This is a genomic window from Phormidium sp. CCY1219, from assembly GCF_055795085.1.
The window spans coordinates 1-57,671 of the sequence record NZ_JAYFEQ010000418.1 but is presented as its reverse complement, the minus strand read 5'-3'; the positions used below and the strand labels follow the sequence as shown (position 1 = coordinate 57,671).

General features: G+C 51.3%; 43 protein-coding genes (1 of these 43 running past the window's edge). 24 read left to right on the top strand and 19 right to left on the bottom strand.

The features are described 5' to 3' along the window. The 5 genes from AC0QH1_RS09525 to AC0QH1_RS09505 all read right to left on the bottom strand — a co-directional run. A protein-coding gene (locus tag AC0QH1_RS09525; RefSeq protein WP_324630849.1) for an AAA family ATPase crosses the window boundary here: on the bottom strand, window positions 1–1,129 show its 5' portion. It extends 398 nt beyond the left edge of the window; only the first 1,129 of its 1,527 coding nucleotides appear in the window; it begins with the start codon at window positions 1,127–1,129; its stop codon lies beyond the left edge, outside the window. Between the two features lie 181 nt (window positions 1,130–1,310). Beyond that, entirely contained in the window at window positions 1,311–3,047 is a 1,737-nt protein-coding gene (locus tag AC0QH1_RS09520; protein WP_324630838.1) for a hybrid sensor histidine kinase/response regulator, read from the bottom strand. Between the two features lie 191 nt (window positions 3,048–3,238). Beyond that, entirely contained in the window at window positions 3,239–4,420 is a 1,182-nt protein-coding gene (locus tag AC0QH1_RS09515) for a hybrid sensor histidine kinase/response regulator (protein ID WP_324630837.1), read from the bottom strand. A 678-nt stretch (window positions 4,421–5,098) separates the two neighbouring features. Next, complete coding sequence (locus tag AC0QH1_RS09510; RefSeq protein ID WP_324630836.1) at window positions 5,099–10,375, bottom strand: PAS domain S-box protein; 5,277 nt, start codon at window positions 10,373–10,375, stop codon at window positions 5,099–5,101. Window positions 10,376–10,547: 172 nt separating this feature from the next. Then, on the bottom strand, window positions 10,548–10,793 hold the full coding sequence (locus tag AC0QH1_RS09505) for a hypothetical protein (protein ID WP_324630835.1): 246 nt from the start codon (window positions 10,791–10,793) through the stop codon (window positions 10,548–10,550). Window positions 10,794–10,852: 59 nt separating this feature from the next. Here AC0QH1_RS09505 and AC0QH1_RS09500 point away from each other — a divergent pair, with 59 nt between their 5' ends. Both AC0QH1_RS09500 and AC0QH1_RS09495 read left to right on the top strand, forming a co-directional pair. Then, a complete protein-coding gene (locus AC0QH1_RS09500; protein ID WP_324630834.1) occupies window positions 10,853–11,851 on the top strand; it encodes an ABC transporter ATP-binding protein in 999 nt (332 codons plus the stop codon). 68 nt (window positions 11,852–11,919) lie between these two features. Then, a complete protein-coding gene (locus AC0QH1_RS09495; protein ID WP_324630833.1) occupies window positions 11,920–12,708 on the top strand; it encodes an ABC transporter permease in 789 nt (262 codons plus the stop codon). Between the two features lie 104 nt (window positions 12,709–12,812). Here the strand turns inward: AC0QH1_RS09495 and AC0QH1_RS09490 are convergent, their stop codons facing one another. Then, entirely contained in the window at window positions 12,813–12,932 is a 120-nt protein-coding gene (locus AC0QH1_RS09490; RefSeq protein WP_324630832.1) for an ATP-binding protein, read from the bottom strand. A 260-nt stretch (window positions 12,933–13,192) separates the two neighbouring features. On the opposite strand from AC0QH1_RS09490, the gene AC0QH1_RS09485 reads away from it, so the two are divergent. Both AC0QH1_RS09485 and AC0QH1_RS09480 read left to right on the top strand, forming a co-directional pair. Continuing rightward, on the top strand, window positions 13,193–13,975 hold the full coding sequence (locus tag AC0QH1_RS09485; protein WP_324630831.1) for an ABC transporter permease: 783 nt from the start codon (window positions 13,193–13,195) through the stop codon (window positions 13,973–13,975). Between the two features lie 244 nt (window positions 13,976–14,219). Continuing rightward, window positions 14,220–15,086 (top strand): aldo/keto reductase, encoded by an 867-nt coding sequence (locus AC0QH1_RS09480; RefSeq protein WP_324630830.1) that lies wholly within the window; start codon window positions 14,220–14,222, stop codon window positions 15,084–15,086. Between the two features lie 130 nt (window positions 15,087–15,216). On the opposite strand, the gene AC0QH1_RS09475 is transcribed toward AC0QH1_RS09480, so the two are convergent. Together AC0QH1_RS09475 and AC0QH1_RS09470 are read right to left on the bottom strand one after the other, a co-directional pair. Continuing rightward, window positions 15,217–15,960 (bottom strand): LmeA family phospholipid-binding protein, encoded by a 744-nt coding sequence (locus AC0QH1_RS09475; protein WP_324630829.1) that lies wholly within the window; start codon window positions 15,958–15,960, stop codon window positions 15,217–15,219. A 141-nt stretch (window positions 15,961–16,101) separates the two neighbouring features. Then, window positions 16,102–16,932, bottom strand: a complete 831-nt coding sequence (locus AC0QH1_RS09470; protein ID WP_324630828.1) for a hypothetical protein — start codon at window positions 16,930–16,932, stop codon at window positions 16,102–16,104. 173 nt (window positions 16,933–17,105) lie between these two features. On the opposite strand from AC0QH1_RS09470, the gene AC0QH1_RS09465 reads away from it, so the two are divergent. After that, entirely contained in the window at window positions 17,106–17,270 is a 165-nt protein-coding gene (locus AC0QH1_RS09465; RefSeq protein ID WP_324630826.1) for a hypothetical protein, read from the top strand. A 17-nt stretch (window positions 17,271–17,287) separates the two neighbouring features. Here AC0QH1_RS09465 and AC0QH1_RS09460 read toward each other — a convergent pair whose 3' ends face one another. Together AC0QH1_RS09460 and AC0QH1_RS09455 are read right to left on the bottom strand one after the other, a co-directional pair. Continuing rightward, complete coding sequence (locus AC0QH1_RS09460) at window positions 17,288–18,103, bottom strand: hypothetical protein (protein ID WP_324630825.1); 816 nt, start codon at window positions 18,101–18,103, stop codon at window positions 17,288–17,290. A gap of 444 nt (window positions 18,104–18,547) precedes the next feature. Then, window positions 18,548–19,351 (bottom strand): hypothetical protein, encoded by an 804-nt coding sequence (locus tag AC0QH1_RS09455; protein WP_324630824.1) that lies wholly within the window; start codon window positions 19,349–19,351, stop codon window positions 18,548–18,550. Between the two features lie 374 nt (window positions 19,352–19,725). On the opposite strand from AC0QH1_RS09455, the gene AC0QH1_RS09450 reads away from it, so the two are divergent. The 9 genes from AC0QH1_RS09450 (at window position 19,726) to AC0QH1_RS09410 (ending at window position 29,452) form a co-directional block, all read left to right on the top strand. Continuing rightward, window positions 19,726–22,086: a glycoside hydrolase family 31 protein gene (locus AC0QH1_RS09450; RefSeq protein WP_324630823.1), complete on the top strand. Its 2,361-nt coding sequence runs from the start codon at window positions 19,726–19,728 to the stop codon at window positions 22,084–22,086. Window positions 22,087–22,221: 135 nt separating this feature from the next. Then, complete coding sequence (locus AC0QH1_RS09445; protein WP_324630822.1) at window positions 22,222–22,983, top strand: hypothetical protein; 762 nt, start codon at window positions 22,222–22,224, stop codon at window positions 22,981–22,983. A gap of 672 nt (window positions 22,984–23,655) precedes the next feature. Beyond that, complete coding sequence (locus tag AC0QH1_RS09440) at window positions 23,656–23,823, top strand: hypothetical protein (RefSeq protein WP_324630821.1); 168 nt, start codon at window positions 23,656–23,658, stop codon at window positions 23,821–23,823. A 129-nt stretch (window positions 23,824–23,952) separates the two neighbouring features. After that, the gene (locus tag AC0QH1_RS09435) at window positions 23,953–24,120 is read left to right on the top strand and encodes a hypothetical protein (protein WP_324630820.1); all 168 of its coding nucleotides are present in this window, start codon (window positions 23,953–23,955) and stop codon (window positions 24,118–24,120) included. A gap of 105 nt (window positions 24,121–24,225) precedes the next feature. Then, complete coding sequence (locus tag AC0QH1_RS09430; RefSeq protein WP_324630819.1) at window positions 24,226–25,077, top strand: Npun_R2479 family HD domain-containing metalloprotein; 852 nt, start codon at window positions 24,226–24,228, stop codon at window positions 25,075–25,077. A gap of 91 nt (window positions 25,078–25,168) precedes the next feature. Next, window positions 25,169–25,699 (top strand): gluconokinase, encoded by a 531-nt coding sequence (locus tag AC0QH1_RS09425; RefSeq protein WP_324630818.1) that lies wholly within the window; start codon window positions 25,169–25,171, stop codon window positions 25,697–25,699. A 185-nt stretch (window positions 25,700–25,884) separates the two neighbouring features. After that, on the top strand, window positions 25,885–26,022 hold the full coding sequence (locus AC0QH1_RS09420) for a hypothetical protein (protein WP_324630817.1): 138 nt from the start codon (window positions 25,885–25,887) through the stop codon (window positions 26,020–26,022). Between the two features lie 134 nt (window positions 26,023–26,156). Then, window positions 26,157–27,344 carry a baeRF7 domain-containing protein gene (locus AC0QH1_RS09415; RefSeq protein ID WP_324630816.1) on the top strand — a complete coding sequence of 396 codons (1,188 nt, stop codon included), beginning with the start codon at window positions 26,157–26,159 and terminating at the stop codon, window positions 27,342–27,344. 413 nt (window positions 27,345–27,757) lie between these two features. Next, the gene (locus tag AC0QH1_RS09410) at window positions 27,758–29,452 is read left to right on the top strand and encodes an alkaline phosphatase D family protein (protein ID WP_324630815.1); all 1,695 of its coding nucleotides are present in this window, start codon (window positions 27,758–27,760) and stop codon (window positions 29,450–29,452) included. A gap of 100 nt (window positions 29,453–29,552) precedes the next feature. Here the strand turns inward: AC0QH1_RS09410 and AC0QH1_RS09405 are convergent, their stop codons facing one another. Both AC0QH1_RS09405 and AC0QH1_RS09400 read right to left on the bottom strand, forming a co-directional pair. After that, window positions 29,553–30,365, bottom strand: coding sequence for a PHP domain-containing protein (locus tag AC0QH1_RS09405; RefSeq protein ID WP_324630814.1), 813 nt, complete (start codon window positions 30,363–30,365; stop codon window positions 29,553–29,555). A 547-nt stretch (window positions 30,366–30,912) separates the two neighbouring features. Further along, window positions 30,913–31,164 (bottom strand): hypothetical protein, encoded by a 252-nt coding sequence (locus tag AC0QH1_RS09400; protein ID WP_324630813.1) that lies wholly within the window; start codon window positions 31,162–31,164, stop codon window positions 30,913–30,915. 616 nt (window positions 31,165–31,780) lie between these two features. Here AC0QH1_RS09400 and AC0QH1_RS09395 point away from each other — a divergent pair. Continuing rightward, window positions 31,781–32,083, top strand: a complete 303-nt coding sequence (locus AC0QH1_RS09395) for a hypothetical protein (RefSeq protein WP_324630812.1) — start codon at window positions 31,781–31,783, stop codon at window positions 32,081–32,083. A gap of 63 nt (window positions 32,084–32,146) precedes the next feature. Here AC0QH1_RS09395 and AC0QH1_RS09390 read toward each other — a convergent pair whose 3' ends face one another. Then, window positions 32,147–36,112, bottom strand: coding sequence for a PAS domain S-box protein (locus AC0QH1_RS09390; protein ID WP_324630810.1), 3,966 nt, complete (start codon window positions 36,110–36,112; stop codon window positions 32,147–32,149). A gap of 1,095 nt (window positions 36,113–37,207) precedes the next feature. Beyond that, window positions 37,208–39,763 carry a penicillin acylase family protein gene (locus tag AC0QH1_RS09385; protein WP_324630809.1) on the bottom strand — a complete coding sequence of 852 codons (2,556 nt, stop codon included), beginning with the start codon at window positions 39,761–39,763 and terminating at the stop codon, window positions 37,208–37,210. Window positions 39,764–40,083: 320 nt separating this feature from the next. Here AC0QH1_RS09385 and AC0QH1_RS09380 point away from each other — a divergent pair, with 320 nt between their 5' ends. After that, window positions 40,084–41,547, top strand: a complete 1,464-nt coding sequence (locus AC0QH1_RS09380; RefSeq protein WP_324630808.1) for a carotenoid oxygenase family protein — start codon at window positions 40,084–40,086, stop codon at window positions 41,545–41,547. A 118-nt stretch (window positions 41,548–41,665) separates the two neighbouring features. Here the strand turns inward: AC0QH1_RS09380 and AC0QH1_RS09375 are convergent, their stop codons facing one another. Together AC0QH1_RS09375 and AC0QH1_RS09370 are read right to left on the bottom strand one after the other, a co-directional pair. Then, entirely contained in the window at window positions 41,666–42,958 is a 1,293-nt protein-coding gene (locus AC0QH1_RS09375) for a DUF8173 domain-containing protein (RefSeq protein ID WP_324630807.1), read from the bottom strand. A gap of 104 nt (window positions 42,959–43,062) precedes the next feature. Then, the gene (locus tag AC0QH1_RS09370; RefSeq protein ID WP_324630806.1) at window positions 43,063–43,782 is read right to left on the bottom strand and encodes a zinc metalloprotease; all 720 of its coding nucleotides are present in this window, start codon (window positions 43,780–43,782) and stop codon (window positions 43,063–43,065) included. Window positions 43,783–44,264: 482 nt separating this feature from the next. Between AC0QH1_RS09370 and AC0QH1_RS09365 the strand changes: the two genes are divergently transcribed. Further along, window positions 44,265–46,241: an AMP-dependent synthetase/ligase gene (locus AC0QH1_RS09365; RefSeq protein WP_324630805.1), complete on the top strand. Its 1,977-nt coding sequence runs from the start codon at window positions 44,265–44,267 to the stop codon at window positions 46,239–46,241. Window positions 46,242–46,486: 245 nt separating this feature from the next. Further along, window positions 46,487–46,771 carry a glycosyltransferase family protein gene (locus AC0QH1_RS09360; protein ID WP_324630804.1) on the top strand — a complete coding sequence of 95 codons (285 nt, stop codon included), beginning with the start codon at window positions 46,487–46,489 and terminating at the stop codon, window positions 46,769–46,771. Here the strand turns inward: AC0QH1_RS09360 and AC0QH1_RS09355 are convergent. Both AC0QH1_RS09355 and AC0QH1_RS09350 read right to left on the bottom strand, forming a co-directional pair. Beyond that, a complete protein-coding gene (locus AC0QH1_RS09355; RefSeq protein WP_324630803.1) occupies window positions 46,709–47,608 on the bottom strand; it encodes a DsbA family protein in 900 nt (299 codons plus the stop codon). The two genes, AC0QH1_RS09360 and AC0QH1_RS09355, sit on opposite strands and share 63 nt — an antisense overlap. 156 nt (window positions 47,609–47,764) lie before the next feature. Beyond that, entirely contained in the window at window positions 47,765–48,760 is a 996-nt protein-coding gene (locus AC0QH1_RS09350; protein ID WP_324630802.1) for a manganese catalase family protein, read from the bottom strand. A gap of 466 nt (window positions 48,761–49,226) precedes the next feature. Here AC0QH1_RS09350 and AC0QH1_RS09345 point away from each other — a divergent pair, with 466 nt between their 5' ends. Beyond that, entirely contained in the window at window positions 49,227–50,036 is an 810-nt protein-coding gene (locus AC0QH1_RS09345) for an endonuclease/exonuclease/phosphatase family protein (protein WP_324630801.1), read from the top strand. Window positions 50,037–50,117: 81 nt separating this feature from the next. Next, window positions 50,118–51,539 carry a cardiolipin synthase gene (gene cls / locus AC0QH1_RS09340; protein ID WP_324630800.1) on the top strand — a complete coding sequence of 474 codons (1,422 nt, stop codon included), beginning with the start codon at window positions 50,118–50,120 and terminating at the stop codon, window positions 51,537–51,539. A gap of 124 nt (window positions 51,540–51,663) precedes the next feature. Here cls and AC0QH1_RS09335 read toward each other — a convergent pair whose 3' ends face one another. Then, the gene (locus tag AC0QH1_RS09335) at window positions 51,664–53,328 is read right to left on the bottom strand and encodes an alpha-amylase family glycosyl hydrolase (protein ID WP_324630799.1); all 1,665 of its coding nucleotides are present in this window, start codon (window positions 53,326–53,328) and stop codon (window positions 51,664–51,666) included. A gap of 850 nt (window positions 53,329–54,178) precedes the next feature. Between AC0QH1_RS09335 and AC0QH1_RS09330 the strand changes: the two genes are divergently transcribed. The 4 genes from AC0QH1_RS09330 (at window position 54,179) to AC0QH1_RS09315 (ending at window position 57,365) form a co-directional block, all read left to right on the top strand. Next, a complete protein-coding gene (locus AC0QH1_RS09330; RefSeq protein WP_324630798.1) occupies window positions 54,179–54,754 on the top strand; it encodes a type 1 glutamine amidotransferase domain-containing protein in 576 nt (191 codons plus the stop codon). 111 nt (window positions 54,755–54,865) lie between these two features. After that, window positions 54,866–55,777 carry a hypothetical protein gene (locus AC0QH1_RS09325; RefSeq protein WP_324630797.1) on the top strand — a complete coding sequence of 304 codons (912 nt, stop codon included), beginning with the start codon at window positions 54,866–54,868 and terminating at the stop codon, window positions 55,775–55,777. Window positions 55,778–55,952: 175 nt separating this feature from the next. After that, entirely contained in the window at window positions 55,953–56,414 is a 462-nt protein-coding gene (locus AC0QH1_RS09320) for a YbhB/YbcL family Raf kinase inhibitor-like protein (protein ID WP_324630796.1), read from the top strand. Window positions 56,415–56,753: 339 nt separating this feature from the next. After that, window positions 56,754–57,365 (top strand): hypothetical protein, encoded by a 612-nt coding sequence (locus tag AC0QH1_RS09315; RefSeq protein WP_324630795.1) that lies wholly within the window; start codon window positions 56,754–56,756, stop codon window positions 57,363–57,365. Window positions 57,366–57,671: the final 306 nt, after the last annotated feature.

Below are 57,671 nucleotides of genomic sequence, written 5' to 3'. Positions count from 1 at the left end.
CTTTTCGCAACAATTCCGCTGGCAGAATTTTCACGTTATTAGCAGTAGCAACAATAAACACGGGAGCGGTTTTTTCCTGCATCCAAGTAATCAAACTGCCAAACACGCGGCGAGAGGTACCAGAATCCCCATCGGAACCGCCACTAATATTCCCGAAAGCTTTATCGATTTCGTCAATCCACAACACGCAAGGAGCCAAAGCTTGCGCCAGTTGAATCATCTGACGTACTCGACTTTCGCTTTCGCCGACGATGCCGCCAAATAAGCGCCCGGTATCTAAGCGCAATAAAGGCAAGCGCCATTCGTGGGCAATGGTTTTGGCGCATAGGGATTTTCCGGTGCCTTGAATGCCGACGAGCAAGATACCTTTCGGGTTGGGAATGCCGTAGCGTCGCGCTTCTTCGGTAAAGGCATCTTTTCGCATCTGCACCCACTGTTTGAGATTGTCCAAACCGCCGACATTTTTCAGGGATTCTCGGGTGGGCAAAAAGTCTAAAATCCCGGTTTGACGAATGGCTTGTTTTTTCTCTTCGAGTACGCTATCGATATCGGTTTCGTTGACTTGTTGTTTGGCGGCGAGGGCTTTGGCTAAGACGCGCTGAATTCGGGTGCGGCTCAATCCCTGACAAGCTTTGACTAATTGTTCTCGGGCTAATCCATTGATGTTGAGTTTTTCGGGTTTGACGAATTGAGAAATTAAGTAGTTGATTTCGTTAATGTCGGGTAAGGGAAAGTCGATGATGGTGATTTCTTCGCGCAATTCTGGGGGAATTTCGAGGGTATGAGCGGTGAGGATTAAGGTTTTGCGAGAGCGTTTTAATTCCCGGGTGAGATTCCGCAATTCTCGGATGATGGGCATGTTTTTTTCCGAGGCGGAATGTTTGAGGATGGGGTGCAAGTCGCGCAGTACGAAAATGGCATATTCTTGGGGGGGTGCTTTGGCGATCCGATCGAGGGCTGCCATGACGGATCCTTTGGCGGCGTTGTTGTCTTGCCATCCGCGCACGATATCCCAGAAAAATACTTTTCGTTGGGGGGTTGACAAATGAGCGACATTGTGCAGTACGACTTCCACCGGTTCTTCTTCCACGGCGACGAGGTAAAGCAGGGGGTAGCGGGCGCGAATCATCAAGTCTAGTTGGGCGATCGCGGCGGCGTGGGGTTGATGGGGGTGGGAGGGGGCGGGGCGATTGGGTTTGGCAGGGTGAGGGTGATTGAGCATTGCAAATCAAGGGCAGTTTTCCGGTGCGATCGAGGGGGCGCGAGTCCCACAATCTAGCATAGCAAGGGGGCGGTACCCGCGATCGCGATTATTCTGGGTTGAAGAGGGGGGAATTGGCGGTATCGGTGGCGGACCTCCAGGGCAATTCGACGATAAAGGAGGTTTTGCTGTCGCCGCTAGTGGCTTGGATGGTGCCGCCGAGGTGTTCGGTGAGTTTGCGAACGAGAGCCAATCCCAATCCGGTTCCGCCATGTTTCCAGGGGTCGGTGCTGGGGACGCGATAGAATTTATCGAAAATATGGGGGAGTTCTTCTGGGGGAATTTCCACGCCGGTGTTGCTGACTTGAAAGCGCAAGTGCTGCCGATCGCGCTGTACGGCGATCGCAATTTCTTCTCCGGGGGGCGTATATTTACAGGCATTCTCGATGGATTCTGACAGGATGCGCCCTAACATGCCGCTATCGCACAGCACTGGGGGTAGGGTGGATGGGATATCCAGGCGCAAGCGTTGTTGCTGTTTTTGTACCAAAGGTTCAAAAGGGGCAATTAAGGAGGGAATCCACTGTTGTAAGTTAATGGCGCTCAGTTCGATGGATTCTACGCCGGCATCGAGTCGCTGTAGGTTTAAGATGGTTTCGATTAATTTCATTTCCCGATCGCACTCGGTTTGTAAAATTTTGATGTAGCGATCGCCCCGTTGGAGCAGGGAGGCTGGGGCCTTTGCGGTTTCTGAGGCGGATTTATGCTGGGTATGAATAATTTCTAACATTTGCGCCGCCATTTTAATATTCGCCACTGGGGTTCGCAGTTCGTGGCTGACGGTACTGAGGAAATCATCTTTCAGACGGTTGAGCCGTTCGAGTTCCCTCACTTGCGCTTGGGCGGCTTGATAGAGGCGCGCCTGACGCACGGCGATCGCGCATTGATTCGCCACTTGCTGCACCAGTCGGCTTTCTGGTTCGCTGAAGGTGTCCCCGGCGGGTTTAAACAAGCACAAATCCCCGATCGCCCCGGATTCGTCAAAAATCGGCGTGGCTAAAATTGCGGCGCGATCGGGTGCACTACCAATTACCAGGGGACAAAACTGTACCGTCTGTGCCCTGAGCAATTGGGAATAAATCTCTGGCGTGTCGGCAATCTGCACCACGCGCCCCAAAAATGAGGGATAATTTTTACTATACTCGTAACATACCCGGGCGAGGCGCAAAGCACTGTCATAGAGTGCTGCATCGCAATAGTCCACATTTAGCCCGATCGCCAATTCTTCCACCGCTGTTTGTAAAATCTGGCTTTCGTCGAGGCTGTCGCGGACTTTTTCCATAATCCGTTTCAGGGTGGCTTCAAACTCTAGGGCTTGTTGCAATTGCCGGGTGCGCTCTTGCACTTGGGCGTCGCGATCGGCGGCGAGGGCTTGAAACCGTTCTTCGCTTTGTCGCAGTTGTTCTAAGGTTTGCTTGCGCTCGATCGCGTAGTAAATCGCCCGGGAGATGCCCGCACCATCTAACTGACCTTTGACCAGATAATCTTGCGCGCCGTTGCGAACTGCGGCGATCGCCAGTTGTTGGTCATTCGAACCCGTTAGCACCACGATCGGTACGGTGGGGGCGGCGGCTTGCACCCGCATCAGGGTCTCTAACCCTTGGGAGTCGGGTAGGGATAAATCTAACAATACCACATCAAATCCCACCTCACCCAAGCATTCTAAGGCTTGGCTGACTCGTTGCACCCAATCGATGTGAAAGCGATCGGCACTGACGAGGGATAAAATTTCTTGCAGCAATTCAGCATCCCCGAGATGGTCTTCCACCAGTAAAATGTGAGTCAATATCTCCCCCATGCCTCGTTCTAAAGAATCTGCGCGGTTTCTAGTTCTTTGACTTGATATCATACATTTTTTGATGCTGAGTTGCCATTTCGTGGGGTTGACAGCCCGGAAACCGGGCGATCGTCGGATCGAACTGGACAACCCACCTATTGCGATTTTAAAACAAGTTTTCCCGAGGGGCGATCGCCCGCTCACGATTTTTCCTCCACGGTGCGCGAGGCGTTCCCGAGGAAGGTGGGAGATAAGGGAAGGGTGACGGTAAAGGTGGAACCCACGCCGATTTCGCTGCTCACGGCGATCGCACCCCCATGCAATTCTACCGCTTTTTTCACAATCGCTAATCCCAATCCGGTGCCGTAGATCCCCCCGGCATTACTGGCGCGATAGAAGGTGGAAAATAACTTGTCTAGATCCGACTCGGGAATGCCGATGCCTTCGTCTTTTATCCGGAAAATGGCATTGCTCCCATCACAGTTTAGCTCGAGGCGCACCGTTCCGCCTTGGGGGGAATATTTGATGGCATTGGAGAGCAAGTTACTCAATATTTGTCGCAATAAATTGCGATCGACGCAGGCGGGACAACTGGAACAATCGCTGACAAATACAATGGTGCGATCGCTTTCCCCCCTGTGCGACGATTGCAAATCTTCCAGTTGAATGTGACATTCCTCGACTAAATCCCGGCAAAATTGCTTTAAATCCATCAAAACCGGAATCAATGGCTGTTCGGCAGATTCGGCTTTCCATATGGTTAACACATCATCGAGTAGCTGATTCATCCGCTGCGCCGCTGCTTTGATTTGCTGGTGCATTTCCCCTTTTTTGCACTCGTTCAGTCGCGAGCTAAATTTGTGTAGCAAGTCCGCTGAGGCGAAAATCGTGGTCAGGGGCGATCGCAATTCGTGGGAAATGGTGGAGACAAACCGCGATTTTAATTCCCGCATTTCTCGTTCTTGGTCTAATGCATAACGCATGGCCATTTCGACTCGTTTGCGCTCGATGGCATAGCGAATCGCTCGCCCGAGCAATACGCCATTGAGTTGTCCCTTGATTAAATAATCCTGCGCCCCCTGTCGCACCGTCCGCACGGCTATTTCTTCGTCATTGAGTCCGGTTAATACAATAATCGGCTGGCGATCGGCAACTTCTTGTACCCGCACCAGGGTATCGAGTCCTTGACTATCGGGAAGGGATAAATCTAACAAAATCGCTTCATAGTTATTTTCGCTCAAGTGAGTCAAGGCATCTGACAAGCGGATCGCGGCTTTCACCTCAAATTCACTGCCGGTTGCTTCTTCTAATAGCTCTTGCAGCAGTTCGGCGTCACCCAGGTTATCTTCTACTAACAGAACTTGAAGCACTTCAGGTTTCATAAAACACCTCTAATAAATTTGGTCGCCTTTCAGCCTCTTTTTTTCTCTGGCAAGTTGCCAGCTCTAAATTGCGGTATTCAATCCAAATCTGCCCTAGGCAATCAGTGGTGCATTCGGGAGGCCATACGGTGGAACGCCGATGGCAACCTCTCGGATACAGAATTGCCCATCCGTTTCATATCGTACTCTAAATTATCCCTTTTTCAACTGCTCCTTAAAATATTCTGACATCCCTGGGCGATCGCCCGCCGTTGCAGGTTTTTTTTAGAACTTTTCTTTTTCCTTGGTTCCCCAGAACTCCCCAAGCTTATCCAGCGGGATGTTCCAGGGTTTCTCTCATCCGGATATCCATCGTCGGCATCCTTAAAAACTGGGCGGAAGTTTACGGAAAAATTCAACTCCTAGCTCACCGAATAGCCTGTATCCCGAGATCCAGCAAAATGGTTGTAAATTCGGCGCTAACGGAAGGGTCGGCACCCAGGCAAGGAGAGTAAACATTTGGGAATTAATTCTGGTAATTTGTCAAGCCATTTTGCCAGTTTTAATGGAAGCATGGAAATTATAAAAGTTGGGTTTATCCGGACTTGATATAGCATCAGTTACTCGATGACAGAACATACCAGGATTTGGCGCTGGGAACCCGGTTAAAATCGCGTTAAAGAAGCAATAATTGTCGGTTCAAGCGCCGGAATTGCCGGTGAGAGAATCGGGCAGGGTAAAATAAAAGGTAGAACCAATTTCGGGTTGGGATTCTACCCAAATGCGACCGCCGTGGCGTTCCACAATTCGCTTGCAAATCGCCAATCCGATGCCGGTGCCGGAATATTCTTCCCGGGTATGGAGGCGCTGGAAAATCAAAAAAATGCGATCGGAAAATTTGGGGTCGAGACCAATGCCATTATCCCGCACGGAAAAGAGCCATTCGTTGTCGCCATAGGTGACATCCAGATGAACCCGAGGCGATCGCGCTTCACAGTATTTGATCCCATTCCCAATTAAATTTTGCAACAACTGTAGCAATTGAGTGTTGTCTCCATTCACCACCGGCAGATCGGCGCAAGTCACCACCGCCGCGCGCTCCTCAATCGCCATTTGCAAATTCCGGGTCACTGTGGTAAAAATCTCTTGCATATCTACTGGTACAAAAGGCTTGCCTCGAGTGCCCACCCGGGAATACTGCAACAGGTCATCGATAAGCTGCTGCATTCGGTTTGCCCCATCGATGGCATAGGCAATAAATTTGTCAGCTTTTTCATCCAGTTGACCGCGATAGCGTCGGGACAAAAGCTCGGTGTAACTGGCAACCATCCGCAAGGGTTCTTGCAAGTCGTGAGAGGCGATATAGGCAAATTGTTCTAGTTCGCGATTGGATCGCGCCAACTCCGCTGCATGGTGGGCGAGTTCTTGTTCCATGCGCTTGCGATCGCTGATATCGGTATGAATCCCCACTAATCCAATGCACTCTCCGCGATCGTTGCTAATTGCATAAGCGCGCAGTAAAATATCCAGGGTTTCTCCCTCACGAGTGAGCATCTGCACTTCCCCGGTCCAGGCGTCTCCCCGGGAAATGGCCTCGAAAACTTCCGTCCCTAGGGTCGGATCGGCATAGAGGGCACAAGGGCCGCCCAGGGCGATGCAGTCGGCGACGGTATAGCCAAACAGCTTGACAAATGCCGGATTGTGATATAATGGGGTTTGGTGCGGGTCGGCAATTGCGATCGCGTCCCGGGCGGCTTCCACGGTTTGGCTGAGGCGCAGCAGTTGTTCCTCGGCGGCTTTGCGATCGCTGATATCGATCCAAGAGCCGACCAATTCCAAAGGATCTCCCGCCTCATCGCACACCAGTTGCACTGCATCGTAAATCCAGCGATAGTCACCATTTCCAGTGCGGAAGCGGTATTCGCACACCAGAGACTTGGCGTGGGATAGCTGCGCCCCGCGCGCCAACACCTGGGGCAGGTCTTCCGGATGAACGCGATCGCTCCAAAAGTGAGGAGCATCGAGAAACTCCTGCGGGTCGTAGCCCACCATTGCGCTCACATTATGGCTGATAAAGGTAATGGCGCGGTAAGCGAAGCTCTGGCGAAGGAAATCGCCATAGGGCTTGCAACTGTAAATCGCCGCCGGACTGACCGCAATCAAATGTTGCAGCCGTGCCCGCGCCATTTTCAAGGAGTCTTCCATCTGCTTGCGAACCGTAATGTCCCGGCTGATACAAAGAATCGACTCCACCGATAGGCGGCGCGAGTGTGCCTCACTATTGTCGCCAAATTCCGGAACCAGGTAAACGTGATAGTACCGGATGCCCTTGGCGGTGGGAAATGCCAAGTCCATCGCCGCGTCGCGACCGGTTTCAAATACGGTTTGCATCATGGTATTCCACGCCGATGCCACTTCTGCCGAGATTCCTAACTCTTGATGGGTTTTGCCGATACAATCGGCGATGCTCGAGTTCGTTACGGTTGCGATCGCCGGATTGACGTAAAGATAGCGCAGGTTTCGGTCAAAGCGAGCCACAATATCGGGAATATTTTCCGCCAGGGTTCTAAATTTGCGTTCGCTGCGGCGCAGTTCTTCCATCGTCTGAGTGAGTTCGGTGATATCCATATAGGCGATCGCCACCCCATAGCCGTCCAGGGGAATGGGCGCTGCAGTGACGCGAATCCAGGTGATGTCCCCATTGGGTTTCACCACCCCGGCTTCTTGATTTTCCACCAGTCGTCCTTCCCTGAGCGCTCTGACCCCGGCAAATTCAGCCGTCGGCATCGGCGACCCATCCCGACGCAAAATTTGCCAGTCTCGGCTATCCTGTTGTCGCCCATTATGCTGGCGTTTGGAAATCCCGAGAATCCGCTCGGAAGCCTTATTAACTTCAATTAAATTGCCCCGGTTATCGCTGACGGAAATGCCCACGGGCAACACTTGAAATAATACCCGATATTTTTCCCGACTTTCGCGAATTGCGGCTTCGGCTAAGACGCGATCGGTAATATCGATCGCCGCCCCGAGAATTTGTTGCGGTTGTCCTTGTGCGGTGCGGGCGAAGACGGTTTCCTGACATTGCAAATAGCGCCATTCTCCCCTGGCATCTCTGATGCGGATCTCGCACTGAAACATTTCGCCGTTGCTGGCGCGCTCGAATTGTTCCAAGTGCTGCGATCGCCTCTCTAAATCCTCCGGATGCAGCAGCATAGGCATCGCGTCACCTCCCATTGCCTGGATTTGCTCCGGGGTGTACCCGAGAACCTCGGCAATCTCGCGGTTGGCATACAGGTTGCGCTGTTGGAGAATATCGTACAAATAAATAATCACCGGGGCGGTGTCGGCAACTTTTTGAATAAAGTGCTGACTGTCTTGCAAAGAGGCGATCAGTTGGATTTTTTCCGCTTGTGCTTGTTTCAGTTCCGTGATATCCTGGGAAATGCCGGCAATCCGATAAATGACCCCGGAAGCATCGCGCACCGGAAATGCCCGGGAGCGAATCCAGCGGATTTCACCGTCCGGTCGTTGGATGCGATATTCTTCATCGTAGTTTCCCCCGGGCAAATCGGCGAAGCTGACAATCGCTCGGTGGCGATCGGGGGGATAAATCCACTGGAGAAAGGATTCTGGGCGTTCGTACAAACTGGCACAAGCACGACCGCAGATCCTCTCTAGGGCGGGACTGACGTACAGGAGTTCGCGGCGATCGGCACTTATCATCCAAAACACATCGGTGAGATTTTCGGCAAGCTGGCGAAACCGTTCTTCGCTGTCTTGCAATGCCTGTTGCGATCGCACGCGATCGCCAATTTCGCGCGAAGCACATTGAATCTCGATAAATTCTCCGGTCTGGCTATCCCACACGCCGCGCATCGTGCTTTCCAACCACGCATAATGCCCGTCCCGGTGCCGGAATCGGTAGATCGCGGAGTCGGTCACCGCCCGTTCTAAAATCCGGGCGTGGCATTGTTGGATGGTGTCGATATCCTCTGGATGGAGAAACTCGTAAGTGTTATGACCCAGTAATTCCTCGGCATCGTACCCCAGCAGGGTGGTACAGGCAGGGGAAACGTAGCGATAAATTCCCTCCCGATTGTGGGTGGAAATCAGATCGGTGGAATTTTCCGCCAGCAGGCGATAGCGTTTTTCGCTCTCGCGCAGTTGTTCTTCGGTCCTGATGCGTTCCGCGATTTCTGCCTGTAACTTTTGATTGGTTTCGATCAGTTTGCTGGTCCGGATGCGAACTAAGTGCTGCAAGTGCAGCCGATATCGTTCTAATTCCGCCTCGACTTCTTTGCGATCGCTAATATCCGTTGCAGTGCCGAGAATTTGTTGCGGCACCCCTTCGGCGGTGCGGGTAAACACAATATCTCGACCCACAAACCAGCGCCATCGATCGCTCGCATCGCGCAGTCGGTATTCGGTTTCTACGATGTCTCCCTCCGGTGCGGCAATTAATCGCTCGATATTATGCCTCAAGCTGTCGCGATCGTGGGGATGAATCAACCCGAAGGGAAACATCGACTCAATTTGTTGCACCGCTTTAGGCGAGTATCCTAACAGCTCGCTCACTTGTTGGTTGCAGTAAATCGTTTGTTTGGCTCTACAATCATAAAGATACAAAATCGTCGGCGTGGCATCGGCAATTTTTTGGATGGAACGCTGGTTTTCCCACAGGGCATTTTCTACCAATCGTTGCTCGGTGATATCCTGGGCCACCACCACCGCCCCGACGATTTCCGAGGCGCGATCGCGCAGGGGGACGGCGGTGGTTAAAATGGTTTTGCGCTTGCCATCAAAGCTTTGGATATTCATAATATCGTTGCGGCAAGTTTTTCCGGTGGTTAATACGCGCTTTACCGGCCATTCGTCCGGTTCGATTCGCTTGCCACTGTCGGGCCACCAGGCGCAATATTGGTCATAGCGATCGCTGGTGACATATTTCACGCCCCCCCAAATTTTTTCTCCCGCCAAATTTCCGCGCAAGATGCGAGCGCTTTTGTCCAGAATCCACACCCCCACCGGCAGGGTTTGCAACACATTTTGCAGCAGTTGTTCGCTGTCTTGCAAGGCGGATTGGCTGGCGATGCGATCGCTGATATCCTGAATCGTTCCCAACCGATAAATCGGTTTGCCCTCGGCGTCTCCCATCACCGTAGCGTTCAGATTGGCCCAGATTATCTCGCCATTTTTTTTAATATACCGTTTGTCCAGTCCCTTCCTGGCATTTTCGCCCCTGATGACTTGTTTTACCCAGCGCATATTTTCCTCGATATCTTCTTCCGGGGTAATGTCCATCCAAGTGCGTTGGGTTAATTCCCTCTGGGAATATCCCAGCATGTTGCACAAGGTAGGGTTGACTTCGATGAATTGATGGGTTTCTAAATGGATCAGCGCCATGCCCATCGGTGCGGTTTCAAAAATGCGGCAGTATCTCGGGTCGCGATCCCAGGGTGGGGCGGTTGCCACGGGGCGATCGCCATTTTCTCGGGCGATCAATATCACCCTTCGCCCCGCCGACTCCGTGGGCGGCGGCGTCTGCGCCACAGAAATCGCCGTGGCGCAGACGCGCACCTCGGCCCGACCGGGAAATTCTAACCGACCTTCCCAAGTCATCATTGTGGCTCCTTCCTGGGTCGCGCCCTGCAAGGTTTCCTGCAAAGAAGGGCGATCGTCCGGCCACACCCACTGCAACATAGAGCTGCCCGTCAACCCTGGCGGGGGGTCTCCCAGACGCTGTGCCTCCCAGCGATCGACCTGCAACACCACCCCGTCACTATCCAGGATTACGTAAAAACACGGGTTTCCGTCGTATAAAGTGCGGTATCGGTTTAATTCGCTTTCTTTTTGCCGTAATGTAGCCTCAAGAGCGCGACATCGTTCCTCTAATAATGCAAGGCGCTGCTGTGATGGAAATGTATCTGCAATCTCCCCACAATTGGCACCCCTTGATTCGGAATTCGGATTTATCATCAGATTTTCTCGTCCTTGGGATAACTGTGAATAAAGAAAGGTTAAGGGTAAAGGGTGAATGAATTACGAGTTTGTCGTTTTTTCTTATTGTACACCTGGATCGAGCTTATTTTAGCGTTAGTTATTTCTCTCTATTTACCGGGGAAGAGATTTGGTAAAATAATTCCGGCTTTCATTGCAGTTTGTGAATTAAATCCCACAACCCATGACACATAATGACTTGAAACTCATCAACCCGCAAGTTAGAAAACATGCAGTAAAATTGTAAAGACAAGCTGGTGTGACGGTCGCGATCGCGCACCAATGAACCGGAGGAGGGGCGGGGGGTCTCTGGGGGGATGGATCCGCGACGCCCGTGGCCCCCACCGCCCCAGATGCATCGGTTTGCGGAAAAGGTGGGTGCCCTCCCGCCCTCCATCCCTGTAGATGGAACATGCAGTGCTTCAGAAGGGTAAATTGTTGTGTAAACTAAACAATATGTCGATTATCTTTACGGATCAACTCAGCAAAATCTATCCAGTCCCGATCAAAGAACCGGGACTCACCGGCACCCTGCGCCATTTTTTTCGCCGGAACTATCGCCAAGTGGAAGCGGTTAAATCTGTCAGCTTTGCGATCGAATCCGGGGAAGTGGTGGGTTTTTTAGGCCCGAATGGGGCGGGGAAAACCACCACCTTAAAAATGCTCACCGGCTTGATTCACCCCTCGCGCGGCGTAGTGGAAGTGGCGGGTCACGTCCCCTATCGCCGACAAGAACCATTCTTGCAAAAAATCACTTTAGTGATGGGACAAAAGCAACAGCTCATCTGGGATTTACCGGCGATTGATTCGTTAAGAATTAATGGGGCGGTTTATGGAATTCCAGATAAAGAATGTCGCCGCCGCATCGGCGAATTGAGCGAAATGCTTTCCCTGCAACCCCAACTCAAACAACCGGTGCGAAAACTGTCTTTGGGACAGCGAATGAAAGCAGAATTAATGGCAGCATTGTTGCACAATCCGCAGGTTTTGTTTCTCGACGAACCCACTTTGGGTTTGGATGTCAACGCCCAGGCGGGAGTACGAGAATTTTTGCGGGAGTACAATCAGCACACTGGGGCGACGATTTTGCTCACCAGTCATTACATGGCGGATATTACCGCCCTGTGCGATCGCGTGATTTTGATTTATGCCGGCGAGTTGATTTATGATGGTCGTTTAGCCGGCTTGCTCGATCGCTTTGCCCCCTATCGCGAGGTGCAACTGGAACTGACTCACCCAGTCGCCGATGAAGCCAAACTACGCCAGCAGGTTTCTACCTATGGTGAAGTAGAATCCATCGAGGGTCAGTCCCTGCGCTTGCTGGTACGGCGCGACTCCCTCACCGCCACGGTCAGTCAGATTTTAGCACAGTTAGATATTCTAGATTTGACCGTCACCGATCCGCCCATCGAAGAAGTCATCGGTCGCGTATTTCAAGCCGGTGCGATCGGGTAATGTCCTCGTCGTCGGGTGGGCATTGCCCATCGAATACAAACGATTCGCACATCAATTAAAATCCTATCATGCCTCGATTTTTGAAAATTGCCAAAACCCTGCTTTCGGTTTATTACGCCTACCTGGTGGAATATCGTGCCGAACTTTTATTTTGGTTGCTCTCTGGTTCATTGCCATTTATTCTCATGGGCATCTGGATCGAAGCCTCCCAGGCGGGTCAGTTTGCCTTAGAACCGGTGCAATTTGCGCGCTATTTTTTTGCCGCATTTCTGGTGCGACAATTTACGGTGGTATGGGTGATTTGGGAGTTTGAAAAAGAAGTGGTGCAAGGAAAGCTTTCTCCTAAATTACTGCAACCCATCGATCCGGTATGGCATCATTTTGCTACCCATGTCGCCGAACGATTTGCCCGGTTGCCCTTTGTTATCGGGCTGATTTTATTGTTTTTTGCCCTGTACCCCGAGGCATTTTGGGTGCCGAGTCTGGGGCAAGTTTTACTGTGTTGTGTGGTGGTGGCGATCGCGTTTGTGTTGCGGTTTGTGATTCAATACACCTTTGCCTTGTTTTCGTTTTGGATAGAACGCGCTGTGGCGATCGAACAGTTTTGGATGTTATTTTACTTGTTTCTTTCCGGAATGGTTGCTCCCCTGGAAGTCTTCCCCGAACCGGTGCGCCAAGTGGTGCAATGGACCCCCTTTCCCTATCTGATTCATTTTCCAGCGGCGTTGTTAGTTGGATTGCCCGTTGATGCGGTCCGCAGTGTGGCAGTGATGCTGGGTTGGACGGGAATATTTTTAGTCATTAATCGTTGGTTGTGGCGTCGCGGTTTGCGACAGTATTCCGGGATGGGCGCGTAGGAAAATCCGGGGGATATTCCTTCTCGCCCGGTGCTTTCAGGGTTCTTTCCACCGGATTTACTTCCCCCCGGCAAAACCAATTCCACGAACATCGAAATCGGGGATTAAACTTGCAATTTCATCGGCAAAATTACGGTAAAAGTAGACCCCACATTGACTTCCGATTCTACCTGAATTCTGCCTTGCAAAAGTTTGACTAATCGCGAGACAATGGCAAGTCCCAATCCGGTTGTGTTCCGATTGAACCAGCATCGAGGCGATCGCATCGAGATTGTCCCGAATTTTTTTGGGTTTCAGCCAAATGATAGATTTTAATGATTTGATTTTGGCGATTGATTTTGATAAAATTTGGGAAATTTTGATAAAGTTGGGGAGCGTGAGGCGGCTGCAGTGTCGGGGCGGATTTCCTGTAGGAAAACCCCGGGTGGTCTTCGTTGTCCCTTTCCCTAAGAAACGCTCAATTGGAGGCGAACCGATTCTGGAAATGAAACGATACCTACAGACCTTAATCTTGTTTTGGAGTGCGGCGATCGCGGCGGAACTGGAATACCGCGTCAACTTCTTGTTAGCGGCACTTAGCAGTTTGGGCAATCTAGCCGGCAGTTGGTTTGCCTTGTTTTTATTCTACCGCCAAAATTATAACTTTGCCGGCTGGCAATGGGAAGAAGCCTTAATCGTTCTCGGCATTTTTACCCTGCTGCAAGGTATTTCCGCCACCTTCCTGGTTCCCAACCTCAACCGCATCGTGCGTCACGTGGAAGAAGGCACCCTAGACTTCGTACTCTTGAAACCGATTAGTTCGCAATTTTGGCTCTCGGCGCGCACCGTTTCCCCTTGGGGATTGCCAGATTTTCTGTTGGGTTTGGCGGTAATTGGTTATGCCGGCACCCGACTGAACTTGCATGCACGGGATTATCTGGTGAGTGCGATTCCCCTGCTGTGCGGCATCATCAGCCTCTACAGTCTGTGGTTTATCCTGGGGGCAACCAGTATTTGGTTTGTCAAGATATATAACGTAACCGAAGTGCTGCGCGGCTTGCTCGAAGCCGGTCGATTTCCGATGGTGGCTTATCCAGCGGCTTATCGCTTCTTCTTCACCTTTATCGTTCCCGTGGCATTTTTGACCACCATCCCCGCCCAGGCGATGTTGGGGCGCATCGAATGGGTGTGGATGCTGGCGGCGTTTTTGCTGGCGATCGCCTTGCTTTGCGCTTCGATGGCATTCTGGCGCTTCGCCCTGCGCTTCTACACCAGCGCTTCGAGCTAGCATTGTGCCGCGCCTCACCCGCGCCTAACTCGGCGGCGATCGGGGAAAAACTGGAGCGCCGCCGCGAATCTCTATCTAAAGACTGACGCGATCGGGGCACTCTTGCGATATACACTAAGATAACAACCGGACTTTCGCACCTAAATTACGGGTAGGGTGGCAAACTCGAACGCTACCCTACAGGTCACTTTCAATGGGACGATTTGCGGAAGTCCCAACCAAATCAAACCAACTGGGGTAGAGTATGGAAACGAAAAAACTGGGAAATACCGATGTCACTTTGAGTGCGATTGGATTGGGCGGGATGCCGATGTCATTGAGCAGCCGCCCCCCGGAGTCGCAAGCGATCGCGGTGATTCATCGCGCACTCGACCTCGGCGTGAGACACATCGATACCGCAGATTCCTACTGCAAAGATGAATCGGACAAGCACCATAACGAACGCTTAATCGCCAAAGCACTGCAGCAGTATTCCGGCGATACCAGCCAGGTCATTGTTGCCACAAAAGGCGGTCTGATGCGACCGAATGGCAACTGGGTTCGCAACGGCAACCCAGACCATTTGCGCCAAACCATTCAAGAGAGTTTCCAGGCCCTCGGCGGCGAAAAATCCATCGACCTGTGGCAATACCACGCAGCAGATCCGAATTACGCGATCGAAGACTCCCTCGCCCCGGCAAAAGAAGCCCTAGAAGCGGGCAAAATTCGCTACATTGGTCTGTCTAATTTTTCCGTCGAACAAATTCAAACCGCCCGCAAATTTGTCGAAATCGTCTCGGTGCAAAATCAGTACAATCCCTGGCATCGACTACCCGAATCTAACGGCGTTCTCGAATACTGCGAAAAAGAAGGACTCACCTTTTTTCCCTGGAGTCCCCTCGGCGGTTCCAGTCGCGTCAGCAAACTGTCCGATATTCGCATCCTCCAACAACTTTCCCAGGAAAAAGGTTTCTCCGTTTATTGTATCGTCTTGGCTTGGTTGCGCGCCAAATCTCCCTGTATCCTTCCCATCCCCGGCGCAAGCAAAATTTCCAGCATCGAAGACTCGGTGCGGGCCGTAGAATTGCAACTTTCCCCGGACGATGTGCGACGCATTGAAGAGGGTATTTAATCCGCAATACCGGGCAAAAGATAACCCAAGGGGGAATCACCCTAGGGGAAATTAATCTCATGTCCGATCGCTGGTTAATTAAAGCGGGCGATTTCAATCGCCCATTTGCGATCGGCTTTTTCTCACCGCTTTAAGCTGTGGGAATTTCTTCGATATAGGCTTGCGCTTGTAGCTTGATTTGCCCTTTTTTAACCTCCAGGTTTTCCAGTTGCAGGGAAATGCCAGATAACTCGAAGGTGCGGAGGTTGAGAATGTCATCGGATTTCTCCACCAATGCGGCGGTGAGTTCTGGGGAAAGTTCCCGTTTGTCCCCATAAGAAATATCCGTCAGGGTTGCGCCGTGATTATTCGATCGCACCTGGGGCACTGCGGTAAAGGCGACGGGCTTGCTTTCTCCGGTTTCGCGCACCCAGACATTACAACTCAGGTGTATTTTACCCTTTCCCGGTAACGTAAAATCTACCTTTTGAATGTCCAGGGTTTTCGGTTCTCCATCAATTGTTACCCGCAACTTTTGCAGTTTTTGGTGGATGTAATCCGAGGCAAAAGCACGGGTGATATCCCGTTCGGTGAGGATAACGCGAAGCTGTGCCGCTGTGGGTTCTTCCAGTTCGATGTTCCCGATCGCAGCGCGCATGGCGTTAATGGAAATCGCCTCGGTTTCTACTTCCATTTTCTCCATCCGCAGGTCTTGTTTCATCACCAAGCCTTCACCTAATATTTCTACTGTTTCCACTTGACCGGAAACAATCTTGCCCGGATCGCACTGCACTTCTACGTTCAAGTCTTCTACTTCAGTCAAACTGCTGGCCAGTCCCATTTCTGCCGCTTTGCTGACTGCTTTTTCGTGCATTTTGTTGTTCGTATTTTTCATGGTTTAAATTTGAGGATTGTTTACCGCTGAGTGTGGTAGGTTTACCCACCCTCTATTCCTGAAAAAACCCCCCGTTTCGAGTGGAAACCGAGGGGATGGAGTTGCCTAACTCAGCAGAATGAATTGCTGTATTTGATTTCCTTAGTCGGTTACGGAATAAACTTCGCGCGCGTACATCATCGGTCGGCGATCGAATTCTGCTTCTAGCTCTCTTCGCAGCTCAAAATCCCACAGGTCAACATCGAATTCTCGTTCGATATCTGCCATCACGAAGGGACGAAGCACGCCGGTCACTACCACATCATCGCCGGCATTAATCATCTTTCCGGTGTCAGAATTGAGGACGAGCAGTTCGTCGCCTTGAAAGAATTCTTCATCCTCGAGTCGAAAGGCATTAATGCTAAAATATTCGTCGATTTCCCCGCGCACTGCAATCGTTTTGCCGTAGAATAATTGCGGATTCTCTCGGATGTCGTCCGGTTCCGGCGCTAACGCAACGGATTGGGCAATCACTACCGGTTTGTTCTCGAATTCTACATACAAGTCGGGATCCCAAAAGTCCCAGCCAAATTCTCTCTCGAGTTCGGCGGCGCGAAACAAGCGCACTTGACCGGTGACTTGAATGGGTATTTCTTCATCGTCGGCAAAGTTCATCGGTTCTCCCGCTGCATTCAGCACCAGCACTTTGTCACCGCCGATCAACTCATCGGTTTCTTGGATAACGAACGAATTGCGATCGATAATGTCTTCTACATTTCCCCGCAGGGTGACGCTTTCACCGACGTATTGTGTCGGGGAGTCGGATACTTCTTCGATTTCGGCGTTTTGCTTCAGCATCGGATTGGCTTGGGCTACATTGGTTTTCCCATAACCGGGCACAAATAAAGCAGATGCTACGGCTAAGGCGATCGCACCGGTACCGAAACCAACGCCACGGTTTACCAATTTTTTCTCTGTGAATACGTTTAGCATTAGAGATTTTCCTCCTAACTCATATCATTTTCCGGACTGCTGCACTAGCAGTCGCTCTATATTTAAGCGTGTTTCTTGCTTTTTTATTTTGTTTAAATCATCGAGCTTGCGTTATATTTCTAGGATAACCCCACCGGAGAATATTCGCCTCTATCTAGGGAGTAGTTCTCGGGGTGAGGACGGGAAATCAGTTGCACCGGATTCATTCCCCAAAGCGCGATCGGCTCGAGCAAATCGGCTTCAGCAATGAGTGCAATCCCTTACCGGGCAACTGGAAACCCGGGATTTTATCCGCCATCCCCCAGTTTCGATTGGCTCTCAAAGTTGCCCTAGGATAACTGGCAAGGGGATTTAATTATTCCGCAGCCGGATAGATGCCTTCTGCCACTAATACGGGTTGATTCTCGTATTCCGCTTCTAGCTGCCGCTGCATGTCTAAATCCCAATCTAAACTGTATTCTCGCTCCAGATCGGCGATAATGAATGGACGCACTTCTCCGGTGACTACTACTTTGTCCCCATCTTGGACGATTTCTCCGGTTTTTGCATTTAAAACTAGCAAGTCTTCGCCGCCAAATTCGTCATTTTCCAGGGTAAAGGTATTCACGCCCATCTCTTCCGAAACTTCCCCTTCGATGGAGAGGTCTTCACCGTAGTAAACGCGGGGATTTTCGGTGATTTCCTCTGGTTTTGGGGATAAGACAATGGAAGTGGCCACAATCGCGGGTTGCCCTTCATATTCCACGTAATAATCCGCATCTAAATCCCAATCAAATTCTCGCTCGATCTCCGCGACTTGAAATTCTCTAACTTCACCCGTAACTTGCACGTCGATATCTTCCTGGGGAAGTGAAATCACATCTCCGGTGGCATTCAACACCAGAATATTTTCGCCGCCGAAAAAGCGTTCGTCATCGATTAAAAACGAGTTTGGATATTCGTTGGTTTCTTCGATTTCGCCGCGCATGGTGATAGTTTCCCCGAGATATTCGCTCGTGGATTCGGAAACTTCTTCTGCTGGGATGGTTTGTTTCATCCGAGGCGTGGCGGCTTCCACTTCGCTTTTGCTGTAACCGGGCATCAGTGACGCGGCGCAAAGCGCTAAGGCGATCGCCCCAGTGCGGATGCCGAAGTCGGTTAAATGGGTGTTGCTTTTAAATTGGTTATTCATGTTAAATTTTCTTCCTTACTCTACATTCCGATCGCTTTTTTATTCTTCTCTACAACAGAATAGCGAGCGATAACTGTTCATCTCCCTTTATCTTAGCCCAAATGAAAGGGCGATCGCCTCTGCCTTTAGATGAGCGATCGCCTCTTACTGGAGTAATATTTAACTGCATCTCTTCAAAGGGGCACTTGCCAAGGGAAAAAATCCTAGGCCGAATATTCGTGGAGAAGTAACCCCCATTGAAGAGAGATTGTGCCAATTTTTCCCAAATTTAACGCTTAATCTGGTGGGTCAGCCGTTTTTTGTCGCTTCCGCCTCCAAATTGCCTTTCCAGGTCATCGGTAAGGGTGCAAATGAGTTTGCTCCCCCACTGACCCTTTCAATTAATGACCGAGGACTAATGACAAATGACCAAGGACTAATGACCAACGACCAATGACCAATCAATTATTTAGCGCTGGGATAGACTCCTTCGGCAACAAAGACCGGGCGATCGCTAAATTCAGCTTCTAGCTGTTCTTGCACGTCTAAATCCCAAGTTAATTCGTATTCTCGTTCCAAGTCAGCCAACACGAATGTACGCAATTCACCGGTGAGGACAACCTCTTCGCCTGCTTGCAGGGGTTGTCCCGCACCCACATTGACGATCGCCAGATTTTCTTCCTCGAGGGTAAATACATTCGGACCGACAATTTCTGCGATTTCACCCTCCACCGCCAGGGGTTGGTCGTAAAACTGGGCGGGATTTTCGACTATCTCTTCCGGTTCTGGGGCTAATACGATAGACTGGGCGATAATGGTGGGTTTGCCTTCCCAGTCGGAGTACATCCCTGCATCCCAATCAATGCCCAATTCATTTTCCATATCACCGCGTGCTAAGTTGCGAACCTCGCCGGTAACTTGCACTTCAATCTCGTCATCTTCGGGAAGCACAAAGGGGTATTCCGTGGCATTGATGACGAGAATTTCTTCACCGCCAAACAAGGTGTCGTCGTCCATTAAAAAGGAAGTGGGATAATCTCCCGTGTCTTCCACATCTCCTCGGATGCTCACGGTTTGACCGATGAGTTGCTCAGCAGATTGGGCGACTTCTTCTTGCGTCACGTTGGATTCTTCGGCATTTTCGTAAGTTTCTGGCTCTTGCTGGTTACAAGCGGGCAACAGCATTGCCATCAATGCTAGGGCGATCGCGCTGGTGCGAAACCCTCCGATGCGAGGCAGACCGTTTTTTCGAGAGAATCGGTTTAACATATTTTAAGTTCCTCCGTATTAAAATTCAGTCTGGCAAACGATCGCGCTTTTTTGGAGCGCCCATCGCCAGTGCCACTGATGTCTGATGTCGAATAAGTTGCCTCGTGCCATCAATCAGCACAAGGTTTAACTGCTATTCTATATTCTCATTGTAGACACAGGGATGCCGCGATCGCCTCTGTCGATGGAGTAGCCTCTCCTCTACCTAAAGAGGTATTTTTGCAGGGGCAGACAGGGGAACCCGGGCGGAAAGAGGCTCTCCCTCGGGGTTCCTCGCCTGATGGGCGTTTTGTATAGAGAGCAACCAATTGCATGGCTGGGTGATATCCTACGAAGGAAAGATGATGAAAAACAATCACCCATCGAACCATTCTATGCCACAATATTTCGGAAAACTTCCAAGCAGCCCACAGCCCTGGAACGGTCTGGATGCAGTACAATCGGTACAGCCGTCTGGTCGCCAGATTTATTTTGACTGTGGCGGCCCGCAAGTGGCGATCGCAGTGCTGGCACCGAATTTAGTGCGCGTGCGAATGTCCCCCACCGGGGAATTCATGCCCCGTCGGTCTTGGGCCGTCACCTTACCAGACGAAGCATGGCCCGAAACCGACTTTACCCTGGAGCAAACCGCCGATGTCGCCACTCTCCAAACCGCCCGAATGGAGGTTGGCATCAATCTGAACCCGCCTCGGATTACCTGTCGCAACCCTCAAGGTCAACCGTTCGCCGCCGATACGGAGGCGGGGATGCGCTGGCGCATGGGAGCGATCGCCTGCGCGAAGCACATCGAAGCGGAAGAACACTTCTATGGGTTCGGGGAACGCACGGGACTGCTGGACAAACGCTCGAAAGTGGCCACAAACTGGACTACCGATGCCCTGGATTATGGCGTCCTCACCGATGAAATGTACCAAGCCATTCCGTTCTTTATGGCCTTGCGTCCGAATGTGGGATATGGTATATTTCTCAATTCCCCCTTTTGGAGTCAATTCGATATCGGTGCGGCACAAGCAGGGGTCTCGAGTATGGAAACCCGCGCCGATGAACTGGATTACTATATTATCTACGGCCCGGAACCGGAACGGATTCTCGCTACTTATACCGAGCTGACGGGACGAATGCCGATGCCGCCGAAATGGGCGCTGGGCTATCATCAGTGTCGCTGGAGTTATGACTCCCAAGCGGAAGTGCTGCAGTTGGCGCGGGAGTTTCGCGATCGCCGCATTCCCTGTGATGTCATTCATCTGGATATCGACTACATGCGCGGCTATCGCGTCTTTACCTGGAGTCCGTTTCGCTTTCCAGATCCGGCGGAAACCCTCGCGCAACTGCAACGCAATGGCTTCCATACGGTGGCGATCGTGGACCCGGGGGTGAAGTACGAACCGGAAGCGGATTATCCCGCGTTCGACGCGGGATGTGCGGGGGATTATTTCGTCCGCAAAGCCGATGGGCAACTGTTTCACGGCTATGTCTGGCCGGATAAAGCCCTGTTTCCCGATTTTCTCCGCCGGGATGTGAGACACTGGTGGGGGGAGTGCCACAAATCTCTCACCGATGTGGGCGTGGCGGGGATTTGGAATGATATGAACGAACCGGCAATCGCCGATCGCCCGTTTGGCGATAATGGCGAGAAAATTTCTTTCCCCCTGGATGCCCCCCAAGGCCCGCCGGAGGAACGTACCACTCACGCGGAAGTCCATAACCTCTACGGTCACATGATGGCAAAATCCTGTTATGAAGGGTTGCGGCGACACCGCCCGGAAAAACGCTCGTTTGTGCTGACGCGATCGGGCTTTGCCGGCATTCAGCGCTGGTCTTCGGTATGGATGGGGGACAATCAATCCTTGTGGGAACATCTGGAAATGTCGCTGCCGATGTTATGCAATATGGGCCTTTCTGGCGTGCCGTTTGTGGGCTGCGATATCGGCGGGTTTGCGGGCAATGCAACGGCGGAATTGTTCGCGCGCTGGATGCAGGTGGGTATGCTTTATCCCCTGATGCGCGCCCATTCGGCTTTGGGTACGGAACGTCACGAACCTTGGTGCTTCGGCGAGGCGCAAGAACGTATCTGTCGCGAGTATATCGAATTGCGCTATCGCCTGCTACCCTATATTTACAGCTTGTTCTGGGAATCGGCTACCTCTGGGGCACCGATTTTGCGCCCCCTGCTTTATCATTTTCCCCGCGATCGCCAAACTTACACCCTCCACGACCAAGTGATGCTCGGTCCGTTTTTGATGGCGGCTCCCGTTTACCGTCCCGGGGTCACCTGTCGGGCGGTGTATTTGCCCGCCGGGGTGTGGTACGATTGGTGGACGGGGGAGCTTCACAAAGGCCCGGGCTATATCTTGGCCGCTGCTCCCCTGAACCGTATGCCGCTTTACGTGAGTGCTGGGGCGATAATTCCAATGGCTCCGGTGATGCAGTATGCAAACGAACGCCCCCTGGATGCTCTTCGGATCCGCATTTGGCCGATAACTGGCCCGGAAACTCTGCACAAAACCTTTGTCCTTTACGAGGATGACGGTGACAGTTTTGCCTACGAACAAGGCGATCGCTCTACCATCACCTATTCAGTCACCCAAGACGAACGACAACTGGTGGTGGAGATTTCTGCCCGGGATGGCAACTGGATACCGCCAAAGCGTGAGATAATCATCGAAGCGATCGGCATCGGCGAACAACGGTTTGCAGACGATGGCTCCCCCCGTCAGCTTCGGTTTATCCCCTGACGGTTTCCCTGACGGTTTCCCCCAAGGCGGGGACAAGGGCAAGGGTTCTCCTTCACCCTTTCCCCCCTCTTGCCGCATTCCTCGCCACAGTGCGATCGCTTTTCCCCTATCGTCGATCCCCTGAATTCCAATCCCATGTCTCAATTGATTGCCACTATCCCGGTGTCTTCCCAACTCGAGGCGATCGCGCGTCTCGTGCAAGCTCTGCCCATTAAAAAGTTTAAGCTCGACCCCAGCAAAAAGTTGGGGACTTATGTGGAGGGGTTCGTGGATATGGTCAATGCCTCAGAAACCCGCAAATTGTTGCACACTGCAATTGTCGATCGCGAGGCGATCGGAGTGAGTCAATTGTTAACCCTCCTTTGGCAACAAGTAGAAGCGGATTTCGATCGGTTGCCGACCAAAACCTTTCGAATCGATCCCCTACATCCATTTCATCAATCGGCTACCTTATTTATCGAAGAAGTTTATGTGGAATTAAACGATGTAATTTCTCTGATTCATCGCTTAGAACCGCAACTGCAGGTGATTGAAACTCTGATTTTACAGGCTCTATCTCAGTGCATCGCTCTCAAACAACAGCAGATTTCTACCCCGGAAAACGCACTTGCTTCCCCGAGGGAAACTCTGCCGGAATTATTGGGCAAAAAAGCTGAGGTGGCTCGCGCTACCCCTATCCGGGAACGGGCGATCGCTGCATTGCTCGACTCCGAGGCTCTGGCAGAATTTTCCCCGCTTTTAACCCCGCAGGTTCGCGCTGTGGTGGATTGCAAAACCGCTGCCTCTTGGTGGATCGCGAACGAACCCCGCATTTTTAGAGCCATTTTACTGCAGATTAATCACGCCTTGGATGAGGTTGTGTTTTCCCAATCTGCTATCTCCCATTCTGCGGATTAATGGGCGATAATTCTCAAAAAAAATACCCACCAATGTAGGGGCGGGTTGACAGCAAGTTTCTAGATTGGGGATGAACTTTCCTGAACCTGCCCCTCTATTCCCCCCCCCACGGAAAACTCCCTATTTTGACTCTACCGGGTTGGCAACCGCTCTAGGGCGATCGCTCCCACCACTGCTTTAGCTATTACCCCGCTAACGCCGGTTGCCAGCGATCGCAGTATCCGCGATTGGCTAACTGTTCGATTTCAGTCACGATAAACACTTTTTTCTGCATGGGGCAGGTTTTCGTTCCTCTGTGTTTACAAGTTTGACAATTTTGCATTCCTCAAAGCGTGCCGTTTGGCACTCGACTACAATTCTCACACTTTCTAGATTAACAAAGATTCCTACCTTTTTCTGTGTTACCTACGCTACGGTAAGGTAAATTGAAATATTTTTTTACACTTTTCTCAGTCTTCTTTCACCGCTGTTGCCTCCCTTGCATGGGTTTACCGCTTTGAGGCGGTGGAGTCTTCCACTCCCTTGCCGGAAAGCGAGCTACAATTAACAATTAACAATTAACAATTAATAATTAACAATTAAATCTCGAAAGTCTCCCCCCGGGGCGGATTGCAAGTTAAATACTGACAACCGTTAATGTTTAACTTTTCGATTCTCAATTCTCAATTCTCAATGCTCAATTTTCCCCGCAAAGCGGGTGGGCAATGTCCCGCCGAAGCGGATAGAATAAAAATAAATACAATTTTCTCTTGCATTGGCGATCGCGAGACATCCCTCAATCGAATCGGTGGTGGCGAACCTGCATTCCTCGACCCTCGCACTGGGGGGCGATCGCGGTAGTCACCATAATTTACACAATAATTGCAGGGATTTATCGCAAAAAAGCTCCGATTGACAAGGGGTGTAGAATTCTACAAGATTGCAAACCTTTGCAATTTTCTGTGGTTGGCTTGCAGAGTTTTCGGGAAGGTGGCACCTGCTGTGGTGCCAGGGATGGCGGGGGTGCTGCGTTCGCGCCAAGCCAGCGTGCCAGGGAAAAACGGCTGTGAGTGCGATCGCGATCGCACCGGATGCCCCGGATCCGTCACCTCAACTTTCCGATTTCGATCGCCAGATTGTCTGGTAGCGATCGCCTAGCCGTATTAACACTTATCACCCGCTACTACCGATCGCGATCGCTTCAATTTTCAGCCAAATCGGAGAAAGTAGAATTAGCAATTTCAATCGCACAGATGAACTCAAATGTTTAATGCAACCGCACTGTTAATGAATTCATTCGTTCCCCGACTGCAGTCAGGATATCGGCGAACCTATGGGGGTTACAAGTCGCACTATTCAGAGATTATCGCCTGGGCAGGAGGCATGGCTCTAGAAAACATTGCCAACAGCGATGCCCTTTATCATAATGTGGAACATACCATTTTCGTCACCTTAGTCGGACAAGAAATCTTGCGCGGAAAGCATATCCGCGAAGGGGGCGTTTCCTGCGAAGATTGGCTGCACTTTATTATTTCCCTATTGTGCCACGATATTGGGTATGTCAAAGGCGTTTGTCAGCAAGACATACCGACGGAAGGATTGTATGCCACGGGACGCGAAGGCATGAGGGTGTCCCTGCCTCGCGGGGCTACGGATGCCAGTTTGACGCCTTATCACGTCGATCGCGGAAAACAGTTTATCCAAGAACGCTTTGGCGGTCACGGACTGATCGATGCGGAACAAATCAAGCGCAATATCGAACTCACTCGGTTTCCCGTCCCCAATGATAAAGACCATCAAGACACGATAAACTACCCCGGGTTAGTTCGCGCTGCAGATTTAATCGGTCAGTTGAGCGATCCGCGCTACTTGCAAAAAATCGCCGCCTTATTTTATGAATTTGAAGAAACGGGTCAAAATCAAGCCTTAAACTACCGCACTCCCGCAGATTTGCGTCACAATTATCCCAAATTTTTCTGGGGCGTGGTTTATCCTTACATCGAAGATGCCATCAAATATTTAGAGCTGACCCAACAAGGAAAGCAAGTTATCGCCAACTTAACGGCAAATGTATTCCGGGTAGAACACGAACATAGTTACAGCGCGATCGCCTAGGGCGTCGGGGTCGTAGCGGTTTCCCGCGTTGCTACCCGGGGGGTGGCTAACGCGGGTTTTTATTGCAGTTACAGGAACGCAGAGGAAATCGATGGTAAACCAGGAGAGATTCGCAGAAAACACCACCATCGCGATCGTTATGGGGGTATCCGGTTCCGGGAAAACCACAGTGGGCCAGACTTTGGCAGCGCAATTGAATTGGCAATTTAAGGATGCGGATGATTTTCATCCCCCCGAGAACCGAGAGAAAATGAGTCGGGGAATCCCGTTAAATGATGCCGATCGCCAACCCTGGTTGCGGGCAATGCGTCAGGCGATCGCCACCGCCATCGCACAAGGGCAAAACCTGGTGCTGAGTTGTTCCGCCCTCAAAGCTGCCCATCGCCAAACCCTAGCCGATGATTGGGATGCGCTCAAGTGGATTTACTTGCAAGGGTCGTTTGAACTCATCCAGGCCAGAATGAATCAGCGCCAGAATCATTTTATGCCCGCCGAATTGCTCCAAAGTCAATTCGACACCCTAGAACCCCCCGATCCGCAAGCGGCGCTTTATGTGGATGCTGCCTTACCCGTGACGGCGATCGTGCAAGAAATTATCGCCAATGCGATCGACATTCCCTAGACTGGGCAATGCCCACCATTTCCCTACCCCGGGGTATGCGATGCGATCGCCAGGGGTGATATAATCATCGGTGAAACACAATGCGATCGCGCGGGCAGCCTCGTTAAGCAATATGCGCATTGCACATAAGCCCTGCCTGACGCCACGGCTTCATTGTACCCGATGCCCATTTTTTTGTCAACCCCTTGCCACAATTTAACCGCGAGGGCGGGGGAGGAGTGGGGGGAGTGGGAAAGACGCGCCGGGAGAAAAGGGGCGATCGCGGCGATCGGCTCAGAGCAGGTTTCTATCAAAAGAAAGATGACATGCAAGCCGGGTTTTGATGAAATATTAACAGGCACTTGTTGAGCGTTTAATGGCTCACCTTAATAGAAAAGTCCATTTTCATCGGCTTTATCGTTCCGGTGGCGATGGATTTTTCGCATATTTTGTTTTGCAAACATAGGAGACCGAATTTATGGATTTTTTCTCTAAAGATGAACTTAAAAACTTGATAGAAAACACTCAAACCCCTTGCGTGTCGATTTACATGCCCACTCCCAAGCGCGGGTCAGAAACGCAGCAAAGTCCGATTCGCTTCAAAAACTTGATGACAGAGGTAGAGCAGAAATTAGACGCGATCGGGATTCGGGTTTCCGATGCGATGGAATGGCTACAGCCCGTCAAGGATCTGGATACCCCCGACTTTTGGGAGCACCAAGAGCATGGGTTGGCAATTTTTGCATCTCCCGATCGCTTTGTTTACTATCGGGTGCCATTGGAGGTGGAAGAACTAGCGGTGGTGGGCGATCGCTTCCATCTCAAGCCCCTGATGCCCCTGCTGACCAAAAACGGACGCTTCTTTATCTTGGCACTGAGCCAACATAACGTGCGACTGCTAGAAGCAACCCAGTATAACGTCCGGGAAATGCATGTGGAAGATGTGCCGGAGAGTCTGGAAGAAGCGCTGCTGTATGACGAAACAGCTAAATCCGGTCAGTTCCGATTTTTCACCTCCCGAGGCGGAACCCGCAATCCCGCGCAGGAAAGGGTGTCCCACGGACAAGGAAGCCCCGATCGCGATAAATTCCAACGGGATATCGCGCAATATTTCCACCAAGTCAATGAGGCGATCGCGCAAAAGCTGCACGATGAAGACGCGCCCTTGGTATTAGCCGGCGACGAGTCGATCTTGCCGATTTACCACGAAGCGAACAGCTATTCCCACTTGCTGGAAAAAGGCATTGCAGGCAATCCGAAATTGCTCAAACCGGAAGAACTGCAAAAATGGGCCTGGCAGGTGGTACAGCCGGAATTCGAGCAGGCTTATCACGAGGCGGTGAGCAAGTATGAAGAATTAGTCGGTTCCCCCGAGAACCACGAAGCGTTTAGCCAACTGCAAGACATCGTGCCGGCGGCATATTACAAACGGCTGGATTCCTTGTTTGTGGCGGTGGACCGACATCAATGGGGACAGTTCGACCCGAATACCAATACCGTGGACATCCACGAGTCACCCCAACCCAATGACGAAGACCTGTTAGATTTCGCGGCAGTTTATACCTTCTTGAATGGGGGAACGGTTTATGCCGAACCGCGCGATCGGGTTCCCGGGAATGCACCGGTAGCGGCGATCGCCCGCTATAGTGTGGCGGCTGCCCAGTAGCAGAATCGGGCGATCGCGATCGCAATAACCAGAGATAGGGGGACGGCAATGCCGTGCCCCTAAAACATTTGGGGGATGTGCAATTGAAGAACTGACGAGGTTTTTTTGTCCGGCAGTGGCTTGTAGGGACGGGAACGGGGATATTACGTGCGCCACAAGGATGCGATCGGGAAGGGGGAGGAAATATGGGCATTGCGCGAGGCACGCAGGGTGAGGATGGGGTCGGGCGAACTCCGTAGATTCGATTCGGGTTGATTTTCCCACCCCGGGATTAAATTCTCAATTTTCAATTTTCAATTTTGCCGCAGGTGAAAGAATGGGTCGGGGGTGGGGGTCGTGGATGAAACGAGATCGCATAATTTCCTCCATAATAAAGGCATTTGCATTTCTAAATTTTCACCCGGAGGTTAGCCGTGACGCAGAACAATCTTAAATTCTACGATCCGCAAAAGCGACCTTGGCCCAATCCGCGCTTAGATCGCGGGAGCATCATCGGACATACCACCGCGTCTAGCGTGCGCCTGTGGTTCCGGGTTTCCGAGGCGGGGAGGTACTGGTTGGTGGTGTCTCGGGATCCGATTCCCACCCAGGGGATGCCGGATGTGGTGCGGGAGAACAACCGCGAGGAGTGCCGAGTCACGTCATCCAGGGGTCAGGTGCCCGGGACGCAACCTTCGGAAACTGGGGACGGAAGGGCGATCGCCACAGCCACAGAAAGTCCGATTCCCCTACAGATCGACCGCGATCGCGACCTAACGGTGGTGGTGGATATCGAGGATTTGCAATCCGATACCCGGTACTACTACGCTTTGTTTCAGCCCAACCGCGAGATGCCCTGGGAATTGGGCCATGAAGAGCCACTGTCATTTAGAACCTTTCCAGAGCAAGCCACAGCCGTCAACTTTGGCATTTACAGTTGCCACATGCCCTATGAAGGACACAAAATCGCGCAGATGGAGATGTGGGATGCCTTTTACCGAGAACTGTGCGCCGCCGATGCGCGATTCATCCTCGCCACGGGAGATCAGGTGTATGTAGATGGGGAAAAAGAGCTGAGTATTTGGGAATGGCTGCGACAGAACCGACATCGCAATCCCGATCGCGCGCAGATGGTGGATTGGTATCGAGATATATACCGGGGATACTGGGGGTTTTCTGCCCTCCAGAAAGTGTATCGCCGCTTTCCCACCTATATGATTTGGGACGACCACGATATCGTGGATGGGTGGGGGTCTTATACGCCGAAAGAACTGGCCGGCTTGCTCGATCGCTCTTGGGAACTGCGGAATTTAAACGAACAGTTGCGTTTGGCGGGAGAAATGTTCGAGGCGGCCAAACAGGTGTATGAAGAATATCAACATTCCCACAATCCGCCTACAGACTCCGAGGCCAACCAGTTTGACTATTCCCTTAATTACGGCAGGTATGCCTTTTACATTTTGGACATGCGCGGGCATCATAACTATAACCGAGCCGAACTCCGCAGCCTGGGTGTGGAGCAATGGATGCGGTTTGAAGCGTGGTTGAACCAACAATATAACGATCCGCCTCGGATATTGTTTATCATCTCCCCAGTGCCAGTGGTTCATTTCAACAGCTTTGCGATTAACGAAATCGACTTGTCTTTTATGGGATATCAAGACGATCAGCGCGATCACTGGGAACATCGAAGCAACTGGGACGAACGCAATAAACTGCTGAGTTTGGTGTTTCGGTGGTCGCAACAGACCCAGGGGAAGGTGATTTTTATCAGCGGTGACGTTCACGTTGGGGCAGCGTTTAAAATCTCTCATCCCGATTCTCCCGGGGCGAGAGTTTTCCAGCTTACCTCCAGTGGGATTACTTATGCGGATCTCAGTCCCTTCGCTCGCCGGGTGTTGGAATTCGGGGTGCAAAAAGACGGGGTACTCGGCGATCGCAAAGGCAATGTTCCCTATCGCGTCCGCAATTTAGCCCTCTGCCGGCATTATAATTTCGGCATCGTCCGCCTCGCGGACAAAGACAATGGCGATGTGGGGGTGATTTACGATTTGTTTGGGGGCAAACACGATCGCCACGGTACTTTTGAGGTGTACAAAACTCGTCTGGATTTGGATGCCATTTCCTAGGGTGGGGGAGTCCTATAGATGAGAAACCGGGTTGGTTCAGAAAAACTGTCCGAATGAGCCACTTCTGAGCGCGAGAAACCCGGTTTCTGGTCTTCTCTGTCTAAGACGCCGCTGTTTTCAGCGCCTCGAGCAGTTGTAAGGGCAAATTGAGTTGATTGAGAGTTGTGCGTTCCTCCCCTTTTGAACTCGGCCCGTGATAGTCGCTCCCGCCGGTTATCAATAAATTATATTCAGCGCATAAGCGTTTTAAATGTGCCACTTGGAAGGGGGTATGAGTGGGATGATACACTTCCACCCCCATTAACCCCGCCTCTACCATTTCTGCCAAAACGGTTTCGATGTCGCCGCCTCGGAAGAGATAGGGATGCGCCCAGACGGGAATTGCGCCGCAATTGCGTAACAAGGCAATGCCTTCCTGGATGGAGAATTTCTCGTAATGCACGTAGGCGCTTTTCCCCTCGCCGATCCAGCGATCGAAGGCTTCTTGGGGGGTTTGCACGTAGCCGGCTTTCACCATTGCGGCGGCAATATGGGGGCGTCCGGGGGCCATCCCGCCTTGCATTTCCGGCAATTCGATGGGATATCCCAACTCGGCGAGCTTTTCGACCATTTGGGTAGCGCGGCGAAACCGTCCCGCTCGGGCGTCGCGCAAGGGGGAGTCGAGGCGCTGGCGATCGGGATAGAATCCCAGGATATGCAGGGAACAGCCATTGTGGACGGTACTGAGTTCCAGTCCCGGGACGATTTCTAGGGGATAGGGGGCGGCGGCGGCGATCGCTTCGTCCCACCCCGACACCGTGTCGTGGTCCGTGATGGCTAAGGCGCGCACGCCGGCACCCACGGCTCGTTCCACGAGTTGCGTCGGCGTGAGGGTTCCGTCGGAATAGGTGGTGTGGCAGTGTAGTTCTAGCATAATTGTTTTGACCTGTATTTGCGAATCGGATGAGCGAGTTGTTTATAGATCATTGTAATCTGCTGCGAATCCACCCACATTCTGCCGGTTTATTTCTATTCTCCATACATTGGGGGGCTTTAAAAACTTGAACGATTTTCCCCCTCAGCGTTATTGCCCCAAATATGCAATTCTAAATGTTTTCAGCAGTTATACCATTTTTCCATAGGGCGGGCGCGGGTGGGGTTCTCCCTAGCCCCCGTCAGAGACGCGATAAATCGAGGGTTCTACCCGAGGGGATCCGTGCATCATCTCGAGTTAGCTGTTCGCCATTGAATTGGGTTACGGTCGTTCTTGAGCGGTTTGCGCGATGGCGATGGCCACCCGCTTAACGGTCAGAGTAGGGTCTTGAGTAGCGGCTCAACCCTAGTCAATTCGCGATCGCCCTATCTGACTTGCGAAATGTAAGATCAATTTGCGGCACGAAGACTTTTTTCACAGGTGCAGCCAATAGCTCCCGTGCCACTTGGGAGAATTGAGAGCATTCGATTGCGGTGGGATGGCCCGCTCAGGGGTTTTTTACCAGTTTTTCATGGGGTTTTAGGGAAGAGCGACGACGGAACAAAAAGAGTTGAGCTTCTCGAGGCCAAAAACTAATCTGGGGCACGTTACCTACAATTAACAACCAGCGTCCTTCTTCTAATTCGAGCAATTTCCATCGGTCGGTTTTTTTGCGCGGTAAAATCCACAGTTTTCCTTCCGGGTCGCGATGGAGATTAAATCCGAGAGTTTTGGCTTGAGTTAACAGAGAATTTGTCATAAATGTTACCTTCTGGTTGAGTACAACAAACCAGGATGCTGTTACGTTTGCGATCGGAGCCGCGATCGCCTAGGAATCCCGAGCAAAATTGTGCCAATCGAATTCCTTTGACTCTCTGGCATTATTGTGAATCCAGGGCAGCAATTTCGTCAACCCTCGATCGGGGTATTGTGCGGCTAATATGACATCGGTCTTGCCAAACCGTCACCCAGGGGCAGAGGGGAGGTTGTCATCTTGGGTGCCGCCCATTTTTCTGCGGGAATCTGGGGTTTACGTTATGGGCGAGCGGGTTTTAAATAAATTTTGTTTATAAGCTAAAATAAAGTTAAAGGGAGGAGAAAAAACCCTTGCCATTCCGGGGATTCCTTTGTGGTGCAAGCAGGGGTAGGGGCAAGACATCGAAACCCCGATTCAATTTCCGGAAGTCGGGTGGGTTCCGGTGGGTTCGTGCCCACCGCTAAACGTATAGTTATTGCGGGAGCAAATCGGCACTCGAGAAGGGTTTTTTTCGCCTTCCAATTGAGAACGAGTAAGTGAATAATCCGATGGCCAAACTCCTTAAGTCAAGGCTCCCGCTTTCCGTTCGATTAAAGAGTGTAAACCCAAGGTTAAAACGATGAAAATTTTATTAGCGATCGCCACTGTGGCATTGATTACTCCTCTATCCCTGCGTGGGGTTGCACGTCCCGGCAACAGTTCCCAAGAATTTTTTGAACGGGGACAGGAAGAATTCGAGCGCGAAATTCAAACCATTGCCGAAACAGATCCCATTGACGGGGCGATTTTAATTATTGACGAGTCGGTATTTCCCGAAGGAATGGAACATTTGTTAGAGGGAGAAGGGGAGGAAAGCGACGTGGAATCGAGCCAGCCGGTTTTCCCGAGGAATGACTGGGATTTTCGTCAGTTCGACTTTTAAGAGATTGGCTCGGTTCTTGCTGGGGACTGTTAATCGGATTCGGGAGGAGTGGCGATCGCGAGTTTATCCATTGTCCCGAAACAGAGTATCGGACCGAAGTAAATTCAACGCCGCATCGCGCTCGAGCGGTGGAGCGAAAAAGTAGCCTTGACCGTAGTCGCACTCGAGAGTTCGCAGGAGTTCGAGTTGTTGGGGGGTTTCGATACCTTCGGCGATCGCATCCATTCCCAGACTGTGGGCTAAGGTCACGATCGTCTGCACGATTTGGGCGCTGTCATCCAGTCCCTTCATATCCTTAACAAATTCGCGATCGATTTTTAAGGTATCGAGAGGGAGCTGATGCAAGCGAGACAAAGAGGAGTAGCCGGTGCCGAAGTCATCGATAGAAAGCTGAATTCCCAGGGATTTGAGCTGTTCGAGCATGGGTAAAGCGGAGGTGGGATTTTCCATAATCACACTTTCGGTAATTTCCAGCTTGAGAAATCGGCCTTCAATGCCGATCTCTCGCAAGATGCGATCGAGACGTTCGATGGTGCCCACTTGAGAGAAATTCACCCCGGACAAATTCACGCTCATCGTCAAGGATGCCGCCGCAGGATAGCGAGCTTGCCACTGCGCTAATTGGGTACAAGCTTCGCGCACTACCCAGCGGTCGATCGCCACAATCGAACCGGTTTCCTCCGCTAAGGGAATGAATTCTGCCGGAGAAACCCTACCGCGGCGGGGATGATTCCAGCGTACCAAGGCTTCAAACCCGGCAAGTTGGCGGGTTGAGAGGGAGACGATCGGTTGATAGAAGACCTGAAATTGCTCTAGGTCGATCGCCCGTTGCAGATCGGTTTCCAACTGCAAGCGAGCGATCGCATGGGCGTGCATGTCTCTGGCGAACACCACCGAACGACCGTGACCTTGTTTTTTGGCATAATGCAGCGCCGTATCGGCATCGCGCAGAATATCTTCCGGGCGGTGATACTCGCAGGTATTCACGGCGATGCCGATGCTCATGGTAGAGAATACCTCATGTTCCTCTAGGTTGAAGGGAAAGCGCATCGAAGAGTGAATCCGTTCGGCGATTTGTTGGGCGTCGCTGACATCGCGGATATTTTCCAGGACGATCGCAAATTCATCCCCCCCCATGCGCGCGAGCAAATCCGTGGGACGCAAACAGGCACGGAGACGTTGTGCGGTAGTGAGCAGCAGGCGATCGCCCACGAGATGGCCGAGACTGTATTTGATGGCGCGGAAGCGATCGAGGTTGAGCAATAACACGGCAAAACACGGCGAGGGCGAGGGATTTAGCTCGTCGGTGTCGGTGGTGGGGGGAACAGCCGTTTCGGCATTTATCAATTCGGCGAGGCGATCGCTCAAGAATGTGCGATTGGGCAAGCCGGTGAGGGAATCGAAAAACGCATAGTGTTTCAGTTGTGCCTCAGCGGTCTTGCGATCGGTAATATCGCGCGCCACCCAAATTGCCGCATGGTCGGACATGGGGGAAATTTTGGTGGCAAACCACACCACGCTGCCGTTGATAGGCAAGCTGTACTCGAATTCGCGGGTTTCCTGGGCGGCGATCGCTTGTTGGATATAGCCGAGAAAGCGATCGGCTAGGGGGCGATCGAAGACCTCATGTAAGGTTTTGCCCAGCAGTTCTTGGGGCGGTTCATAGAGCAAGTGGGGATTGGTGGGGGCGATTTTCAGATAGCGTCCTTGCAGGTCGATGGAAAAGATAACATCGGTCATCGCCGCAAACAGCGCCCGCAGTTCGGCTTCTGAGGCTTGCAGGGCGTCTTCAGCGCGCTTGCGTTCCGTGATATCCTGCACCATCGCCAGGAGACCGTGAAAGGAACCATCGGCGTGGAACAAGGCGGTATTATACCACTCGCAGATAATCGTTCTGCCGTCTTTAGTGAGATTTTTGTTGACGCTGTGAATCGGGACGCGATTTTCCACCAGTTGCTCCAAGATTTCCGCCACCTGCGCTCGGGCGTTGGGTGGCACGAGCGCCTCGTAGGACTCGCCGATAATTTCCTCGGCGGTGTAGCCGAAAATCCGCCTTGCTGCGGGATTCCAGTCGGTAAAGCGCCACTGGGAATCTACCACGATACATCCGCTGGGCATTTCGTTAATCTGCAAGCGCAGGCGATCGTGCAATTGTTTGGTTTGTTCGTAAAGCTGGGCGTTGAGAATCCCCATCGTACAGCGTTCGGCGGTGGTTTCTAGCAGGTGAATCTCGCGATCGCTCAGTTGGTGAAAGTTCCGCCATTCTACCTGTATAACCCCGATCGGATCGCCATTATGTTTCAGGGGGACGCCCAGCAGGGTGCAGACTTGCCGTTGGGCGATAAAATCACTGGTAATGCGCGGGTCTTCGGTGGCGTCTGGCACGTAAAGCGGATGCAGGGTGGCGGCAATTCGTCCGGCAAAGCATTCCCCAATCGCTACCTTGTAGGTGTCTAAAGCGTCGGAGTCGATGCCCACACTGGCAGACTGGTGCAGGTGGTTGTCTTCTTTTAATAAGATAACGGCGGCATCCGCTTGCATGACTTCTACAATGCGCGAGAGCATCACGTTAAATAGTTGGGACAGTTTTAAGGTGCTGGTACTATCAGCAGTGACTAAGCTGAGGGCGGTGAGGTCCTCGGTTTCCCGTTGCAGTCGGGCAATGAGTCGATCGCGTTCCCCTTGCAGGCGCTTGCGATCGCTGATATCGGCGAGAATCTCCATCGCGCCGATTATCTCTCCGTTGGCATCGCGCACCGGTGCCGCACTCAGATTGACAACGATTTCGGTGCCGTCTTTGCAGCGGCGTCGGGTTTCTAAATCGGTAAAGGTGGCTCCTTGGTTGAGACTGTCCAACCAGGCGAGAAATTGTTCTTGTTGCTCTGGGTTTTGGCGATCGACAATGGGCAAAACCGCTCCGATCGCTTCCCTGGCACTCCATCCGAATATCCTTGCGGCGGCGCGATTCCATATCAACACTTTTCCTTCTGGGGAAATCATGTCGATCGCCACCGGCGCTGCGCGAATCACCGCTTCTAATTTTTCTTTGGTTTCTGCAAGCGCGGTTTCTGCTTGGAAGCGATCGCTAATATCGCGCAAAATCCCGATTAATCCCATCGGATTCCCCTCGCTATCTCGATACACCCCTTTCGTGACCCAAAATGTCCGCTTCTTATTTTGAAATTCGGTCACTTTTTCGTAGGTTCTCGTTTCGCCACTCTCGATAATTTCTGCTTCGGTTTCTTGGATTTCGCGTGCCTTTTCTGCTCCGAATAAATCGGCATTGCTTTTGCCGATAATTTCGCGCATAGATTTGCCTAAAAGTATCGTTAATGCTGTATTTACTAGCAAATATCGCCCTTTTCGGTCTTTGACAAACACCGCATCGGTGGTGCCTTCAATGATGGCATTTAAAAGACTGTAGGTTTTGTGCAGCGCCGAAGTGGCCACCACGCGATCGGTAATGTCTTCTACCGTGCCTTCATAGTAAACTAACGTTCCTTTTCTATCCCGAACCGCCCGGGTGTTTTCTGTGGTCCAAATCCGCGTGCCATCGGCTCGATACACTTGAGATTGAAACCCCACAACGTTGCCGGTTTGTTGCAATTCCCGGAGAAATTCCGTTCGCCGATTCGGTTCGACGTTGAGTTGCCACCAGTTTAAATCGAACAGCTCTTCGGGGGCGCGATATCCGTAAATTTCCGCGAGGGCGGGATTCGCGCTGATATAATATCCCTCCGGCGTGACTTGATAAATGCCCTCGGCGGCATTTTCAAAAATGCTGCGATATTTGCGTTCCGCTTTTTCCAGCGATCGCAAGTTTAGGCGAATCAGCAGATACAGCAAGGCGCTGGTGAACAGTACAAATACCCAGCCTTTCACCGTCTGCCAGTGGGTTAGGGTGGTTGAATCGTCGGTTAGGATCCCGAGCACTCTGTCGGATAGTAAAATCCACAAACTGCTCAGCAACAGGTACACTAAAACAATCTGATAGCTGAGTTGGTGTGCGGAATGGCGATCGCTTTTCATAAGAGCTTTAATAGTTAACCTTGCGTCAATTAGAAGGAACTCCTCCAAAACAAGCAAGTATTTTTTTCTGTTTCCCTGACCCTCAAGAGCCAGGTTGCTTGTCTCCTGGCAACCCAATCGCGCGCAACCGAGTGCCAAGCCTTTTTCAACGGTGATGTTGAAAGATATGCTGGTGATTCGTTCCTTCCTTTGACATGGTTGTTCCGGCAATATTCTCAAACCCTTGGAATCAGCGGGTCCGCATCGGCATCGCGCAAACCCCCTCAATCCCAGTTCTTGTCACCGTGCCTCAAGCCTTCGGCATAGCTCTGCCCGTAGAGGCTCGAAGGGGGCTGAACGCAGGAAAGGGAGATCGCCTGCGCTCAGGGCGCTTGCGTCTCGCTCCCTACAGTTCCCCCATTTTAATGCCTAAGCGCTTACAGCAGGCTATCCCTTGTAAATCAATCAATCCCTTCTCCTTTCATTTCACAACATTTTTAAATTTTGATTCCTGCTTCTACTTCGTTTAAATCGCCGGGTTTATCCAATATTTAGGTGATTAGCCTATCCTAGGATTGGATAACATAAAGGGCCGATATGATAGCATGATTCCTTTTTTTAGCGTTGAGCAATTTTCTTCTCCTTGCCTCTTTTATCGCCACGAGGTAGCGGCAAAATTTTAATTCTCGTCTAATCTTACTGCAGATTTCTGTAAAATTCAGTTCTTTTGAGCTAAATTTCATTAAATTTTAATTTAGTTATAAAGTTATATGAAAGGACGGGCAAGGGAAAACCGATGCCATTCGCCAGAACCGCAGCCTCAACCGCGAGGGAATACAGAAAGACCAATTCTCATCCATCGCGCGATATAGAGGGGCTTGCTTGGCACTGATACCAATCAACAGCGGCAAGCGAGCCTTTATGGGGGAAACCGCATCAATCTCCCTGCCCGTTCCCAGCATGAGCTGAGAACGAGTCAGATAATCGCCCGCACAATAGATGGAAAACATGAGTCGGCGGAGGCTTAATATGTCTGCCGTGCGGGATTTCAATTCCCCCCTTTTTTTTCAGGCAATCCACCGAACCTTTTATCAAGCGAATCAACCGACAGGGATATCAGTGGCGCTGGGAGTGAGAGGAGGGGATTAAGGTGAGCGTTGCGGCGGCGTTGCTTGCCATCGGGTGATATTTTAGATTGCGCCACGGTTCGATTTGATCTTGATAGTGGCGATGGAATGCATGACCCGATTGCCCGGTGGAATTAATCGCCACCGATGCATTCAAATCGCTTAAATCGGCGATAATTCGCATTGAGGGAATCCAATTGACCTCAAACGATTTTGCTGCATCCCATGCCGTGGCATTGACAATCGCATTTCCGCCAGAAGTGGCAAAAGCACCGCGATTGAATATCGCTTCGATCGCGGGGATATTCGATTCTCCCAGACTTTTATTGCGAAAGGTCACGGGATGCAAATCTCCCCAACGCCACTGACTCGGATCGGGACCGAAGGTTTCTTCTAATTCTTCCACAGCTTTGACCAACGCATTCTCAAAGATATCGTCGCGAGTTTCCCGGGCGGAAGTGATTTGATTATCCCACCAAAAACTATTCGGTTCGCGGCGGATTAGTTTGACCACTTGCATCCAGCGATCGCCGCCATCGGGCCAATATTCCAGCGGTAAACTATCCTGAAAGGTTTCCGCGAGCAGATGCTTCCAAAACGCTTCAAACAACGCGGCTTCGGGTCGATCTATCTGGTTTTTCTCGTTCCAGTTAACCAACAACTGACGCGCCGTTTCTAAGCGGGTTTCGGAAAAAGACAAACTTCGGAAAATGGGCAATATAATTTCGGCATTCAGATTGGTATTGTCTCCCTGGAGTTGCTGAAAATCCGACAATTCAAACAACCGATTTGACTCGGCGATCGCTTCTACAATCCGTTTTGCCCGAAACCCGTAATCCCAATCTTTGGCAATGGAATAGGGAGCATCGCGATCGACGATCGCGTGATTGGCATTGACGATATATCCTGGCGGGGGATTAAATAGAAATGGCAAGTCTTCAAACGGTACGTAATCGGTCCATTCCGCCGCATTTTCCCGCCAACCCAGCACGGGATAACGTCCGTCGCCACGGCTGCGAATTGGCAGTTTTCCAGGCATCTGGAAGCCAATATTGCCCTCGATATCGGCATAAAGTAAATTTTGCTGGGCGATATCGAAAAACTGGGCTGCTGCGCGAAATTCCGGCCAATTTTGGGCGCGATTGATGTTGAGAATTGCCGAAACTAATCGGGCGGGTTCTAAGGCATTCCAGCGCAAGGCGATCGCGTAGTTTTCTGGTAGGTCGTTGCCGGGTAGCAAGCCTAATTGTGCCAGCTTAGGATAGGTATCGGAAATAATCGGGCCGTGACGAGTATAGCGCAGGACAATCGGGCGCGGATCTTCCCCAGCGATCGCGATCGTTTCCGTGACTTGTTCCATATCTACCCATTCCCCATTTACTTCATATTGGTCGGGATTATTCGGGTTAATTTTTTCCACGTACAGATCCATCACATCCGCCATTGCATTGGTAAATCCCCAGGCAATGCGATCGCTATGTCCGATAACGACCCCCACGACTCCAGGAAACGAAAACCCGGTGACTTCATAAGGACATTCCGCCGATTTCACCGTGCAATGCAGGCCATTTTCATACCAAATTGAGGGCATCTGTACCCCTAAATGCGGGTCATTCGCCAACAGGGGTTTGCCGCTGCGGGTTTTCTCTCCCGAAACCACCCAACTATTCGACCCAATTGCGCTGCCGGTTGGCCCGACTATCTCGTTAAGCGCGATAATTTTTTCCCGCACCGATTTCCAGGGATTTAAGGACATGTTATCCGAAAAAAAGCTGTTTTCTTCCGGCTGATTTTTGCCGGGGGAAATGCTTCTGTATTTGTTGCGATTTGGCGGGTTAAAATTTTTCACAATGACGGGGTGTTCTGCGGGATAAGGGGGGAATAATTCTTCCACCCGTTCTGGAGGAAGGGTATTGAGCAAAATCACCCGTTCGATTTCTTTTTGCATATTTTCTCCCAAATCCCACGCCATCACTTTTGACCAGGTGAGGGTGTGGAGAGGTTGCCAGGGTTCTGGTTGATAGTTGGGATTGAGAACCTTTAGCACCGGATATTCCAAACTGAGGTGAGAGCCTTTATGGGTGGCTAAATAAGCATTGACGCCTTCGGCATACGCTTGTAAGCTGGCCATATCTTCGGCGGGTAATATTTCTAATTCCCGTTCGGCAATTCGCGCCCATCCCAAGGTGCGTAAAAAGCGGTCGGTTTTCAGTTGCGATTCGCCAAACATTTCTGACAGGCGACCGGCCCCGAGATGCCGCCAAAAATCCATTTGCCAAAAGCGATCTTGGGCGTGGAGATAGCCTTGAGCGAGAAATAAGTCATGGGAATTATTGGCGTAAATTTGGGGAATGCCCCAGCGATCGCGGTAGACGGTGACGGTATCGTAAAGTTGGGAAAGTTGCACCACGCCTTTTTCTTGGGGCCAAGAGGCGCGAATCAGGTAGGTGGCACTTCCCCCCAGCAGCAGGGCCACGACTAGCACAATGACGCCGAGGATGGTAAAGAGTTTGATGGTAAAGAGTTTGCGGAAGTTTAGTTTCATGCGGAACAATCGATTGGTAGAATTAATTCAGAGAGAATTTTGAGGATAAGAGAGGGTGGCCTCTGCCCCGATAGAGTTGCGAGAATCTGGTCTCGGAAAAGGGCAGGTGGAACCTGGGCTAATTTTATCGCAAAATCGCAAAAAAAATCTTTCTTTGGGAATAGAAATTTGGGCTTGGGTGGTGCTACAATGAGCGGCGGGAGGAAGGGGATTAAATGCCTTCATTGACACCAGGAAGCTGACGTGGCGTCTTGGGAGTTTTATGGAGGCGATCGCCTTGCTTCGTTACCGATGTCACAATTGGATAGGCGGGTTTAGTGATGACAACAGCACCCCGGGTACAGCCCTCTCAAAAAGGATGGGCGAAAGCGATCGCGCGCATTCCCTCAGAATTTTCTCGCACGCCCCTGAGTATCATTTCCGGTCAGATTCCGGAAGGGTTGCGCGGCACCTTGTATCGCAACGGTCCGGCGCGCTTAGAACGCGGCGGCGAACCGGTGGGCCACTGGTTTGATGGCGATGGGGCGATTTTAGCCGTGCAGTTTACCGATGCGGGCGCTTCGGGAGTTTATCGGTTCGTGCAAACCGAAGGATATATAGAAGAATCCGCAGCAGGTCGGTTTCTGTATGCGAATTATGGCATGAAAGAGCCAGGGCCGATTTGGAATTACTGGATGCGCGTGTTTGGCGATCGCGCTGCGATTAAAAACTCGGCCAATACCTCCGTGCTGACCCTACCGGAAAAACTGTTAGCCCTGTGGGAAGGCGGATGGCCTCACGCCCTGGATTTGGACACTTTGGAAACCTTCGGACCGGATAATTTAGGCGCACTGCAGGGGAAAGAGACCTACACCGCACATCCGCAGCGCGATCCGCAAACGGGTGAGATATTCAGTTTCGGAGTGAGCATGGGGGCAAAACCGCAGTTAAATCTTTACAAAAGCGATCGCACTGGCAAAATTTGGCAAAAAGCGGCGATCGAACTCGATAGCGTGTCGGTTATCCATAGTTTCGTTCTCGCCGGAGAGTATCTCATCTTTTTCGTGCCCCCGTTAGAATTAAACCGACTCTCGATGCTGTTGGGGTTGAGCAGCTATAGCGAAGCGCTACAATGGCAACCGCGCCGGGGAACCGAGATTATCGTGGTAGACCGCGAAACCCTGCAGGTCATCAGTCGCAACCACACCGAACCCTTTTTCCAGTGGCATTTTGGCAATGGCTGCGTTGCGCCAGACGGAACCGCCATCCTGGATCTGGTGCGGTTTGACGATTTCGCACAAACCAATCACTACTTGCGGGAAGTGGCCACCGGGGAAACCCATACGCCCGCCTGTGGCACGCTGTGGAAAGTGCGAGTAGAGCCGCAAACCGCCCGAATCGTCGAGATGGAGCAAGCGATCGCGCGCCCCAGCGAGTTTCCCGTAGTGCGACCCGATCGCGTGGGGCAATCCTGGCGCTATACTTATCTGGCGCTCTACCGTCGCGAGGCGGATATTTCCCGGGAATTGTTGCAGCAGTTGGCGCGCTATGACTACGAAACCAATACCCTCACCGAAGCGGATTTAGGCGAAAATCGCTATGTGAGCGAGCCGATCTATGCTGCTGATGCGATCGACCCCGGGTTGGGCTGGATTCTGTCGGTGGTGTATGACAGCGATGCCGATCGCAGCGAAGTGTGGATTTACGATAGCGATCGCCTAGATGACGAGCCGGTGTGTCGCTTGGAATTGCCCGAAGTGATTCCCTTTAGCTTTCACGGCACTTGGAGAGCGGCGAAACGGTAATCTACCCTGGTTGTGGCGCAGGCGGAGCCTCGGGCCAGGCGTTCCCAGCAGATGCTAGATGCTGGGAACGAGTCACACTACTACTACATCGCTACAGGGATTTGTATGTATTGCGAGATTAAAACACCGATCCGAGTTTCGGGCGAATCCAGATCCAGAAAGCGCCCAAACCCAAGAGCATAATAACCAGATTGAGAAGTGCGCCGAAGCCGGGAATTGCAGTGAGAATGACAAACAAGAGCAGACCCAGCAGCAGGGGTAAAAAGCGGTTAGCGGCCCAAGTGGGCTGCATGGATGAGAGCAACCACTGTCCGCCCAGCCAACCCAAGGCAACCTGGGGCACATAACCGACAAAAATCAAGAAACCGACAATTAATATCAATTCGGCGAGTAAAGCAATTCCCAGAACCAAGGGCGCTAAACTGGAGAGGGTAGTGCCCAAGATACCCACGAGCAACAGGCTGAGTGCGGGAATCACCAGGGCGGTCAAAATTCCCACTAGCACTAAAGTGAGAATTCCCCAACCGAGGCTGGGCAGAACTCGCGATCGCGCCGTTTCGCCCAGATTTTGCGTCCAGTCGGGAACCAGCCACAGCAGCAGCAACCCCACCAAACTTAAGGCGATCCAACGCTGCAAGGTTTCCCACACCACTTGTCCCGCATCAGGGGAAACCTCCTCGGGGGGCGAGGGTTTCACCACCACCACCTCACCGCCGATTGTAGCTTCCGGAGCGATATTGGCGGCGGCAGTTGCGGGATAGCTCACATTACCTTGGATCTGCGCCTCAGCAGCGAGGGTGAGACCCGAGGGAACTTCCGGGATGGGTAACGGCGTATCAAACATTCCCGGAGACGCGAAATTGTTTCCGCCCACCTTCGCATCCAGGTTTCCTCCCACCGTTCCCTGCACTTGCAAGGCGCTGGTGGTGAGTTGTGCCGTTTCTCCTACGGTGCCGGCAAGGAGTGCCTGGGACCCCATAAAGGCTACATTGCCCCCTATGGTGCTGCCGGTCTGGGTTTCCAAACTCAGCCCCGCCGCAACCAAATCGTCTCCGATGCGTGCTTCCGGTGCCAGCATTAACACTTGCCCCGCGATTCGCACATCATCTCCTACCGCACCGGCAATTTTTACCGTTTGACCCGCCGCGATTAAATCTCCTTCGATCGCGCCGTTGATAATGAGCTGTTCCCCGGCGAGAATGGCATCGCCGCCCACTGTGCCATTGATGGTGACGGTTTCTCCCGCCGCGTAAAAGTCATCGGCGATCGCTTCTGAAGCCGGCACCACGACTTCGCGATCGCTTTCGCTCACTAGAGACCACGCTGGCGGGATACCACTGAGTCCGATTAATAACGCCAACCCCGTCAGAAATAGCAGCGTTCTTCTAATTGCACTTCGCAAGAGTTGCATCCTCCCTTTTTCAATTCTTTTTTTAGTTTAGCCTGCATATTCTATAATGGCAATTATTGGTTGTTAGCGTATAGAATTATCGGTTTGTTTAATCTAAAAAAGCCCTATTGATTTAAAGAGGCGCGGTTTCCTTGAACAATGGCAGTTTTGAGAAATCCACCGATTAAAATCGACCACATACTGTCGAGAATGTAACCACCGATTAGTTCTGCCACGCCCACGGCGATAATCCCATAACTGAGATATACACCGCATCGAGAAGCAATGCGGGTGGCGGTTTTCCAGTTGCCGGTGAGTTTCCAGACTAGGGCGCGGAACCAGCGCCCGCCATCCAGGGGAAAACCGGGAAGCACTTTAAACATGGTTAACATGCCATTCATCCAGGCGAGAGCATTGGCAATTCCCGTCACCGCCACACTCCACCCCGCGCGGTTGCCCCACCACCCGAGGAACGCATACAAAAGCACGATCGCCACCAGGGTTATCAGTCCCCCCCCGGCAATTTGCAGTTCGTCTTGCGGATTTTCAGTATAGGGGCGCGATCGCCAGATTCTGCCAAAAATCAATAAGTTAATTCCGCTCACCGGAATGCCTTTCGCCCTCACAACTAAAGCTTGGGAAAGTTGATGGGCAAACACAGACGCCATGAATAACAGGGTTTGCATCACGCTCATCCCCAAATGCGTGCTGGGGGATAGATGGGGGAATTGGTAGGGAAATACGATGGCGGTAAAAGTCCACAGGATGAGGGCGAAAATAATCATCCAGCATAAGTCTATTCGCACTTTTAAGCCCAAGAGGGAGGTCAATCGAAAGGTTTGCATACCATCCTTGCCTAGTTAAAATTTTAGTCCAATCTCATAGAACTGCGAAACGGCGATCGCCGATCTACAATTCTGAGGGGTTTACTCCTTCAATATTCTTTCATCGAACTTCCCCCCAAATCCACCCTCTATGGGTAGAATTTCCCCTCTTTCTCGGGAAAGATCGCAACTGAAGCCTAAAATCAGCCGATGACAACCTGCTGTGACCCCTCGCCCTCGCCCTTCCCCGCGTTCCCCTCGTTCCCCTCCAGAGATACCGCCTCCCCGCCGTGGGTGGCACAATTGACTCCTTTTCTTTAACACCAGAAAAAAAGTCATCAATTGTGGTATAATAAATCCGCATCAAATATCAACTTTAACTGTAATCTCTGCACCCCAAAAAACTCACACAATTGGCTAAATTCTCTACCCCTAGGTAGAGTGCAAAATGGCAAAAAACAATTATCATATCGGGGATGGTATAAGAAAAGAAAGAAAAGAAAATGAATCGCCCCTCCTTAGCAACTGCCACGCAACCTACCGCAAGCGAAAGGGAAAACCGAAACGGTCAAAAGAATACCGAAGTCAGCGCTTTACCGGAAATGTGGGCGTTGGCGGCGGAACGATTTGGCGATACCGTGGCGTTATATGACCCCCACGGGAAACCGGAAGCGAAACTCACCTATTCCCAGGCGCGCGATCGCATGGTGAAATTTGCCGTGGGGTTGCAACAGTTGGGGGTCACACCGGGCGATCGCGTGGCCTTGTTTTCGGAAAATAGTCATCGGTGGGCGATCGCCGATATGGGCATTATGACTGCTGGCGCAGTGGATGTAGTGCGAAGTTCCAACGCCGATAAAGACGAACTACTTTATATCCTCAGCAATAGCGAATCCACCGCTTTAGTAGTGGAGAATCAAGCTACCCTGAAAAAGCTGCGGGAAGGACTGAATGACTTGCCGATCGCGGTGGTTATTTTGCTCTCCGATGAAGAACCGGAAGCGGATAATAATTTAAGCGTTCTCAATTTCAATCGGCTGATAGAAACCGGAGGCGATCGCGAGTTAGAACCAGTAGAACAAACCCCCGACACTTTAGCGGCGCTGATCTACACATCGGGAACCACCGGCAAGCCAAAAGCGGTGATGCTTTCTCATAGCAATTTACTCCATCAAGTGAATAACTTATCCGCCTTCGCCAAGGTGAAATCCGGCGATCGGGTTTCGAGCATTCTTCCCCCTTGGCATATCTACGAACGGGCGATCGAGTATTACATTCTTTCCCAAGGCTGTACCTTAGTTTACACCAATTTGCGCCACGTCAAGCGCGATTTAAAAGCCCAAAAAATCAATTATTTTGTCTCCGTCCCTCGCTTATTAGAATTCATCCACGACGCAATCGAAAAGCAGTTAGGCAAACAATCTCCCCAAAAACAGCGACTCGCGAAGTTTCTAATGTCTGCCAGTCATCGCTACATCCAAGCGCGCCGAATCGTCAATAACCTGAGTTTAGACCGTCCAAATCCTTCCGGATTTCAGCGCCTCCGCGCCCGAGGAGAAATGGCATTTTTCTGGCCGCTGCATCGCTTAGCCGAGAGAGTAGTTTATCAAAAAATACGCCAACAAATGAGTCCGGAATTAAAGCTAACCATTTGTGGCGGTGGCACTCTCGCCATGAGTTTGGATACCTTTTACGAAACAATTGGCATTGAAGTGCTGGTAGGTTACGGGTTGACCGAAACCTCCCCAGTTTTAACCGCAAGAAGTCCCGATTGTAACCTGCGCGGATCCGCCGGACAACCGATTCCCGCGACGGAAATTCGCATCGTCGATCCGGAAACCAAAGAAACGTTACCCCAAGGCGAAAAAGGATTAGTTTTGGCGCGAGGTCCGCAGATTATGCAAGGCTATTATCGCAATCCAGAGGCGACGGAAAAAGTCATTGATGCCGAAGGGTGGTTCAATACAGAAGACCTCGGTTGGTTGACGGTGCAAGACAATTTAGTGCTAACCGGGCGGGCGAAAGATACCATCGTGTTGAGCAATGGCGAAAATATAGAACCGCAACCCCTGGAACGCGCCTGTGCCCGCAGTCGGTATATCGACCAAATCACCATTATCGGACAAGATCGGCGATCGCTCGGTGCCTTAATCGTCCCCAATTTCGATGCTCTGAAACAATGGGCGAAAGAGAATCAAGTGTCCCTAGATTTACCCGATTCTACCGACTCGAACACCGAATCGGAAAGGGTTTTCGATGCCGGAAAAAATGAAGCCGTCGAATCGTTATTCCGAAAAGAAATGGAACGGGAAATCAAAAACCGCCCCGGATATAATGCCAACCAGCGCATCGGTTCGTTTCGCCTTCTTTTAGAACCCTTTTCCCAAGAAAATGGCATGCTCACCCAAACCCTCAAAGTGAAGCGCAATGTGGTGCTGGAACGCTATAAAGAGACAATCGAGCAAATGTTTTCTGGATAGGTCACTGGGGAAAAAACCCAGCTAAAGTCGTAGGGTGGGTAGACCCATCCTACATGACTTCATTTGAAAAAAATTAATTGGATGCGGCTAGTATTTGTTCGATTTATATTAAGTAGTTTTATTGACAGGTTTTGGCGGTCAAAACAGCATATCCTAACGGACATTAAAGGCAACATGCGAGAGCCAAGGGGGCGCGCCAATGCGTTCCCATTTACAACGCCTTAGATCCCCACACCCATCACCCCGTGCCACCGGATCCGAAATTTGCCTGCGATTTAGGATTTTTAGGCAACCGACTGAGCGATCGCGTTGCCGATATCCTGCGTCAACTCACTCCCGCACAAGCAACGGCGATCGGAGAAACGGCCCGCAAGCGGGTTTTCGCCGAACATACCTACAGCCACCGAACGGGAACAATTGACAGCCGGGAGGGGTGGCGCACCGACCCTATCCCGGATTGCCTCACATTATCGCTCCCGATAAAATTCCCCCGATCGCGCGAGATGCCCCTCCTGCACCGCATCGTCTAACTTCTGGCGAGCGTCTGACGTTTGCAGGTTCAGTGCCTCTGCCAGTTCTGGGGCGGTGATGCGTCCCCAGTATGTAGTATAGGCGATCGCATCGGTAGCGGAGCGCTGGGGTTCGGTCTCCGGCGAAATGTGAGCGATCGCGTCGCGCAGCACTTTGTAAGGGCGAAAGCCTACCAGCAGCACCGCTCGTCCATTCCGGGGTCGCAAGATGAGGGCGGGAAAGCGACCGCTCCCGCGATAGCGCATATCCTTGATATCCTCCCGGAAGGCTTCCACCGTCTCCGCACTGTCCAGGTCTTCCTGGAATTGCCCCAGGTCGATCGCCCCAGACAGTTCCTCCGCCAGTTCCCACAGCACCTCGTCACGGGCGATATTGCGCTGTTCCACCATCACCGCCTCGCGCAGGCGACGCAGATATACTTCCGCCACGGTGTTGCCTTGTTGTTGGGCGGCTTTCACCGCCAGACATGCCGGATAAGAGGAGTTCGGCGGGTCTTCTACCCAAATCCCTTCGCGCACGGGCATCCCGGTGATATCCCGAATCTGAACCCACAGCGGTCCCATCTGCACCGGGCGACAAATATCGTTGAGCGGGTCGCTAAATTTCTGCCAGTCGGGAATTAAGCCGCCCATCGCGTAACGCCACTGTAGGCGATCGCCAAACTCGTAGCGCAACCGCCGCCACTGCGGTTCGATCGCCCAACTCCAGGAACACAGCGGATCGGTGTAATAGGTAATTTCGATATCCGACGGCATCGATTCCACCGCTTCGGTTTCCGAGGGAACTTGCAGCGGATTGTCGGTTGTCTCACTTGTGGCTTCGGGACTCAGTACCATGTATTGACCTCCTAACTCTATTTTCAACGGCGAATTTCTCAAACAATGAGAGAATTAAACCAGCGGTGGGGAGAGGCACCCTTATGCCCCTCCCCGCACAACGATTGGCTTAACCCGCCAAAGCCCGATCGCAGGATTTACCCCTTCTGCGATCGCTTACTTTGATTGCGGACTGTTTTGCGCTTGTTTCGGACTGGCTAAGGTGTTTTCCCCATAGGCAGACCACTGGTTTGAGTGATGTGCCATTGCAGATTTCACCTCTTGCGATCGCTTCTGGCTCAGCTCCTTGTTCTTGCGCGCCACTTCTTCTTCGCTGTGCTTGCTGCCTTGCACGGGGTAATTCTCCGATAACCCCTTGCTCTTCACCACATGGTCTACCGGATCGTCAATATATACCCATTGTTCCCCCGACTCCCACGGGCCTTGGCCTTCGTTCCAGGAACCGCGCGCGCTGGTTCCGTTAGACATGTTGAAGTACAGGTGACTGTAGCGCGGATCCCCTTGCAGCACTCCCGGCGGGAAATTGGGTTCGATGGTATCTAGGGCTGCCGAGAACATCTTGAAGTGAGAGACTTCCCGGGTCATCAAAAAGCGCAGGGTGTCGTTCACATAGGGATCGTCTGTGTACTGCATCAAGTATTCGTACACGATTTTGGCGCGCGACTCGGCGGCAATGTTCGATCGCAGATCCACCGTCAGGTCGCCATTCGCCGTCACGTAAGAGCCACTCCACGGCATTCCCTGACTGTCGGTCACCGTCGGACCCCCGCCAGAACGTGCCATTAATTGCGGCCCGGTCATCGCTACTTGATGCACGATGTTCTCCCGCTCTTCTTTGTTACCATTGAGAAAGCGCATGATTTCGCTATTCGCCGCCGCCTCTTTCAGGTCGCTGTTGATGCCATCTAGCAACATGGTAATCGTGGCACCGACAATTTCTAAATGGCTGAATTCTTCCGTGGCGATATCCATCAACATATCGTACTTTTCCGGGTACGGCTGACGGGCACCAAAAGCTTGGGTAAAATACTGCATCGCTGCCTTCAATTCCCCATTCGGACCGCCAAATTGTTCTAAAAGCAAACTGGCAAAGCGCGGATCCGGACCGGAAACCCGCGCGTTGTATTGTAACTCTTTGACGTGATAAAACATGTGTTTTCCTGGAATAATCTTTGGTTTTTACAAAGGAGCGGCTTCAATTTCGATCGAGTTGTTTTGCCTGAGTCTTTCTGCTGATTCGCAGAACCATTGGCTTTGGATGAGCCTGACCTCTTTTCACAGGTTAGTCTTTCTGCGCTCCTCTCTTTTATACCCCAGGGATGATTTTCCAAAAAATTGAGTTGATTTCCCCTAAACCCACCGCGATCGCCTCCCCTCAAATCTCAGCCGGTCTCTTGTTTTATTTAAGAAACCCGACCCACTGTTTTGTATCTTTTATTCGAGCTTTATCTATACCTATGGGAAGATGAGAAAATCCCCTCGGAGCGCTACGGTGAAAGTTCAACTCCTAAACTGTTGCCCGAGGGTCATCTCTAACTGTCGGCAGTGGTGGAGAATGCCCATCCTACTCTCAAACCACCCTCTATTTTTTCAGCGTTTATCCTTCCGTGTTTTATCGATGACCAACAATTTTTTTAACTTCTTTTCCTTGTCCACCCGCTTTGTTATGGTGGCAGAAAGCATTATCGATCGCGATAATTTTTCCCAGGAGGCGATCGCCAGTCCCGCTGTCAAAATTTTGAACTGGAATGTCGCCAAACAAAATAACACCCCCGCTTGGACCAGAGACTTTTTTCACATTCTCGAAACCTATCAACCGGATTTGGTCTGCTTGCAAGAAATTGGCCTCAATACCCAAACCAAATCGATTTTAGCCTTAGAATCAATGGGCTGGAACTTTGCCCCCAATTTTCGGGATACTTATACCGATAACTATTGCGGCATTTTAACCGCCTCGCCCGTCAAACCAATCGCCAGAACCGCACTGCTGACCCAAGATTGCGAACCTCTGACCAATACGCCAAAAGTTTCCTTGATTGTCGAATATGCGATTGCCAAGCGCGATCGACCCCTGTTAGTCGTCAACACCCATGCCATTAATTTTGTCACCTCCGAAAAATTTGCAGCGCAACTGAATAAACTCGAACAATTTCTCCACCGCCGATCCGAACCGATCGTCCTGTGTGGGGATTTTAATACCTGGAGTCAGCGGCGACTGAGATTGCTCAATTTAATGGGCGATCGCTTGCACTTAACCCCGGTGCAGTTTTCTCCCCCGGCACAAACCCATCTGAAAACCTTTTTCGCCTCTCCCCCGTTAGATTGGATTTACTATCGCGGGTTGTCTCAAAAACCAGCAAGTGCTACAGTCTTCAAAGAAATTACCTCCTCGGATCACACACCGATGGGGGTGGAACTTTTGCTATAAAACCAACCAAAAAAAAGATAAAATGCCATCAACCCTTGACACAGAAGTGCCAAGCGGGGGAACAATTTGGGGAGTGACAACATGAGAATTGTAATTGCGATAGTCTTGTTAATTCATGGGCTGGGAATTGCCACCGCCGCTCATGCGGTGATGCGGGTGCGATCGTCCCGAGGTGCCATTGCTTGGGCGCTTTCCCTGTCCACTTTTCCCTATATTGCTATTCCCCTCTACTGGACTTTTGGCAGAAATAAATTTCACGGTTATGTGGAAGCGCACCGCAGCGCAGACAGCGAGTATCAAACAATCATTCAACAACTCGATCGCGAAATCTATCAATGGCAAATCGACCCGCCCCGGCGTTTTGCTTCTTTAGCGAAACTCACTGAAGCCCTCGATCGCTTTCCGTTTACCTGCGGGAATTCGACGAAGTTACTCATCAATGGCAAGGAAACCTTTCCGGCAATTTTGTCTGCCATAGAATCGGCTACGGATTACATTCTGATTCAATTCTATATCGTGCGCGATGACCGGGTGGGTCAGAAATTTAAACAGGCGTTGATTGAAAAGGCAAACCAAGGGGTTCGGGTTTATTTTCTCTACGACAAAATCGGCTGTTATGCCCTGCCCAATCGGTATGTGGAAGAGCTGCGATCGCGCGGCATAAAAATGAGAGCATTTAAAAGCACAAAAGGACAATGCAATCGGTTTCAAATTAATTTCCGCAATCATCGCAAAATTGTCGTCATTGATGGTAAAATTGGATTTATTGGCGGCTTGAATATCGGGGAAGAATATGCCAGTAAAAAACCCCCGTTGAGTCCTTGGCGGGATACTCATTTGCAGATAGTTGGCCCTGCGGTGCAATGCCTTCAAATTGCTTTTCTGAAAGATTGGTATTGGGCCGTGCGCGACATTCCCGAGGTCTGCTGGCAGGTGAAATCTACTGCTGGGAAAAACGAAACCGCACTGGTAGTGCCTAGCGGACCGGGAGATAAATTTTCCACCTGTACCCTGTTGTTTGTCAGTCTGATTAATGCCGCGCGCGATCGCTTGTGGATTACCACCCCTTATTTCGTCCCTAACGAATCCATATTAACGGCGCTGAAACTTGCAGCATTGCGCGGAGTAGACCTGCGGATTTTATTGCCCGATCGCCCGGACCACTTGCTGGTTTTTCTCGCCTCTTTTTCCTATGCTGCCGAAATGATTAACAGTGGCGTCAAGGTCTATCGCTATCGCGCCGGCTTTTTGCACGAAAAAGTTCTGTTACTCGATGACCAAATGGCTGGCGTGGGCACCATAAATCTGGACAATCGCTCGTTTCAGCTAAATTTTGAGATTATGGCTTTTATTCTCAATTGCGGTTTTATTACCCGTATTGAGAAAATGCTAAACACTGACTTTAACAATTCCGACTTAATCTCCTCATCGGAAATGAAAACCAAGCCTTTATGGTTTAAATTAGCGGTTCGCGTCGCCCGTCTGATGTCCCCGATTCTGTAATCCTGGGGGGCTTTGTCAAACCAATCTGGCGCAATTGATATCAACCCTTCCCGCAAAAAAAAAAGGGCGCATGTTCCTGCGCCCCGAGGAAAACCATGAGGTAAGTTTTATCTGCTTTTTTGGGTTAAGAAACAAACACTTGGGCTTCCCATTCTCCCAAATCCACCACTAAGCGATTGTCTTGTACTTCCAAATCGTAATCTTTCGTCCATTCGTGCCAGGTTCCGTTGTGGGGACAATCCGTCACTTCATATCCCTCGAGAAAATTATCGGAAAAATTGGCAACCACAACCAGGCGCGTTCCTTCGTCATTCCACCGAATGTAGGCGAGCACTTTATCCTCGGGATTTTCGTGGAAAAACTCGATATTGGAAGAGTGCAACGCCGGATTGTCTTTGCGTAAGGCAATTAATCCGCGATAAAATTCCCACAAATTGCGATTGCGGTCATTTTCTAACAAAGACCATTGCACGTCGCATTCGGCATTCGGATTTTCGTGGTCTGCTTGACCGAATTCATCGCCCATCCACAGCATGGGGACGCCCATTGCGGTCATTAATAAAACAGCTCCTAATTTAGCCCGTTGAAAGGCGGCATCATCTAAAATTTCGCGATCGCCTAATTCCGCCAAAACATGCGGGTGGTCGTGATTGGAGATATAATTAATCGCATCTGTCGCCGCCAAATATCCGTCGCGCTTCCCATCAATTGCTTTCTTGAGTTCCTCTACATCGAAGGTGTCGCCGCAAATATGCCCCACTATATGATAGCGAAAGCTCTCGTGCCAACAGGCATTCATCGGCGCGTCTAATCCCGCCGCAATACTGGAATCATCGGGAATATTTTCCCCAATATTATAAAAGGGTTTCGGTCCGGCGGTGTTTCTCGCTTCCTGGGCGATCCACTTCATAAAATCGCGATTGGCGAGTTGACGCAATGCATCGTAACGAATGCCATCGATATGATATTCGCTGACCCAAAAACGCACCACATCGCCGATAAATTCCCAGGCGGGTTTAATGTCGAGATTCTCGTCGTAACGATCGTAATTAAATTCCGGACCCCAATAATTATCCGCATCGTCGGGGTAGTGGCGATCGTGATAATACCAGTAATCGCGATCGATTAACAATAACGGGCATTTATCTTCTGAATGATTGTAAATTCCGTCGAGAATGACGCGAATTCCGCGCGCGTGGCACTCGTCGATTAAATGCTTTAACTCTGCTGTAGAACCGTAGCTCGATTCTGTGGCAAAATAGTGGCGAACGTTATAGCCCCACCCTTTATCTCCCGGGTGTTCGTTCACCGGCATCAACTCCAGGGCGTTTATTCCCAAATCTGCCAGATAATCTAATTTTTCGGTCAGTGCTTTGTAACTCCCGCGCGAAATTGAATCTCCTATCCCGCCACAAAAGTCCGCCGCATGTATTTCGTAAACCACTAACTCGTCATTGGGCGGTAGCCATTTGTCGTCATGCTGCCAAACGTAGGTATCTACAATTCGCTCGCCATCTTTAATTCTGACCACCCCATTTTGTTGGGAATCGTTAATATCCGTGGCGTAGGTATCGATGATTTCTACCCATTCATCGGGGTCGAGAAACCAGCTTTTTGACCGAACGCGGTATTTGTATTCATAAACCCCATCTTCTAATTCCACGGTGGTGCGAAAATTTCCCCGGTCGTCTTTTTCCATCGGTATCTCTTCCCAATCGGAAAAAGACCCTTTCAGGGTTGCTGCTTTATTATAAGGTGCAAATAAGGTGAATTCAATCGGGGTTGCCATTTTAAACCTCTCTTTTCTTCTCAACCAATCTATACAACTCTCGTAAATCCTCGCCGATCGCGAATCCATTCCGCGAAATCAGCAAGGGTCTGTGTTTTTTTACGTTTTTGTATCCCCGGCGTCTTTCCTATCGCTCTCGTTTCTCTGGAAGCCAGGGTGAGACATTCCGTCGGAAATTTCCCACTTCCTAGCACGATCGCTCCTTGTCATTTTTGCCGACCCCGGGGCATCGTTTGTGCTTTTATAATAACATTGTTGCCGCAATTTTGCGGTTTATATCTACCGCTAGATAGATTTTTGGTAACAGCCGATTGTCGCTTTCAATACGCGGAGCTGCCCTGCACCACTCTTTGAGGGTTTTGTTGCAGCAGCGCCTTCCCTTCTGGGAAATTTCTGCCTTTGGGTAGAGGCGCGAGCTATTCTTTCGGTAGAGGGTTTTCTCCCTCATGCGGGTTAAGCTGAAAAATGTGCCGATCGCGCGATGGCTCCCTCGATAATTTTTTGGCATTTGAAATTTTTTGCTTGTTTCCCCCGAACCCTTCCTTTCGATAGAAGGGTAGAGGCGAGAAGGGCTGTAAACTAAACAGCAGTGAAAGGGAATCTTAAATCCCGGATAACAAACCCAACAAATTTAATTGCGATCGCCCAGCTCACTGCGCCGACCGTCCACCTTTATTCAATCCTTAAACTGATGCCAGACGCAACCGCTATTAACCCCACTGATGCCTTCCCCTTTCCCTAAATCGAGCGCATTCGGGATGAGTGATATGCGAACTGGCTTGGGGGAGCGAATCGCCGCATCGGCGCGCGCGATCGCACGACACACACACTATCACACAGGAGAAACATCATGGCACAACATAATTTAAACCACATGCGCGTCGCCATCTTAGTCACCGATGGTTTCGAGCAAGTGGAAATGACCGAACCGCGCCAAGCTCTCGATCGCGCCGGCGCAAAAACGGTACTCGTCTCCCCACAATCCGGACAAGTGCAAGGCTTCCATCATCACGACAAAGGCGATCGCTTCCCGGTGGATATGAGCCTGGATGACGCTAACCCCGATGAGTTCGATGGGGTGGTACTTCCCGGGGGCGGATTGAATGCGGATTCCTTGCGGGTTAACCCCAAAGCGCAAGCGTTTGTCAAGCGCATTGACGAAACCAACCGTCCGATCGCGGTAATTTGTCACGGTGCTTGGTTGCTAGTGTCGGCGGAACTGACCCCAGGTCGCACTTTAACCAGCTATCACACCATTGTGGATGACATTCGCAACAGTGGCGGAAACTGGGAAGACCGCGAAGTGGTGCGCGATCGCAACTGGGTCAGCAGTCGCAACCCCCGCGACTTACCCGCTTTCAATCGCGAAACCCTCGAACTATTGGCCCAGCAACAATCCCAAAAACAACCCCAAGCGGTGGGATAGAAATCGGTTAACCCTTTCCCGGGGTGGGTGGCGACTCTTCTCCCTACCCCAGTTTCCCTCGCGTGCATCCACACCGCAACCGATGCAGTTTAGCTAAAATCGCAGAAATTTATGGCATCCAATCCAGATAAACCCAATCGGGTCAACGTTATAGAAAAGGGCAATATATATTTCTGCTATCGTCCGAAAGTGGAGACCGATTCTGTCACCGGACTTGCGGACCTACAGCGCTTCTACATGGTACTCAAACCCCACGAAAAGCCATCCTATCGCTTGATGGCGATCGGGTCAAAACACCTGCCCGAAATCAACGATGGTGGAACACAAATCTGGGGGTTTGTGGAAAGCGTCAGCGACTCTGCTGAAAAAATCGAAGCCGGTCTGCGCCGTACCACTTACCAAACCAAAACGCGCGGCGATCGCCATCAACCCGCCGCCCGATCCGTGGGTGAAGGGGTCTACGATATCGTCAATCATCACGGTCACACCCATTTAGCCTACGCCCTGGAGTTACCCGAGGATCCGGGGGAAGCGCAAGGGGAACTCAATATTGCAGAACAAGCCAGTTACATCTTGCAAATCAAAAATCCGGAAAAACCTTCTCCCCAAGCCACCGCGAAGCGATCGCAGCAAAAGCCACAATTGCCGAAAACCCTGCAAGAACGCTTTGCGTCTCGTCGCTTTATCGCCGCAGATCCGCCGGATTTTCTCGACTACGAAGGTGCTGAGATGCTGTTAATTGCTGCTAGCGCCGATGTGTCCGAGGAACTGGGCGTGGAACTCGATCCCCAAGAAGAATCCGAATCCACGGCGGAAATTCTCAACGAGAAAGCGGATGCGAAAAACTCGCCATCCCATCGAACCCCTGCTAACTGGGGAATGGCGCTAAACTCTGGTGCTTTCTGGGGCGGTTTTATTCCCCCCTGCGACTTCCGATGGGCCTCGCTTCCCCGCCTATCGGTTAGAGATGGTTCTGTCAATCTCTACCCCATCGCCACCGTGGCGATCGCTGCCACTTTTTAATAATTTTCTCCCGAACTCATCCGCTTACTTTTTCCCGTTTCCAACTCTCCTGCTTCGGGTTAAATTATCGGCATTATCCGGCTTTTTCAAACAATATTAAGATAAACTTAAAAAAAGCTTTGTCTGACCTGAACTATGATAGCTTATTTGAGACTGAAAAACATCGGTTAACCTTATGGAATTCAAAAGTCCTGCCTTTTTTATCGGCAACACTCTCCCTTCAAAATACACTTGCGATGGCGAAGATATTTCGCCGCCACTGAGTTGGGGGACGCCACCGGAAGGGACGAGTAGCTTTACGTTAATTGTGGAAGACCCGGATGCCCCCAACCGCAGTTTTACCCACTGGTTGGTTTACGATATTCCGGCAAATATTCGTCACCTGCCCGAAGGAGTGCCCACGGAATCCTCTTTAGACCGGGGCGGCGTCCAGGGGAAAAACGACTTTGGCAAGGTCGGATATGGCGGTCCTTGTCCCCCCAGCGGCACGCATCGCTATTTTTTCAAGCTCTATGCCTTGGATAGCTTGTTGAGTTTAGCCCCGGGTGCAAGCAAGGCAGAAGTAAAAGCGGCAATGGAAGGCCATATTTTAACGGCGGTAGAACTCATGGGGCGCTATGCGAAACAGTCAGCTTAAAACTGCATGGATGAGATTTGCAGCGCTTTTTGCACCGGGTTTTCTCGGGTGGAACAAGGATAACTGATGTTCGGCTTCTTTCGTTAATTCTGCGCGATCGCTCCTCTCTCATCCCGGCGATCGCTTCGCAGGTCGAGACCTGAGATTTCCGGTCTTTACCTGCGAAATTGCTTGGCAATCGGCGGCCAACGAATTGCAGATTGCCAACCCTAAAGATGAATAGCCCTCGGGACTTATGCTAAAATCCACTCAGCTTTCAGGTTGAAAAACCGCCGAGATTGTGAAAAATCTGCTGAAACAGTACACAATCTCGAAAAGTCCAAGGCAGATGGTGTTCACATGGCGAAAGTCTACAGCACGCAGGAGTTAATCGACATCTTAGCTCAGGAGCGCCGCGCCTGTCTGAGAGGGGATCGCCTGAACTTATCTGCGACGCCCGCGATTGGGCTGCCGGTGGTTGACTATTTCCTCAAAGCAGAAGGCTTGCAGAAATTCACGGCATATCAAGATTTTAAAGCGGCGGTTCACGAGTATCAGCGATCGCATCAAGTGTCGGGACTGGTGTGGCGTGACATCGCCCTGAAAGGAAAAACCCTAACCTATCCGCAACTCGACGATCAACTGATTTGCCTCCCGTGCGATCGCGAGACCCTGAAAGCCGCCAAAGCCTCGATCTTAGAATTTTGGGAAGGAGTCACCGCAGAGATGGACTTGTATTTGAGGGTCAATCATGGGGCGGACTATCGGCAGATTTCCCCCGGGGATGTAGCGGCGATCGCCCGCAAAACCGAATGGGCCACCCTGTTTAAATGGGAGAAATCCGACTTTCTCGAAATCCTACTGCAACTGGGATGGGGCAAACCCGAAGAAGCCTCCTATCGGCGATCGTGGCCCGATTCGGGTAGCGAGTCCATTCATGCAGTCAAACCCGGGAATCAACCCATTTGTTAGGGTGAGTCATCAAAAATTCGCCTCTCGGGAGAATCGAATCGATCCGCAACGCCAGATTGATTTCACCCACAACTCTTGTATTCTTGAAAGAGTGAATTTAACGGAGATTTTCCGTTCGATTTCCCCTTGACAAAATCACGTTGTTATGCAATAGGATATTGGCTGACCCGCGCGCGGCTAGCTATTCTTGCCGTTCGATCCAGCCCGCATTGAACCCCACTCCCGCGAGTAGTCAGGGACTCCGTAGAAACCAACCCCATGTCTAAAGCCAGGGGCTTGTACTTCTAACCACCTGACCAGCCTAAA

Bases quoted from the DNA above. Each gene is read 5' to 3' on its own strand.
- AC0QH1_RS09355 (WP_324630803.1), bottom strand. From the start codon at position 47,608: ATGGTACTGAGTCCCGAAGCCACAAGTGAGACAACCGACAATCCGCTG.
- AC0QH1_RS09430 (WP_324630819.1), top strand. From the start codon at position 24,226: ATGTTTAATGCAACCGCACTGTTAATGAATTCATTCGTTCCCCGACTG.
- AC0QH1_RS09480 (WP_324630830.1), top strand. From the start codon at position 14,220: ATGGAAACGAAAAAACTGGGAAATACCGATGTCACTTTGAGTGCGATT.
- AC0QH1_RS09485 (WP_324630831.1), top strand. From the start codon at position 13,193: ATGAAACGATACCTACAGACCTTAATCTTGTTTTGGAGTGCGGCGATC.
- AC0QH1_RS09515 (WP_324630837.1), bottom strand. From the start codon at position 4,420: ATGAAACCTGAAGTGCTTCAAGTTCTGTTAGTAGAAGATAACCTGGGT.
- AC0QH1_RS09395 (WP_324630812.1), top strand. From the start codon at position 31,781: ATGAAAATTTTATTAGCGATCGCCACTGTGGCATTGATTACTCCTCTA.
- AC0QH1_RS09495 (WP_324630833.1), top strand. From the start codon at position 11,920: ATGCCTCGATTTTTGAAAATTGCCAAAACCCTGCTTTCGGTTTATTAC.
- AC0QH1_RS09510 (WP_324630836.1), bottom strand. From the start codon at position 10,375: ATGATAAATCCGAATTCCGAATCAAGGGGTGCCAATTGTGGGGAGATT.
- AC0QH1_RS09455 (WP_324630824.1), bottom strand. From the start codon at position 19,351: ATGTTAAACCGATTCTCTCGAAAAAACGGTCTGCCTCGCATCGGAGGG.
- AC0QH1_RS09325 (WP_324630797.1), top strand. From the start codon at position 54,866: ATGGCATCCAATCCAGATAAACCCAATCGGGTCAACGTTATAGAAAAG.
- AC0QH1_RS09365 (WP_324630805.1), top strand. From the start codon at position 44,265: ATGAATCGCCCCTCCTTAGCAACTGCCACGCAACCTACCGCAAGCGAA.
- AC0QH1_RS09400 (WP_324630813.1), bottom strand. From the start codon at position 31,164: ATGACAAATTCTCTGTTAACTCAAGCCAAAACTCTCGGATTTAATCTC.
- AC0QH1_RS09500 (WP_324630834.1), top strand. From the start codon at position 10,853: ATGTCGATTATCTTTACGGATCAACTCAGCAAAATCTATCCAGTCCCG.
- AC0QH1_RS09335 (WP_324630799.1), bottom strand. From the start codon at position 53,328: ATGGCAACCCCGATTGAATTCACCTTATTTGCACCTTATAATAAAGCA.
- AC0QH1_RS09450 (WP_324630823.1), top strand. From the start codon at position 19,726: ATGCCACAATATTTCGGAAAACTTCCAAGCAGCCCACAGCCCTGGAAC.
- AC0QH1_RS09330 (WP_324630798.1), top strand. From the start codon at position 54,179: ATGGCACAACATAATTTAAACCACATGCGCGTCGCCATCTTAGTCACC.
- AC0QH1_RS09445 (WP_324630822.1), top strand. From the start codon at position 22,222: ATGTCTCAATTGATTGCCACTATCCCGGTGTCTTCCCAACTCGAGGCG.
- AC0QH1_RS09375 (WP_324630807.1), bottom strand. From the start codon at position 42,958: ATGCAACTCTTGCGAAGTGCAATTAGAAGAACGCTGCTATTTCTGACG.
- AC0QH1_RS09320 (WP_324630796.1), top strand. From the start codon at position 55,953: ATGGAATTCAAAAGTCCTGCCTTTTTTATCGGCAACACTCTCCCTTCA.
- AC0QH1_RS09405 (WP_324630814.1), bottom strand. From the start codon at position 30,365: ATGCTAGAACTACACTGCCACACCACCTATTCCGACGGAACCCTCACG.
- AC0QH1_RS09415 (WP_324630816.1), top strand. From the start codon at position 26,157: ATGGATTTTTTCTCTAAAGATGAACTTAAAAACTTGATAGAAAACACT.
- AC0QH1_RS09315 (WP_324630795.1), top strand. From the start codon at position 56,754: ATGGCGAAAGTCTACAGCACGCAGGAGTTAATCGACATCTTAGCTCAG.
- AC0QH1_RS09470 (WP_324630828.1), bottom strand. From the start codon at position 16,932: ATGCTAAACGTATTCACAGAGAAAAAATTGGTAAACCGTGGCGTTGGT.
- AC0QH1_RS09390 (WP_324630810.1), bottom strand. From the start codon at position 36,112: ATGAAAAGCGATCGCCATTCCGCACACCAACTCAGCTATCAGATTGTT.
- AC0QH1_RS09385 (WP_324630809.1), bottom strand. From the start codon at position 39,763: ATGAAACTAAACTTCCGCAAACTCTTTACCATCAAACTCTTTACCATC.
- AC0QH1_RS09345 (WP_324630801.1), top strand. From the start codon at position 49,227: ATGACCAACAATTTTTTTAACTTCTTTTCCTTGTCCACCCGCTTTGTT.
- AC0QH1_RS09380 (WP_324630808.1), top strand. From the start codon at position 40,084: ATGACAACAGCACCCCGGGTACAGCCCTCTCAAAAAGGATGGGCGAAA.
- AC0QH1_RS09440 (WP_324630821.1), top strand. From the start codon at position 23,656: ATGCTCAATTTTCCCCGCAAAGCGGGTGGGCAATGTCCCGCCGAAGCG.
- AC0QH1_RS09475 (WP_324630829.1), bottom strand. From the start codon at position 15,960: ATGAAAAATACGAACAACAAAATGCACGAAAAAGCAGTCAGCAAAGCG.
- cls (WP_324630800.1), top strand. From the start codon at position 50,118: ATGAGAATTGTAATTGCGATAGTCTTGTTAATTCATGGGCTGGGAATT.
- AC0QH1_RS09350 (WP_324630802.1), bottom strand. From the start codon at position 48,760: ATGTTTTATCACGTCAAAGAGTTACAATACAACGCGCGGGTTTCCGGT.
- AC0QH1_RS09370 (WP_324630806.1), bottom strand. From the start codon at position 43,782: ATGCAAACCTTTCGATTGACCTCCCTCTTGGGCTTAAAAGTGCGAATA.
- AC0QH1_RS09505 (WP_324630835.1), bottom strand. From the start codon at position 10,793: ATGGAGGGCGGGAGGGCACCCACCTTTTCCGCAAACCGATGCATCTGG.
- AC0QH1_RS09425 (WP_324630818.1), top strand. From the start codon at position 25,169: ATGGTAAACCAGGAGAGATTCGCAGAAAACACCACCATCGCGATCGTT.
- AC0QH1_RS09460 (WP_324630825.1), bottom strand. From the start codon at position 18,103: ATGAATAACCAATTTAAAAGCAACACCCATTTAACCGACTTCGGCATC.